The sequence below is a fragment of the Gordonia sp. NPDC003950 genome, assembly GCF_053605205.1.
The window spans coordinates 1-57671 of sequence record NZ_JBSGIT010000014.1 but is presented as its reverse complement, the minus strand read 5'-3'; the positions used below and the strand labels follow the sequence as shown (position 1 = coordinate 57671).

The window sequence follows — 57671 nt, the reverse complement described above, 5'->3', positions numbered from 1 at the left end:
GAATCGTCGAACGATCGCCGGACGCACCACGTCCGGTTCCACCGGCCGCGACAAGGCGGCGATGTGGCCCGCGTCCGCCGACACCTCCGACGCCCGGAGCGGGTGGTCGACCACGCACACGTGGGAGAAACCGGACTGGACCGTCGAGGAACTCGTCGAGGCCAAGGACGGTCGCACCGTGTCGGTGGTGCTGCCCGCACTGAACGAGGAGGAGACGGTCGCCGACGTCATCGCGACCATCCGCCCGCTGGTGGGCACGCTGGTCGACGAACTGATCGTGCTGGACTCCGGGTCCACCGATGCCACCGCCGAACGCGCCACGATGGCCGGCGCGCAGGTGATCAGCCGCGAGGAGGCGGTGCCCGAACTCGAACCCGTCCGGGGCAAGGGTGAGGTGCTGTGGCGCTCGATCGCCGTGGCCACCGGCGACATCATCGCCTTCGTCGATTCCGACCTCATCGACCCGGACCCGATGTTCGTGCCGAAGATGCTCGGACCGCTGCTGGTCAACCCCGACATCCAGCTGGTCAAGGGGTACTACCGGCGCCCGCTGCGAACCGGTGGAACCCAAGACGCCAACGGTGGCGGCCGCGTCACCGAACTCGTCGCCCGTCCGCTGCTGGCCTCGCAGAAGCCCGAGCTGACCGCCGTCCTGCAGCCGCTGGGCGGCGAGTACGCCGGCACCCGCGAAATGCTGTCGTCGGTACCGTTCGCACCGGGCTACGGCGTGGAGATCGGCCTGCTGATCGACACCTACGATCGATACGGACTCAACGGGATCGGTCAGGTCAATCTCGGGGTCCGCACACACCGGAATCGTCCGCTCATCGAACTCGGCGTGATGAGCCGGCAGATCGTCGGCACGCTGATGCGACGATGCGGCATCGAGGACTCCGGGGTCGGACTCACACAGTTCACCGCCGAACCCGACGGCACCTTCACCCCGCACACCACCGAGGTGTACCTCGAGGACCGTCCGCCGATGAAGACGCTGCGCGCGGTCGACATCGACTCCGACGGCGAGGAGATCGCCTCCTGATCCGCCGGTCGCGGGGCGGCTCCCACCCGCCGGTCTGACACGATGGTGTGATGCAGACCCTCTTGCTGTACCTGCTGATCATGGCTGTCGTGGTGGCCGTCATCTTCGCCGTGGTCTGGTTCGTCTTCGGCCGCGGCGAAGATCTGCCGCCGATCGACGACTCGGCCACGCTGACGCGTCTGCCACGCAACGGGATCCACGGATACGACGTTCGTGCGCTCACCTTCGCGCTCACCGTGCGTGGCTACAAGCAGAGTGAGGTCGACTGGGCGCTGGCGCGGCTGGCCGACGAGATCGACGATCTGCGTGCGTTGGTTCAACAGCTGCAGGATGCGCGTGACACGGTCTCGGTCGGGTACCCCTCGGCGGGGATTCTCGGGCGGCACGAGGCCGATGACGCCGCACCTGCCGCCACCGACAGCGCTCCGGTGCAGCCGGTCACCGGCCCCGCCGCGGCGCCGACCGACGCCGACACGATCACCCCCGACGCCGATGACGTGCCCGAACCCTGACACACGGGCCGCCTCCGCGCGGTCCGGCCCACGCGGCCACGTATCATGACTGTGGCGGCAGCCACCATGACCGGCCGAGAGTCGATCGTCGTGGTTGCCGGATGCACTCGGCGACACAGAACTCTGAAGGGAGTTTGAGAATGGCGGCGATGAAGCCACGGACTGGGGATGGGCCCCTCGAGGCGGCCAAGGAAGGACGTGGGATCGTCGTTCGCATTCCGATCGAGGGTGGTGGACGTCTGGTGGTCGAACTGACCGCCGACGAGGCCGCCGCACTCGGTGAGGAGTTGCGCGGGGTCACCGGCTGACCGGGCCCGACCGCATCTCGGCCCTGGCCGAGATGGTTGCGTCCTTCCGATGCCCGGTTTGTACCGGGCCGCTGGAACTGATGGCCGATCGCAGCGCACTGCGCTGCGATCGGCGTCATTCTTTCGACATCGCCCGTCAGGGTTACGTCTCTCTGCTGGATGGGAAATCCGGCGCTCTCCGTGCCGACACCGCCGACATGGTCGCCGCACGACTGCGCGTGCATGAGGCCGGTGTCCTCGACGCCGTCGTCGCGGCCACCGCCGACGTGGTCGCTGACCTCGTCGGGCCGGAACCCTCGCCGGTCCTCGTCGATCTCGGAGGCGGGCCGGGGGTGTATCTGCGGGCGTGTCTGCGCAGGCTCCCGGACGCGCGCGGAGTGGTGTTCGATCTGTCGAAATACTGTGCCCGCGCGGTCATGCGGGAGCGCCCCGCCGCAGTCGTCGTCGTCGCCGACGTGTGGCGGTCGATCCCGATGGGCGATGCCACCGCGACACTGGCCCTGTCGGTGTTCGCGCCCCGCAATGCGACGGCGACCGCACGGGTGCTCACACCCGACGGTCACCTGGTGATCGTCTCCCCGCAGGCCGACCACCTGCACGAACTCATCGCGCCGATGGGCATGCTGAATGTCGCGCCGGACAAGGACACCCGGATCGAGGCGGCGATGGAACCGGATTTCGAGATCCTCGGGCGTCGGTCGGTGCGATCGGCCGTCGTCGTCGACGCACCCGTCATCGCCGATCTGGTGGCGATGGGGCCGTCGGCGTTTCATCACCCACGCGCGCACATCGACGAACTCGCGGCACAGTGGGTGGCGCAGGCCGGTGGGCCGATCGAGGTGACGTGCGCGGTCACGATCACCGTGTGCCGGCCGCGGACCGTTGGCCGGTGATGACGGCGATGGTGGTCCGGAGAATTCGACGGCTACCGCGCGGCGGCCCGATAGACCCCCAGCGTCTGCTCGGCGATCGTCGCCCAGGAGAATTCGGTGGCCGCACGTTCCCGCCCGGCACGGCCCATGGCAGCCGCCGACGCCGGATCTGCGCTCACGGTGTTGACGCCGTCGGCCAGTCCGCGCTCGAAGGCGACCGGGTCCGCCGGGTCATAGGGGACCAGCACCCCGGTCACGGCGTCGACGACCACCTCGGGGATGCCGCCGACCGCCGACGCCACCACCGCCGTCGAGCACGCCATTGCCTCGAGATTGACGATTCCCAGTGGCTCGTACACCGATGGGCATACGAAAACCGTTGCTGCGGTCAGTATTTCGCGGATACGCGGATGGGGCAGCATCTCCCGGATCCAGTACACGCCGTCGCGTGACTCCGACAACGCCGACACCGCGGCCTCGACCTCGGCGCCGATCTCCGGGGTGTCCGGGGCGCCGGCACACAGGATCAGCTGGATCTCGGGATCAAAATGATGGGCGGCGGCGACGAGGTGGGCGACACCCTTCTGCCGGGTGATGCGCCCGACGAAGGCCACGATCGGACGGTTTGGGTCGACACCGAGTGCGGTCAGGGTGGACTCTGGACCGAAGGGGTCGTCCACCGGATACCACTGCGTCGTGTCGATTCCGTTGCGCACCACGTGAACTCGCTCCGGATCGAGGCGCGGATAGGTGGCGCAGACATCGCCCGCCATTCCGGTGCTGACGGCGATCACCGCATCGGCATATTCAACGGCGTTGCGTTCGACCCAACTCGACACCCGGTACCCGCCGCCGAGTTGTTCGGCCTTCCACGGCCGCATCGGCTCCAGTGAGTGTGCGGTCAGCACATGTGGCACGTCGTAGAGCGCACCGGCCAGGTGCCCGGCGAGCCCGGTGTACCAGGTGTGGGAGTGCACCAGGTCGGCTCCGGCGGCCCCGACGGTCATCCGCAGATCCGCCGACAACGTGGTGATCGCGGCGTTCGCGCCGGCCAGTCCGGGGTCGGGGGAGTAGACCTCGGCGGTGTCGCGGGGGGCGCCCATGCAGTGCACGTCCACGTCGACGAGATCGCGTAGATGCCTGACCAACTCGGTCACATGGACACCGGCCCCACCGTAGACCTCGGGCGGATACTCCCGTGTCATCATCGCCACCCGCATGGCTAGAGACGCTAGTGCCCGCGACGGCTCTTCGCCATCGAAGTGCGCCAAGTCGTCGGTGCGCCCGCAAGCTCACACCGACGAGGTGGTGTGTTCATCTGGCCGGGGCGGGTGTTGACGGTTAAGTTTGTGAGTGTGAGATCACAGCCGCATGTGCTCGGAATCGTCCTCGCCGGCGGTGAGGGAAAACGCCTGTACCCCCTGACGATGGACCGTGCGAAACCGGCGGTTCCGTTCGGCGGCGCGTACCGGTTGATCGACTTCGTCCTGTCCAACCTGGTCAACGCCGGTTACGAACGCATTTGCGTTCTGACGCAATACAAGTCGCATTCGCTCGACCGCCACATCAGCCAGACCTGGTGGTCATCGGGATTTCACGGCGAATACATCACGCCGGTTCCCGCCCAGCAGCGGCTCGGGCCGCGCTGGTACACCGGCAGTGCCGATGCGATCTTCCAGTCGATGAACCTCATCCACGACGAGCAGCCCGAGTACATCGTGGTCTTTGGCGCCGACCACGTGTACCGGATGGATCCGTCGCAGATGGTCGAGGCCCACATCGATTCCGGTGCCGACGTGACCGTTGCGGGCATCCGCGTTCCGCGCGCGGAGGCGACCGCCTTCGGCTGCATCGATTCCGACGATTCGGGGTTGATCACCCGGTTCCTCGAGAAGCCGTCGGATCCTCCCGGGACGCCCGACGATCCGGAGGTCACTTTCGCGTCGATGGGCAACTACGTGTTCACCACCGAGGCGCTCGTCGAGGCCATCCGTGCCGATGCCGCCGACTCCGACTCCGATCACGACATGGGCGGCGACATCATCCCCGCCTTCGTCTCGCAGGGCAGCGCCTACGTGTACGACTTCGCCGACAACGAGGTCCCCGGAGCCACCGAACGCGACAAGGGGTACTGGCGCGACGTCGGTACCCTCGACGCCTTCTACGACGCCCACATGGATCTGGTGTCGGTCCACCCCGTGTTCAACCTCTACAACCGGCGATGGCCGATTCGCGGCGAGACGCTGCATCTGCCGCCCGCCAAGTTCGTTCAGGGCGGCCACGCCCAGGACTCGGTGGTCGGGGCCGGTTGTATCGTCTCGGCCGCGTCGGTGTCCACATCGGTGCTCTCGGCCAACGTCATGATCGAGGACGGCGCGGTGGTGGAGGGCAGCGTGCTGATGCCGGGCGTGCGGATCGGCAAGGGCGCAGTCGTGCGTCACGCGATCCTCGACAAGAACGTCGTCGTGGGTGAGGGTGAACAACTCGGCGTCGACCTCGAGGCCGATCGCGCGAAGTATGCGGTCAGCGCCGGCGGCGTCGTCACCGTCGGCAAGAACATCCGCGTCTAGGCGCGTCCGGGCGCTGTGGTTCAGTGCCTCAGTGGTTCAGTGCCTCAGCGGTTCAGTGCCTCAGCGCAGCGCCGATCAATGCCGGCACGGTCACGTCGTCGACGGCGTCGGGTAGTGCGTCGACCGGCCACCAGCGCAGGTCGACCGATTCGGAACTGCACTCGATCGGCGGCGGGGCGCCCGTCGCGGTCGGTGCGGTGACTACCGCGAACTGCATGTCGAGGTGGCGGGTCGGCACGCCGAGCGAGCAGGTGATCGGGTGAGTGTGCAGCGCGACGAGCCCACCGGTGATCTCCAGGTCGCCGATCCCGGACTCCTCGCGCGCCTCGCGTCGGGCCGCCGCGGTGACGGACTCGTCGTCGGGTTCGCAATGACCGCCGAGCTGAACCCATTTCCCCACGCGCGGATGCAGTGTCAGCAGCACGTGCTCACGCGCGGCGTCGAAGACGATCGCCGACGCCGTCAGATGACCGGCCGCGCAGGCCCGCAGACAGGCGTCGTCGGTGGCGGCCAGGAAAGCCAGATAGGTGTGCCGCAGGGCATCCTGCGCGGCGTCGGGGGCCGACCATCCGCTCAGCAATTCCACCGCCGACGCATGCAACGACGCGGCACTCACAGTTCCACCAGCCACTCGTCGACCGGCGCGGGTGAGCGCACCGACAGTTCCTCGGTGGGATGGCCGATCGCGATGGCGCCCAACGGTTCCCACGACGAACCGAGATCGAGGGCATCGCGCACGACGTCGGCGGCGAAGATGGTCGAACCGACCCAGCAACTGCCGAGGCCGCGCACCGACAACGCCACCAGCAAGGCGTTGACCGCACCTCCGGCGGCGACGGTGAACATGGTGTGCTCGCACTCGTTGCGACGCGGGTCGGGATACTCGTGCGCGCCGTCGGCGACGAGGAACGGGATCACCAGTTCTGGCGCGTCGTAGAGGATCCGGCCGCGCCGGAGTCGGGCCTCGATGGAATCGGGGGTCTTGTCATCGGCGGTCAGATCCGACCGCCACCGCCGCGTCATCGCCTCCAACAGGGCGGTGCGCCGTGCCGGATCGCGCAACCACACGAACCGCACCGGATGGGTGTGGTGCGGCGCCGGCGCGGTCAGCGCGTCGGCACAGGCGGCACGGATGTCCTCGGGTGACACCGCGCGCGTGTCGAACGACCGCACCGACCGTCGGGTCAGCAGTGCCTCACGGCGCCCCTGCTCGATGGCCTCGGCGGTGCCGAGGTGGAAGAGATCCTCGGCGATCGGCCGGATCAGGTCGGTGGCGGCCGACCCGTCGTCGGTGACGCTCAGGCCGCGCACCACCGCCACCGGAACACCCGCCAGTTTGCCCTTGACCAGATCGGCGGCCGCGGCGATCTCGTCGGCGACCGCGATGTCGGTCACCAGGAGGGGGTTGCCGTAGGAGTCGACGCCGCCCTCATACGGATGGCTGACCGCGATGCCCGACGACCCGATCGCGACGTCGGTCTGCCCGGTCCGCCACGCCCGCCCCATGGTGTCGGTGACGATCACCGCGACGTCGAACCCGCGGGCGCCCAACGCCTCCCGCAATCGCCGGGCACTGGCATCCGGATCCTCCGGCAGCAGCGCCAAGGAATCGGTCGGCACGTTCGACCCGTCGATGCCCGAGGCCGCCTGAACCAGGCCGAGTCGGTTCTCGGTGATCAGGGTGCGGTTCTTGCGCGCGATCACCCGGACCGATTCCTGTTCGACGAGACGGCGCCGCAACGCATCCCGCTCCTCGGGGTCGGTGGGTGCCACCACCATCCGTCCCTCGATCTTGGAGAACACCTTGCTCGTCACCACGACGACATCACCGTTGGTCAACCATGGTGCGGCAGTCAGGATCTCGGCGGCGAGGTCGGAATGCGGGCCGAACTCGCGCAGACCGGTGACCGGCTGGATCGAGATGGCCCCGCTCGCCCGGTGGTCGCGTGTGGTCATCCGCGCACCGCCGGGGTGTCGACGCCGACCAGCGCGCACGCCGCCCGCACCATGTGTGCGGTCGTGATCGGATCGCTCATCAGCAGCGGCGCCGACCCGATCGAGATCCCCTCGACCGCCGCGTCGTCGCCGTCGGCGATCAACCAGCCGTCGAGAAGCCCGTTGCCGCTGCGCGGTCCGTAGTGCGCGGCGATGGCCTCCGCCGAGGTCTCGACCCCGATCACCGAGAGGCACTCATCGGCCATGCCCCGCAGGGGCCGGTTGTCGATCACCGGAGACACCCCGACCACCGGGGCCGAGGTGGTGCGCAGGGCGCTGCGCACCCCCGGGACGGTCAGGATCATCCCGATGCTGACGACGGGGTTGCTCGGCGCCAGGATCACGACGTCGGCATCGGTGATCGCATCCAGCACACCCGGCGCCGCCCGGGTGTCGTCGTGCCCGAGGGTCGCGAACCCGAAGGTCGGGATCTTCGCCCGATAGCGAACCCACCACTCCTCGAAATGGATGGCGATCTGATCGTCGGGTCCGGTGCCACCCGGTGCGGCCACCCGGACGTGGGTCTCGTGCCGGTCATCGGTCGCCGGCAACAGACGCACCCCGGGTTGCCACCGTTTGCACAGGGCCGCAGTGACATCGGAGAGCGGGTAACCGGCCGCCAGCATCTGCGTCCGGATCAGATGCGTTGCCAGGTCACGGTCGCCGAGACCGAACCAATCCGGGTCCGCACCATAGGCCGCGAGCTCGTCCTTGGCATTCCAGGTCTCGTCGCGGCGCCCCCATCCGCGCTCGGTGTCGATACCGCCGCCCAGGGTGTACATGCACGTGTCCAGATCGGGACAGATGCGCACCCCGTGCATCCATGCGTCATCGCCGACGTTGACGATCGCGGTGATCTCATGGGCGGAGGCCTCCGGAGCGGCCTCGCCCGGGTCGGCCGCCGGGGGAAACGGCGTCGGCCCGAGGAGCTCGCGGACGCCGAGCAGGAAACGTGCGCCACCGACGCCACCGACGAGAACGGTCACCTTCACAGCGATCCACTGTAGTGATCGCGTCGGCGACCCGTACCCCGCCATCGGGTGGGCGTATACGTTCGGGTAGACCTATACGGCCCGTGGTGATCCGCGGGTGCAGGCTCACGACCCCAACGGGATCGTGTGGTGGGGTCGCCACGATGTGTGAGATTGGTGACGAAACCCATGCCGAACGTGTCGTAACTCGCGTTTCGGAGAACCGGTGGTATGAAGAAGATTTTCCACTCGGCTTGACCGGAGTGGTCGCCAGCGTGTGTAATCACATCAGTGTCATTTTCGGTTCGAGATCGAGAATTGCTGAACGAGAGGCAGTTTCGATCGGGTGTTCGATCCGATGATCGCTCTGGCGGCACTCGCGAAATGGGGGTCCCAGGCCGAACGCCTGGCACGTGGTGACGAACGACAGATGATGAATTCGGTGGATGGGGTGACGCGGCAGTGACGCCGTGGCGCGAACAAGCAGAAGAAGAACAACTTCCCAGGCAGGAGGCGCCGGCGATGGTATTCGACAATCCGATCGGCAATCCCCTTGAACCACAAGACCTTTCGCGACCCGCCAGTGAGACCGACGACGACGGGTTGTATCACTCGCTCGGTCCGGTGGACGAGTCGTACCTGAGCCCCGTGCGTGACGTCGCCCCGGCCGATGAATCCGGGCCGCGTCGTCATCTCTCGTTGGTGCCCAACGACTTTGACGATCTCTTCGACAACGTCGAGGAACAGTGGCAGGAACGCGCACTCTGTGCCCAGACCGACCCCGAAGCCTTCTTCCCGGAGAAGGGCGGCTCCACCCGCGAGGCCAAACGCATCTGCTCCGGATGCGAGGTCAAAGCGGAATGCCTGGAATATGCCCTCGGCAACGACGAACGTTTCGGGATCTGGGGCGGCCTCTCCGAACGCGAACGACGACGCCTCAAGCGCGGAATTGTTTGATTGCGACGGCTCGGTGCTTGTTGGCGCCGGCTCCGCCGTCGCATGCTCACCGGGCTGAGCACACCACGTCTTCCTCTCGTCACATCGCTCGCAAGCTCGCTCCTCGTCGTGCAGACGAGGCGCGCCCGACGCGGTGGTGGTGAACTACCCAACCCGCTCCGGTGAGTACGCGCGGACGGAGTCCGCGCCGATTACGAGTCCTCGCCGACTACGGGGTCGCGCCGATCAATCGAGCCCTCGGTCGATGGTGTCCTCGTCGACGCCGAGGTGAGTGGCCACCTGCTGGACGAGCACCTCGTGAACCAGATCGATTAACTCCGTGTCCCGGCGGGCGCGACTTTCCAGTGGTCGACGGAACAGGATGATCTGTGCGCGAGTCGGTTGTCCGTGGACGTCCACCCCTGCCGGGATGAGTCGTGCGAGTGGAACCGCGCCGTCGGCGGTGACCTCATCGGGCCACGCCACCGTCTCGGGATCGCGCGGCAACATGCGCGGGATGTCGTCGACCGAAATGTCGAGACCGATCAGCTCGTCGTGCCAGCGTCGGTCGATCTCGGCAAACGCCTCGAGTGCGACGGCGTCGAATTCGTCGGACTTGCTGCGCCACGCGGGGACCGTGGTCGGCAACAACGGGGTGCGCAGACCCCGCCCACGCCGCTCCCGCCGCGGTGGTCGGCGGCCACCGCCGCTCGCCGGGCCGCCCCGTTCGGCCCGATCCGGACGGAATCCATCGATACGCATGGCGTGAGTGTAGGAGCGTGCGTGCCCGATGTCTCGTGGCGGTCTGACCCTCTGCGCGCGTGTCGGGGTCCACGTTCGATCCGCGCAGGGCTAACCTCATGGACGTGAAGCTTCCCCGACAGTGCTGCAGGCCCGGCTGCACCCGCTCCGCGGTGGCTACGCTGACGTTCGTCTACGCGGAGTCGACCGCGGTGATCGGCCCCTTGGCCGGCTCGGCCGAACCGCACTCCTGGGACCTTTGCGACGAGCACGCCCGACGGATCACCGTGCCGCGAGGCTGGGAGATGCTGCGCAGCGAGCGCGGATTCTCCACGCCCCTCGCCGAGGACTACGAACTGACCGCCCTGGCCGAGGCCGTCCGTGAGGCCAGCACCGGCGGACGGGCCGGCCGGATCGCCGCCGATGTGGCCCATCCCGATGCGCTCGACGGATTCGACGATCCCCGGCACGGACGACACCGGGCCACCGGCCGCCCCGAGGTCCCCAACGACACCGAGCGTCGTCGCGCCCCGACTACGCCGCGGCCCGGTCGACGCGGACACCTCCGGGTGCTGCCGGACCCCGTCGACTGACCATTGGTGGTCGAAGGCGTGACCGGCTGACTACTGTGGTGATCATGCGAACCGGTGCCACCGATCTCGACGACGTCGAGGAACTGATCGCGGCGGATTCCGAAGGCCTGCTGCATGCGGCCGCCCTTGCCGGTGCCCAGGTGCGGTCAGTGGCCGAGGCGATCCGCGAAGGCGTCACCGAGTCACTCGCCGAACTCCGCCCGCGCAGTGTCGTGGTGGTCAGTCCGGGAGGCGGCGCCGCGGCCGCGGCCACCGCGATGATCACCGCGGTGATGGCCACCCGCATCGACGTACCGATCGTCTCCGCGCCCGGACTCCCCGGATGGATCGGACCGCTCGACGTGGTCGTGCTGGCCGGCGACGACGGCGGCGACATGATCCTCGCCGACGCCGCCGCGCGCGCCCTGCGGCGACGTGCTGAAGTCGTGATCGCGGCACCGGTGGAGGGACCCCTGCGGGATGCTCTGGGCGGCAACGGAATCAACCTCTCGCCGCGGATCGACGTCGACCCACGGTTTCGATTCGCCGGATTCGTCGCGATCCTGCTCGCCGTCCTGACCTCCATGGGGCAGGTGCGGTTCACCGGGACGGCACCGGAGGTCGCCGACATCGCCGACGCGCTCGACGACGAGGCGGCCGCCGACCATCCGGGCCGGGAAACATTCCACAATCATGCGAAAATGCTGGCAGCGCGACTCGGTGACGGGCCGATGGTGTGGTCGGGGGATTCCCCGGCGACGACGGCGCTGGCCGGGCGAGCTTCGGGGGTGATGTTTGCAGTGACGGGAATCGCCGGTGCGGCACTCGATCTGGCCGACATCGGACGGGTGGCCCGCGATCAGTGGGCCGACGCCGGATCGTCGTCACCGGCCGATGACATCTTCTACGATCCGCAAATCGACGGACCGCGGCCGGATGCACCGCCGCGGGTGGTGGTGACCACATCCGCCTCCCGCGAATGGCACACCCGTCGCCGCATCGAAGGCATCCCCACCGCAGAGGTGGTGGTCGGTGATGGTGACGACATCGACTCCGGCGCAACGGCATCCGCTGCACCATTGTGGCCGGGTACCCGCGCCGACCGCGCCGACGTGCCGGCAGATCTCACGTCTTTGCTGGTGCTCATGCTGCGTATCGAGATGGCCGCGGTGTATCTGCGTCTGACCGAGGCCGGGCGCCGATGAGGGTCCTCGAGGGTAATCTCAGGACGTACGCGTGGGGTTCGCGGACCGCCATCGCATCGCTCCGGGGTCGGCCGGTACCGTCCCCTCACCCCGAGGCCGAATTGTGGTTCGGCGCTCACAGTGCCGGACCCGCATCGGTACTGACCGCCGACGGCGTCTCGGAGACCGACCTGCTGACCGCCATCGATGCCGACCGGCCGGCGGCCCTGGGGGGCCCCACCGCCACCGCCTTCGGAGGCCGACTGCCGTTCCTGCTGAAGGTTCTCGCCGCCGAGGAACCGCTGTCGCTGCAAGCGCATCCGTCCTCGGAGCAGGCCCGCGAGGGATTCGAACGGGAGAACGCGATCGGGTTGCCGATCGACGCCCGCGACCGCAACTACCGCGATCCATGGCACAAACCCGAACTCGTCGTCGCGTTGAGCGAGTTCGATGCGCTGGCCGGTTTCCGCGCGACCGCCGCCACCATCGCACTACTGCGCGAACTTCAGGTGAGCGAGCTGGACCCCTATCTGGGAATGCTTGCCGGTCAACCCGATTCGAGCGGGCTGCGAGCGCTGTTCACCACCTGGCTGACGTTACCGGAACAGACCATCGGCGCGTTGATGCCGCCGGTGCTGTCGGCGGCGGTCACCCTGCTGGAATCGGGACGCAGCGCATTCGGCGCCGAACTGCGCACCGCCCTGCAACTGGGTGAGATGTACCCGAACGACCCCGGGGTATTGGCGTCGCTGCTGCTCAACCGGGTCCACCTGACACCGGGACAGGGGATCTACCTACCCTCCGGGAACCTGCACGCCTACCTCGAGGGCACCGGGGTGGAGATCATGGCCAACTCCGACAACGTGCTGCGCGGCGGATTGACGCCCAAACACATCGACGTGCCGGAATTGCTACGGGTTCTCGACTTCACCCCGGTCGACGTCGACGACCTGATCCCGGCGATCCGAACGGTCGGTGCCGAACGCATCTATCTGACACCCGCACCCGAATTCCGGCTCTCCCGAATCGAACTCGACGGGACCGGCATGACCCAGCCGGCGTCCATCAGCTTCGACATGCCCGGGCCGCAGATCCTCGCGGTGCTCTCCGGGCAGATCGAGGTCCGGCCGCAGGGCGGGGCGCCGATCACCGTGCCCGCGGGACGGGCGGCATGGCTGGCCGACTCCGACCCGGATGTGGTGGTACGCGCCGATTCCGCGCGCGCGGTGTTCTTCCGGGCGCTGGTGCCGATCCGCGCTCAGTGACTTCCGGCGTACAACGCCTGTTCCGCGGCGGTGGCGACCATCGTCACCTCGGTGCGATGTCGGCCGGTGAGCACTGAGACCCGCTGCGGCGCAGTGGGATTCTGAATCAGCGCGACGTCCGCCCGGGCTGCGGCGGCCACGTCGGAGTGGGCGATCACGACGAAGCGGGTGCACCCCGGGTCGGGTGCGCCCGCGGGGGCGTTCACGCCGTCGAAGACCTCCACCCGCAGTCCCGCCCCCACCGGTCTCCGGTGATCGGCGAACGTCAGGAGATGGGGTGCGCCAACGGCCTCGACGAGCCCGCGCCATCGCAGCGGGTCGGCCGCACGGACGATCACCGGGATGTTGGTGGCGACGGTCCTAAGGACCGTCTGCGCCAACAACGTCTGGTCACCGGACAGCATGACGGTGCCGATTCCCGGTCCGGCGAGCGGCACCGCGACCGCGCGGCCGGACCGGTCCGCGCCGACGAGTTGCCCGCAACCCGCTGCCGGGATCTGCATCCGGCACAGGGCGGCCTGCGCGTCGGCACCCTCGAGTGCGGGCAGCAACCGGTGCAACCGCGACGACGAGGCCATCGGCACACCCGCGGTGAAGGCGTCGAACTGGTTGCCGGGCAACGGCGCAAGGCCCCGATGCCGGTGCCCACGCGGCAGATCGGGGCCGCCGCGATGGTCATCGAGGCGCACCAGCCCGGCGACCCGGAGTCCGCCGGCGGCGTTTCGGGACAGCCGGATGGTCAGGGTGGTGGCCGCAGCCGGCATCGCCCACACACGCGTGGCGACCTCGACCAGCGTCGTCGGCTCGACCGCGGCCACACACATGTGCAGGCGCATCGAGCTCACCTCATTCCAGGCCTCGGTCACCTCGTCGGGGGAACAACCGCCGGTGAGTTGATCGGTGACCGAGGAGATCTCGGCGGCCGACAACGCCGAAACGGTCAGTCCCTGCTCGGCGAGGCGCGCGATGACCCGACGGGTGGTGATCGTCGCCGCACGCAACGCACCCACCGCACCGCCGCCGCGTCGGGCGATGGCGTCCGGACAGTCCCGGGGATCCAGTCGCAAGATCACCACGGTGGTACGCAGGGCGGTGGCCGGCAGCGGACCCAGCGTGGCGCGATAAGCCGCCGCGGCGCGGTCCCGGCCCCAGGCGCGGCCACCGTGCCCGACGATGTCGATCGATGCCAGCGGAATGTCGTAGGGATCGATGCACTCGGCCAGCACCTCGAGTGGGATCTGTTGTCCCCATGGGTCGCGCGGCGTCGCGGAGTCCGGGGTGAGGAACGTGGTATCGGGCCCGCACGGATGAACGCGGATCGCGGTGATCAGGGTGTGGCCGACCCAGCGTGCGCCGATGGGGGTCTCGGCGTCGGGTGCGCATCCCGCGCCGGCGGGGGTCTGCCGGGCCGGTGGGATGTCGAACGGTGCCGGGATCAGATCGGTCGAGCGTCGTCGGGCCCGCGTCCAGGTGAACGAGATCCGGCGTCCCAGCCGGGACATCGGGGAGATCCCACCACGGCACGGCACAAGGGTCAGGCACACCACCGCGAGGATCGCCAGGGCGACCCATCCCCACCGTGAGCCCGACGCCGCCCAGACCGCCAGCCCGACGAACAGCAGGACCTCGCCGACGACCACGGTGGTCGGGATCGGTGTCCTGCGAATGCGATCACGGCGATGTGCGATGGGCGGATCGGTGCGCACATCGGCGTCCGGAGCCGACGGCGCGTCAACGAGTGTCATCATGGTCCCCCTGCTCCCCGCCTCACGGCGCTGATGTATCGGCTAGGCTACTACCTCACCGACCGGGTGAACCGGTGTTGGCGCAGTTCGACATTCGAGCCCGCCGACGGGAACCGATCGGGCTCGGGATGCGTCTGATCAGGTATCGGCGCGGTGTGTGGATCGGGGGGTGGGGGTCGATGGCGCGGCAATTGACGACCAAGGCGCAGGTCAACGGCTATCGTTTCCTGCTCAGCCGACTGGAGCACGCCCTGGTCCGGCGCGACGCCCGGATGCTGCACGACCCCATGCGCGCTTCCGTGCGGGCACTTGCGCTCGGCACCGTCCTGACGGTGTTGGCACTGGCCGGATTCGGCATCTGGGGCCTGATCCGTCCACAGGGGACGGTGGGACAGGCATCGATCCTGGTCGGCAAACAGAGCGGTGGGATGTACGTCGTCGTCGACGAGAAGGTGCATCCGGTACTGAATCTGGCCTCGGCCCGACTGATCACAGGCAGTGACAGCGCACCGAAGTCGGTTGCCGACTCGGCGTTGTCGGCGTATCCGCGGGGTCCGCTGCTCGGGATCCCGGGGGCGCCGGCCGCCCTGCCCGCCAGCGCGCACCGCGACACGTCGGTGTGGAGTGTGTGCGACCGCCCCGGATCCGGTGAGGACACCACGCGTCGGCTGGCGGTCATCGCCGACCGGCCGGCCACCGGTGCACAGATCGCACCGGCCGGACCGCAGGACGCGGTGTTGGTGACCGATGGTCGGGCAACGTTTCTGGTCTACCAGGTGGTCCGCGGTGAGCATTCGGTACCGGTACGCGCCGAGGTCGACATGTACGACGCCGCCGTGACGCGGGCGTTCGGTCTCGCTGATGAGACGCCCCGCCCGGTCGGCGTCGGTGTCCTCAACACCCTGCCCGAGGTGGCCCCGTTGGCCGTGCCGCGGATCGGTGGCGCCGGAACGCCCTCGGACCTGCCAATTCCCGACGTGTCGGTGGGCTCGGTGATCCGCACCGTCGGGGTGAACGGTCATCTCGACTACTACGTCGTGCTCACCGAGTCCGTCCAGCCGATCGGCGAGGCCACCGCGGAGATGCTGCGGCTGGCCGATCCCGGCAGCCCGGCCGAGGTGCCGACCCGGTCGCCGGCCTCGGTCAACGCCGCACCCCGCAGCGATTCGCTGCCGGTAACCGAATTTCCCTCGCACGCACCACATCTGGTGTCATCGGCAACGGCTCCGATGATGTGTTCGGTATGGTCACGCGGCTCCGCGGACCCGACGGCGCGGACTTCCCTGCTCCTCGGACGTGGACTTCCGCTGTCCGCGGGAGTCGAAGTGGTGACACCGGCCGGCGCCGACGGTCCCGGGCCGCTGATCGACGAGGTGTACCTGCCCGCGGGCTCGGGTGAGTTCATCCAGACGACCGGCAATGAAGACGACAGCACCCGCACGGAATCGTTGTTCTACCTGAATGATTCGGGTGTCCGGTTCGGCGTCGCGGACATGGCCACGGCGCAGGTGCTCGGACTCGGTACGACCCCGGCGCCGGTACCCTGGGCCGTCGCGTCGCTGCTCGTCGCGGGCCCGACACTGTCGCGTCACGATGCGTTGGTGGCCCATGACGGTATCGCGGCGGATCCGTCGGGTCGGGCCGTGCCGGAACCGGAGAACTGAGCCGGCGGAGGTCGGGCGGGTCAGAGCACCGATCGGCCCGGCCGGCACGTCACACCGGCGTGACCGGACCACCCATGATGTTGCCGACGATACCGCGAATGATGTTGGTACCGTCCTCGTCTCGCAGTTCGGCGTACCACTGCGAGGTCTTCTCCGGATCCTTGCCGTGAGTGACATCGCATCGTTTCCGTGCGCGCAGGACGAGATCTCCCGCCCGCTCGGCGCGGGTCTTCTCGTACTCGGCGAGCGCGGCATGAACGTCGTCGGGATGGTCGGCGAAGGCGAATTGCAGTGCCACGGCATCCTCCATCGCCGAGCAGCCGCCCTGACCGATGTCGGGTGTCGTGTTGTGGGCGGCATCGCCGAGCACGGCGACACGTCCCTTGACCCACGTGTGAAACGGGTCGAGGTCGAGGATCTCGACCCGGTTGGTCGTCGCCGGATCGAGTGTCTCGATCAGTTTCTGGACCCCGGGGGCCCAGTCGGCGAACTCCTCGGCAAGGACCTCCCGCGCCGTTCCCCGTTCGAAGGGAACACTTTCGGGCATCGGGACGTCGAAGAAGAAGTAGAAGCGGTCACCGGCGATGGGCATCACCGAAACGCGCCGACTGTCACCGACGTAGGTGGTCCACTCCGTCGCCGGGCCGATCTCGTCGTCGACGGCGACGAGACCGTTGAAGTTGACGTAGCCGGCGTAGCGGCGGGTGACCGGGCCGCCGAGCACGTACTCGCGTGTCAGTGATTTCGCACCATCGGCCCCGATGACCAGGTCGGCCGAATCGGTGCTGCCGTCGGCGAATTCGACGGTGGCGGCATCGGGTCCGTCGCTGACCGACACCATCTTCTTGCCGAAGTGGATGTCGTCGATGCCGTAGGCCTTCATCAGCATCAGCTGCAGTTCGGCCCGCGCCACCGGATACGGGCGCTGGCCGACCTCGTCGATGAGAGGCTGCATCGAGAAGCGACACATGGTCTCACCGGTGTGGGCGTCGACGTAGCTCATCGTCTCGACGATGCCGCCGAGTTCGGCGACCTCGTTCTCGAGGCCGAGGTGATTGAGGCACAGGACACCGTTGGACCACACCGAGATCGCGGCACCGACCGGCTTGTTCTCCGTGACCTGTTCGTAGACCTCGATATCCACGCCGAGCTTCTTCAGGGCGATGGCTGCACTGAGCCCACCCATACCGGCACCGATGATGATCGCCTTCACGCTGACTTCCTTTCACCTGACCCCTCCCAGGCTAATTCGGTGACGGGTTTCGTGCGCGCCGAGCAGAACTCGCGCACGCGGTCTCAGCGCGGGCCGATGCCGGCGGCGAGGGTGCGGATGAAGTGTTCCCATTGGTCGGCGATGGTCGCGAGATCGAGGCCGACGACCTCGGTGAGGTGGGCGACCGCAGACGCTCCGAGGGGAGCCTGGATCGCGATCGCGAGCGCGTCGACCTGATCACCGAATCCCATCTGGCGCAACAGGATCTGAATGTGTTGCGTCGACGAGCGCCAGACCGGGTGCTTCATGAACTCGCCGTTGTCGGCGCCGGCCTCGAGCAGGATGTCGAGGTGATCGGTGGTCATCTTCAGCCGGGCCCGGCCGTAGGCGAGCAGCCGGTCGAGGGGCGGCGCGCCCGGGCCGAGCGGGGACGGACCGGACAGGTACGCCTGCTGCAATTCGGATTCGGAGTGATCGAGGAGGGCATGCATGAGTCCGGTCCGGCTACCGAACCGACGGAACACGGTGCCCTTGCCGACACCGGCCTCCGCGGCGACGGCATCCATGGTCACCGCGGCCGCGCCGCGGGTGTCGATGAGGTTCTTGGCCGCGGCCAGCAACAGCCGGCGGTTGCGGGCTGCATCGGCGCGTTCGGTCTCACCCGGTGCGGTGAGATGCAGAGGAATCGCGTTCTGCTCGTCGGACACGTGATGAACCTAACTCTTGACGCCGTGGCGAAATATTCGGACCGTGGTCCGGTTGATTCTATCAACTTGTTTTGACCATAGGAGGAGCAACATGACCGATTCGATCGTTACCGTCGTCGCCCTGGTGGGCAGCCTGCGCCGCGACTCGATCAACCGTCGCCTGGCCCAGGCGGCCGCCGACAACCCGCCGGCCGGTGTGACGGTGACCGTCGTCGAGGGCCTGGACCGCCTGCCGTTCTACAACGAGGACATCGATGCCGGTGACCTCGACGCTGCCGTGGTGGCGCTGCGCGAGGACGTCGCCGCGGCCGATGCGGTCCTCATCGCGACGCCCGAGTACAACGGCACCATCCCGGCGGTCCTGAAGAACGCCATCGACTGGCTGTCGCGTCCCTACGGTCAGGGCGCGATGACCGAGAAGCCGGTCGGCGTCATCGGGGCCGCGCTGGGTCGCTATGCCGGAACCTGGTCGCGTGAGGACACCCGCAAGGCCGTCGGCATCGCCGGCGGACGCGTCGTCGAGGACATCGACTTCGGGTTGGCGACCGCCGGCCTCGCCGACGGTGCGCTGCCGGCCGAGGTGATCGACGATGTGGTCGGCGCGGTGCGGGTGCTGGCCGATCAGGTGCCCGCACGCGTCTGACGTCGTCGCTCGTAGGCATCCACGAGGCGTGTCCCGGATCTGCTCCGGGCGCGCCTCGCGGCGTCTCCGGTGGCCGGCGTCCGGTCGTCGGTATCACCACCGGGTGCGACACGCCCAACGCGTCCTGGACACGCCGGGATTTGAGATTGCGTACCTGCCGCGACCAGCGAGTTTCATGAATGTGATTCACAACTTCTAGTGGTACTCGGAAATGTCAGACACTAGGTGTAGTGTTCTCAACACCAGCCGGACCGAGACGCGAGAGTGCCGTAGCGGTAGGAGAAGTTCGATACACGCAGTGACCTGCGTCACGATCTTCACGCTGGGAAATCGGGCTCTGAGGGGTCCGTGACCATACCCGACCGACGAGCATCTGCTGATCATCACGTGACACGAGGAGCGTTCTGCGAATGGCAATCACCGTCTACACCAAGCCGGCGTGCGTGCAGTGCAATGCGACCTACAAGGCCCTGGACAAGCATGGCCTGGAGTACGAGGTCGTCGACATCAGTCAGGACGACGAGGCGCGCGACTACGTCATGGCACTCGGGTACCTGCAGGCACCGGTTGTCGTCGTCGGCGACGACCACTGGTCGGGCTTCCGCCCGGACCGCATCAAGGCCCTCGCCGCCGCCGCTGCCTGACGCGATCGCCAATGCCGATCCGGAGGGGAAGTCGGGATCGGCCGGGCTCGCGCGCAGCACGTGGACGCGGTTGCCTGCCCTGTGAGTGATTCCGGGGCAGGCAACCGGACCACAACTTTCGAGAAGAAGACCTCAGCGGCCGCAGATGGCCGTTCACGATCCGGCAGGGCGGTGGGAGAGATGGTGGAACGGCCGACCGGCACACCGCCGCTCATCGTGTATTTCTCCTCGGTGTCGGAGAACACCCATCGTTTCGTCGAGAAGCTGCGGCTGCCCGCGGTGCGCATCCCGCTGATCGACCGGGGCGGCCCAAACGCGGGGAACGCAGAGGCCGGGAGCGCAGAGGCCGGGAACGCCGCAGGCAGGATCGGTTCCTTCGAGGTCGACCAGCCGTACGTGTTGATCTGTCCCACCTATGGGGGCGGTAAGTCCTCCTCGATGGTCGGCGGTGGCTTCGTCCCCAAGCAGGTCATCCGCTTCCTCAACAACCCCCGCAACCGCTCGCGCATCCGTGCGGTGATCGCGGCCGGCAACACCAACTTCGGCGAGGAGTACTGCCTTGCCGGCGACATCATCGCGCGCAAGTGCTCGGTGCCCTACCTCTATCGATTCGAATTGATGGGGACCGAGCACGACGTCACCCGGGTCCGTGAGGGACTGGCGGAGTTCGGCGCCACCATGGTCGCCGAACTGCGTGAACCGGAAATGTCAGACCCCACGCCTATCGTGTGCGGGTGAGGGGTTCGCACCCCACCCCACGGTCCCATCAGCCAGCACGTCCACCAACCAGCACGCCCATCACCCGTTCGACACCCACCAACAGGAGAGTCTCCGTGTCGCCCACCACTTCTGTCTCCGACGTGACCACCGACACCACCACCTCGGCGAGCAAGTCCGGCGTGCACGCGGGACCGGCCGGACACGATCCGGGCGAACTCGATTACCACGCGCTCAACGCGATGCTGAACCTGTACGACGCCGACGGTCGTATCCAGTTCGAGAAGGACCGCGAGGCGGCGCATCAGTACTTCCTGCAGCACGTCAACCAGAACACGGTGTTCTTCCACGACCTCGACGAGAAACTCGATTACCTCATCGAGGAGAATTATTACGAGCCCGAGGTTCTCGAACGCTACGACCGTGAATTCGTCAAGCTTCTCTTCGGGCACGCGTACGCCAAGAAGTTCCGATTCCCGACCTTCCTCGGCGCATTCAAGTACTACACCAGCTACACGCTGAAGACCTTCGATGGCAAGCGATACCTCGAGAGGTTCGAGGATCGCGTCTGCATGGTGGCGTTGACCCTGGCCGACGGTGACACGACGCTGGCGCGCAATCTCGTCGACGAAATCATGGAAGGCCGTTTCCAGCCGGCGACTCCGACATTTCTGAATTCGGGAAAAAAGCAGCGCGGTGAGCCCGTTTCTTGTTTTCTTTTGAGAATAGAAGATAACATGGAATCCATAGGTCGGTCGATCAATTCGGCATTGCAGCTGTCCAAACGCGGTGGTGGTGTCGCTCTTTTGCTGTCGAATATCCGCGAGCACGGTGCGCCCATCAAGAAAATCGAGAACCAATCGTCGGGCGTTATTCCGATCATGAAATTGCTCGAGGATTCTTTTTCCTATGCCAATCAGCTCGGCGCGCGTCAGGGTGCCGGTGCGGTCTACCTGCATGCGCATCACCCCGATATCTACCGCTTTCTCGACACCAAGCGGGAGAACGCGGATGAGAAGATCCGCATCAAGACCCTGAGCCTGGGCGTGGTGATCCCCGACATCACCTTCGAGCTCGCCAAGAACAACGACGACATGTACCTGTTCAGCCCGTACGACGTCGAACGTGTCTACGGCAAGCCGTTCGCCGACGTCAACGTGACCGACACCTACCACGAGATGGTGGAGGACAAGCGGATTCGCAAGACGAAGATCAAGGCGCGGGAATTCTTCCAGACCCTTGCCGAGTTGCAGTTCGAATCGGGCTACCCCTACATCATGTTCGAGGACACGGTGAATCGGGCCAACCCGATCGACGGCAAGATCACCCACTCCAATCTGTGCTCGGAGATCCTGCAGGTGTCCACGCCCTCGACGTTCAACGACGACCTATCTTATTCCCATGTGGGCAAGGACATCTCGTGCAACCTCGGGTCGCTGAACATCGCCAAGACGATGGATTCACCCGACATCGGCGCGACCATCGAAACCGCGATCCGTGGCCTGACCGCCGTCAGTGACCAGACGGCGATCACCTCGGTGCCCTCGATCGAGAAGGGCAACAACGACTCTCACGCGATCGGCCTCGGCCAGATGAATCTGCACGGCTATCTCGCCCGGGAGCGGATCTTCTACGGTTCCGAGGAGGGTGTGGACTTCACCAACATCTACTTCTACACGGTGCTCTTCCACGCACTGCAAGCGTCGAACACCATCGCCCGCGAGCGCGGCAAAGCGTTCGCCGGCTTCGAGAAGTCGACGTATGCAACCGGTGAGTTCTTCGACAAGTACACCGAGCAGGTGTGGGAGCCGGCGACGCAGCGGGTACGAGAGATGTTCGCCGAGGCCGACATCCACATCCCGACCCAGGATGACTGGCGGGTGCTGAAGGCATCGGTCGCCGAATACGGGATCTACAACCAGAACCTGCAAGCGGTGCCGCCGACCGGATCGATCAGCTACATCAACCATTCGACCAGCTCGATCCACCCGGTCGCCGCCAAGGTCGAGATCCGTAAGGAAGGCAAGATCGGTCGCGTCTACTACCCGGCGCCGTTCATGGACAACGACAACCTGGAGTACTACCAGGATGCCTATGAGATCGGCTACGAGAAGATCATCGACACCTACGCCGCGGCCACCCAGCATGTCGATCAAGGCCTGAGCCTGACGCTGTTCTTCAAGGACACCGCCACCACCCGTGACGTCAACAAGGCACAGATCTACGCGTGGCGCAAGGGAATCAAGACGCTCTACTACATCCGACTGCGTCAGATGGCCCTCGAGGGCACCGAGGTTGAGAATTGCGTCTCGTGCATGTTGTGATGGGCACTCTCAACTGACGGCGACATCGGGGGCGCGGATGACCGAGAAGAAGATCGACTACCGGAAGCGACCGGCACCGGGGAGTCCGCCGGTGCCGACCGGTTGGCCGGTGCCACCTGGGCAGCCGGCTCCGGCGGCAGCATCGGGCCCGTCTACGCCCGCTCCCAGTCAACACGCGTGGCCGACTCCGGCGGTGCAACCGACACCGCCCGCGCCACGCCCGATGGCGACCGAGGTGAGCATCGTCGGCGCCGCGCCTCCGAGTTGGACCACCTTCTGGGTGTTCGGCGGCGTGGTCGGCTTCCTGCTTCTGCTTGCCCTCGTCTTCATGGCCGCGGGTTCGGTGGCCGGGGTGTTCTTCTTCGGCTTCGTCGGGTTCATCCTGGGCGTGTTGTACTTGCTCTCGCTCTGGGGAGCACGGTCGGTGATCGGCAAGCCCCAGGTCACCGCCTCGGCAGCCGGAATCTGGGCTCCGCGGTTCCAGTTGAGCTGGGATCAGATCGGTGCCCTGGATTTCGTCTCCGACAGGCGCGCGTACTCGAAGGTCGATCCTCACAAGACCAATGTGGCGAAACGGCCGATGACCTCGCTGGTGGTCACGTCGCGCGAGCGGGGCGCCAACGGTCGCCCCGTGCAATACGGAACGACCATGTGCTTCAACCACTCCCACAATTACGAGGAGTTCCGTCAGGCCGTCGGCAGACTTGCCCCGCATGTGGAGTTCCGGACGAACGTGAGTGTCGAGGACACTGTTCTCGACCCGGCCGTCCAGCAGGCCGTGCAACAGCAGCTGGCATCGACCGGTCGCCTCGTGGTCGCCACCAAACGCGGCAAGGAGAAGATGTCCTTCGACCGTAATGGCGCCACCGTCGGACGCGAGTTCGTGCCGTGGTCGGCGATCGTCGGCGCGGTGGCGGTCGTCGACCTCTGCACCGACCGGACCGGTGGGATCAGCACCACCACCCGGACTCAGAAGCTGGTGCTCATCACCAATCAGGTGGACTCCAAGGGCAAGGAGCGTCGGCTGCGTCCCACCTATGACGCGGCGTTCCAGCCGCCCGTCGAGCATCTTCTGCCCGTCCTGCGTCAGTTGGCGCCGCACGTTCAGGTCGCCGATCAGCGCTGAGGGTAGCCTGCAACAGGTGACACCCGAACGCTGGCTCGAAGCCATCCGTCTGGAGAGCGATCGGCTCGCCGCAACCACGTCGGAGTCGCTCGCTCTGCCCGTGCCAACGTGTCCCGGTTGGAATGTTTCCGATCTCCTCGGACACGTCGGTGCCGTCCATCGCTGGGCGGCCGACCGTCTGATGGAGACGCGGCGCTACCGCGGATACGACACGATTCCGGTGCCCGCTGGTGCCGCGGTGATCGACTGGTATGCGGTCGGACGTGATCTTCTCATGCAGGCGTTGACATCTCGGGATCCGGACGAACCGGCCCGGACGTTCGTGGGGGAGCGGACAGTGGCGTTCTGGTACCGACGCCAAGCACACGAGTTGGCGGTGCACCGGTGGGATCTCGAGTCGGCGACCGCACCGGGAGCGCAGACGCCGATCGATGCCGACCTCGCCGGTGACGGCATCGATGAGTGGCTGGAGGTGTTCGTTCCGCGCTTCATCGCCGCCGGAGACCCAGTGCCCGACGAGGTGCTGGGGCGCACGATCCACCTGCACGCCCACGACCACACCGACCGTCACTGGGTGCTACGCCCGACCACCGAGCGATTCGACGTGTCCGACGACCCCGCGGAGGCAGACGTCGCCATCCGCGCGACCGCCGATGATCTGTTGCTCACCGTCTGGCATCGACGCGCCCTGGACGACGCGGACGTCGTCGGTGACCGTGACCTCGCCGGTGCCGCACTCGAACTCGTCCATGTCACCTGAGGCGTCATCCGAGCCCACCGGCGCCGACCTCATCATCCGTTCGGCGCGGATCGTGTCCGAGGGTGGCACGGTCACCGAACCCGTCGACATCCGGATCGCCGGTGGCCGGGTCACCGACATCGGAGCGGTCATCGCACGCGGGCGGTCGGTACGTGAACTCGATGCCGGCGGGCGGTGGGTGATCCCCGGACTCTGGGATCACCACGTGCACGTCACCCAGTGGGCGCGGTGGGGTGAGCGGCTCGACGTCTCCGGGTGCCCTGCGCCGCAGACGGTGATCGATCGGGTGCGCCGCCACGTCGAGGAGGTGGATTCGGCTGCCGGGCAACAGAATTCGCGCGTGATCCTCGGCGTCGGACACCGGCCGTCGCAGTGGTCGGAGCCGGCGTCGGTGACCGCACTCGACGCGGTGTCCGGGCGGCATCCGGTCATCCTGATCTCCGGTGATGCCCACAGCGGCTGGCTCAACAGCCGTGCGCTGCGGATCTGCGGCCTCGATCACCGCGCGGGCCTCGTCGACGAGACCGAGTGGTTCGCTGTGTTCGCCCGCCTCGACGAGGTCGCGCCGACCCGCACCTCGGAATTCGATCAGGTGCAGCGGGCGATGACGGCGGCTCTGGCACTGGGAATCGTCGGGATCACCGATCTCGAATTCTCCGGCGCGCATCGCGTCTGGCCGGAGCGGGTCGCCGACGGCATGATCGCGCCCCGCATCCGCGCTGGGTTCTACCCCGACGCGCTCGACGAGGTCCTCGCGTCGGGACAGCCCGGTTCTGGTCTGCGCACCGGTGACCCGTTGGCGCACAAAGTGAGTCTCGGTCCGCTGAAGATGATCACCGACGGTTCGCTGGGCTCGCTGACGGCGCACTGCTGCGACCGCTACGCGCCCGAACCCCACCCGTTCGGCAAGCAGAACTTCTCCGGCGCCGAGGTCCGGGAACTGCTCTCGCGCGCGACCGCGGGTGGCCTCGACGTCGCGGTGCACGCCATCGGCGATGCCGCGGTCACCGAGGCCCTCGATGCCTTCGAGGCGACCGGCGCCCGTGGCAGCATCGAACACGCCCAGTTGACGCGCCGCGAGGATCTCGTCCGGATGGCCGGCCTCGGTGTGGTGGCGAGCGTGCAACCCGCGCATCTCCTCGACGACCGCGCCGTCACCGAACGCCTCTGGGCGGATCGGGCCGATCGGTGCTTTCTGCTGCAGAGCATGCATCGGGCCGGGGTGGGCCTAGCGCTCGGATCGGACGCGCCGATCGCGCCCCTGGATCCGTGGCTGGCCATTGACGCCGCGGTGTGGCGCGCCGAACCCGGTGAGCCGGCGTGGAATGCCGCCGAACGACTGACCGTCGGACAGGCGTTGTTCTCGTCCACCAACGGGGCGCTGCCACTTGCCGTGGGGTCGCCCGGTGACGTCGTGCTGCTCGACGACGATCCGTTCGGTGTGCGGCCCCGCGATGTGCGGGTGGCGGCGATCATCATCGGTGGTGATCCGGTATGGGTTGTCGCTCAGTTGACACACCAGTAGCACCCATCATTTGGGGCTCGTTCAGTCACAACAACCCCAGATATTGGGGTTTGTCACTCGGCGGCGCGTCTCCCCAAATGCTGTCTCGGTCCGGCTAGATTGGAGGGCACGCCACGAACTGATGGCACATTGCGATGAGTAACATCAGTGTCCACCCATCGACCCCGAGGAACAGATGACGGCCACCTCTCACAGCCCCGCCGACGGCGCCCCCATCAAGCTGGTCAGCCGGGTCTCGGCGATCAACTGGAACCGCGTCCCCGACGAGAAGGACGCCGAGGTCTGGGACCGCCTGACCGGAAATTTCTGGCTGCCCGAGAAGGTGCCGGTATCCAATGACATCCCGTCATGGAACACCCTGACCCCGTATGAGAAGCAGCTCACCATGCGGGTGTTCACCGGCCTGACGCTGCTCGACACCATTCAGGGCACCGTGGGCGCGGTATCGCTCATCCCTGATGCGACCACTCCGCATGAGGAGGCGGTGCTCACCAACATCGCGTTCATGGAGTCGGTGCACGCCAAGAGCTACAGCTCGATCTTCTCCACTCTGTGCTCGACCAAGGAGATCGACGAGGCCTTCCGCTGGTCGGAGGAGAATGACCAGTTGCAGCGCAAGGCGCAGATCGTCATGGACTACTACCGCGGCGAGGATCCACTCAAGCGCAAGGTGGCCTCGACGCTGCTGGAGTCGTTCCTCTTCTACTCCGGCTTTTATCTGCCGATGTACTGGTCGTCGCGCGCCAAGCTCACCAACACCGCCGACCTGATCCGGCTGATCATCCGCGACGAGGCGGTGCACGGCTACTACATCGGCTACAAGTACCAGCGTGGTCTGGAGACGCAGAGCGCGCAGCGTCGCCAGGAACTCAAGGACTACACCTTCGAGTTGCTCTTCGAGCTCTACGACAACGAATCCGATTACACCGAGGCGCTCTACGACGAGGTCGGTCTCACCGAGGACGTCAAGAAGTTCTTGCGCTACAACGCGAACAAGGCGCTGATGAACCTCGGCTACGAGGCGATGTTCCCGAAGGACGAGACCGACGTGAACCCGGCGATCCTGTCCGCGCTCTCACCCAACGCCGACGAGAATCACGACTTCTTCTCCGGGTCGGGTTCGAGTTACGTCATCGGCAAGGCGGTCAACACCGAAGACGAGGACTGGGACTTCTAGTCTCCCGTCTGCGCTACTCCCACACGGTCGCCTACCGAATGCACGGAATGCTCGCCGTGCTTCTGGTAGGCGATCGTGTTTTTGGAAGGGGGGCGCTGCTAGTCGTCGACGAGCCGGTCATACAGGTCCCCGAGTTCGTCGACGGCCTCGGCGATGTCCCCCGGTGCCACCCCGGATGCCCGTAGGGCTGCCCGCAACGCCGCGGTGTCGAGGTCGGTCATCGGATTCATCTGCGGCGGGGACGGCAGCGGGGGAGCGGTGGCCCCGGTGCCGTAGAAGTCGACCGTCGGTGGTGCCGAACGGGATTCGGGTGCTGTGACCTCGCCGACGTGGCGACCGGCCGACTCTCCCGATAATTCTTCGATGGCCGAGAGCAGTTCGGGCAGTGACGTCCCCATTAGGGTGAGGAGCGTCAGCGGCGTGCGGTCGATCTCTGCGGCGATCTCGTAGGTCACCGTCAGGACGTGGATGCAGCGGCCCGACCCGTCCGGGCAGGTACAGTCGCCGACGATGTCGGCGCTTTCGGTGGGCAGCAACAACTCTCCGAGGGTGGCTGGTTGCTCACCTCGAGCCAGCGACATCACCTCGGTGACGCCGTCGGCTGCACGCAACAGACCGGCGACGGTGCCGGCGTCGACCGTGCGGATCGCGAGAACGACCTCGAAGGGTTCGAGCTGACTTCCTTCGACCGCTGCGGTGACCACCCCCTCGCCGATGGCCACCCGATGTGCATGTCGGTCTCGAAAGTAGCTGCGCGCCTTGGTGATCTTGCGATTCTCGACGATCTCTGAGGTCGCCTGACCACCTGGTCGCCCCTCGACGACGTCGACGAGTGCCCGAGACCACGGGGTCAGGGCATAGCCCCGTACCGGGGTGGTGCCGCGGCGGACGCTCATTCGCTCACGGCCTCGTCGCGGAGCCGGAACAGTTCGAAGAGGTCGTCGTCGCCGAGGTCGCCCATCCAGTTCTCCCCGGTCGACACCGTCAACCGGGACAATTCACGCTTCTTGGCGATGAGATCGTCGACCCGCTCCTCGAGAGTTCCGACGCAGACAAAACGCCGAACGTGGACGCGCTGCGTCTGCCCGATCCGGTACGCGCGATCGGTGGCCTGGTCCTCGACGGCCGGATTCCACCAACGATCCACGTGCACTACATGATTGGCGGCCGTCAGGTTGAGTCCGGTGCCGCCCGCCTTGAGGGTCGCCACCAGGATCGGTGGGCGGGCGGCGCCGTCGCCATGCTGAAAGCGTTCGACCAAAAGGTCGCGTTCGGCGCGTGCGAGACCACCGTGCAGCAACGGGATCGCGGTGCCCAGGACCTCGGTCAGCCACGACGACACCAACTCGCCGAACACGGCGAACTGGGTGAACAACAGCGCCTGATCACCTTCGGCGACAAGGGTCGTGACGATGTCCTCGAGCAGTTCGAGCTTGCCCGACCGGTGATGGCCACGTCGCATCACCGCCGATCCGTCACCGAGATAGTGCGCAGGATGATTGCAGATCTGTTTGAGCCGGGTCAGCGCAGCGAGCACGGTACGGCGCCGCAGTGCGCGTTGCTGCTTATCGGCCAGGGCGGCCATCAGATCGTCGATCACCGCGCGGTATAACGCGGCCTGTTCGACGGTGAGGTTGGCCCGCACCGTGAGTTCGTTCTTCTCGGGCAGATCGGAGATGACGGCGGGGTCGGTCTTCTCCCGTCGCAGGATGAACGGACGGGTGAGGGTCGCCAGTCGCCGGACGGTGGCCGGATCACGGTCGCGTTCAATCGGTTCGGCAAAGCGATTCCGGAACGTCGACGCGGAACCCAAGAGCCCCGGATTGACGAGGTCGATCACCGCTCGCAGATCCTCGAGACGGTTCTCCACCGGGGTCCCGGTCAAGGCGATCCGGTGGTCGGTGGGGATCGCGCGCAGTGCGCGGGCGGCCGCGGTCCGGACATTCTTGACGTGCTGCGCCTCGTCGACGATGACGTGCCGCCACCGATGTGACGACAGCAGATCACGATCGCGGGCCGCGATGGAAAAGGTGGTCAGCACGACGTCGATCCCGGAGTAGGCCGCGGTGAACGCGGCGCCCTTGTGCCGCCCGGTGCCGTGATGGACGGTCACCCGCAATCCCGGAGCGAACCTCGCGAACTCGCGGTCCCAGTTGCCGACCACCGACATCGGACACACGACGAGTGTTGGTGCCCAGTCGCTCTCGTCAGTCTGGCGGTCGTCGGCGCCGTACTCGTGACACAGCAACGCGATGATCTGCAGTGTCTTGCCCAAGCCCATGTCGTCGGCGAGGACAGCGCCGATGCCCTGGTCGGCGAGGTACGCCAGCCACTCCAGGCCGCGATGCTGATACGGCCGCAGGTCGGCGTGCAGTGACGGCGGCGTTTCCACCGAAGTAGGACGGAGGACACCGGCCTCGGCGATCGAGTCGAGCCAGGTCAGTCCCTGCACCGACGTCACCGGTACCGGCACCTGGCTGGTGTCGTGTGCGATCATTCCCAGCAACTCACCCATGTCGGGAGCGTGCCCGGCGACGGTCAGTGCACGTTGCGCCGCGATGAAGGCGGCCGCGCGGCTCAGGGCAGCTCCCTCGGCCCGCACCCACACGCCGCGGATGCGCACGAGATCGCCTTTCTGGCGGGATAATTCGTCGAGGTCGCTCTCGCTGAGCGTGATCGCGTCCGGTCCGTCGCCCAGCGCCAGCCGCCACTCGAACTCCCGGATCTCCCGCAATCCCACCATGCGTGCCGGTGCTCCACCGCCGGTCACCGGGGTGGCGCGTACCCCGAGGGTCGGCCGTACCTCGGCGATGGTGCGGGGCAGTAGAACCGCAAGCCCTGCCTCTCCCAATGCCTGTGCGCCCGTGGCGAACAGCGCCTCGGCGAGGTCAGCGGTGAGCAGGAAGTCGAGCGAGGTGCGATCGGGCTCGGCGCGGCCCAGTTCGGGGAAGGCGCGCACCGCGGTGGCCAGTTCGGTGGTGACCTCGTCGAGTTCGTCGGCGCGCAAGCGATGGGGGACGACCGGACCGACGTGGCCGTCATCGGAGCGTCGGCAGACCTGCAGACGCCATCGGAGTCGTTGAGGGTCGTCGGGAACGCTACGGGCAGCGAAGAGTTCGTCGTCGAGGTCCTGCGGGTGATCCGGATCGTCAGGCTCGTGCAAGCGGAAGATCAGTGTCGAGTCGCGCGCCGGGGCACTCCCGGTCCACTGTGTCCACGCCGACACCGCGGACGGGCGGGTGGCGGCCGCCGGGAGAGCGCCACCGACCAAAGACGCGATGAGCGGTGTGGCCGGACCGGCCGGCCCGAGTCGTGGTGCCGATGCGAGGATCCGGGCTCGGCATTCGTGATCGACGAGTTCGGCGGCGAAGTCCATCAGCGCGTCGCTGCCGCCGTTGTCCAGCACGGCCGCGGGGGCGCCGCCACTGATCACCGCGGACCAGGCACGCCACTGCGGTGTCGCCAACGGCCGCCAGACGAATACCGACTCGCCGGCCACCTCGACGAGAGTGGGTGCCACGGCGCGGGCTCCGACGAAGCGGCGAACGCCGTCGAGAAGGTGGCGGTACCACGCGATGTCGCCGGCAACCGGCACTGAGCGGGTGGCATCCAGAAACGACGACGCCGATGCCGCTCCGAGCGTCATCGTCGCGACGAACCGACGCCGACCCGCCTCGTCGATCACTCCGACCTGACGGCGAAAGCGTTTGCCGGACAACAACGATCGCAACGGTTCCGGATAGTCGGACCCAGAATCGTCGGTCTCGTCCCAGACCGACAGGCCGACACCCGGTCGCCAGAGTGCGTGCAGTCCGAGGGCGACGGCGGGGGGCGTGTCGGTCGATGGTGCGGCCGCGGCGCTACTTCTTTCCGAAATAGGTGGCCCTCAGCGCCAGGATGACACGATCGGCGGCATCCGGGGGTGGCGCCTGGTCGGCGTTGCCGTAGCGCTTGCCCAAGGTGACATAGAACGCGCCCGTCGGATCGTCGGTCACCGACTCGAGCGTCCCCCGCACCTCGAGGTACCGGTAGGGATTGTCGGGATCGGTGAGGACAAACGAATAGTTCGGATTGGCCGTCAGATTGGCGATCTTCTTCCGTGCCCTGGTGTGGGTGAAACGCAGTTCGCCGTCCTGCCAGGCGAACCACATCGGGGTGGCATTGGGAATGCCGTCGGGGCTGACGGTTGCCAGCACCCCGATGATCGGACGCTCGAGCAGGTCCTCATAGCCCTGGGGAATTGTCGCCATGGGGTCCAGAATAGTCGGGGACACCGACACGATTGGAGATCGAGGCGAACTCACCATCGTGATCGTCGTCGATGGGTGAGACTTGTCTGATGACACGCGACACGACGGCGGTAGATCCCGATCGCAACGACGACGATGTCGTGGGCGGTGACCGCACCGATCCGGACCGCCCCGATCCGGACTACGCGGCGCAATCATCAGACCCGCAATCATCAGACCCGCAATCATCAGACCCGGAGCCATCCGACCCGGACGGGCTGGACGCCTCGGTGATGGCCTCGCCGACCCTCGATGGACAGTCGGTGTCGCAGTCCGCTGTGTTGGCGGCGGGTCCCACCGTGTACTCCACGCGGGGTGTCGGCCGAGCCGCCGCAAGATCATTTCGCGTACCGCATTGGGCGACTGGGATCCCGAGCGCCGCGGCCACGATGCCCTGCAGACCATCCTCGCACAGAATGCGATTCGTGATCAGCGGCTGCTGCCGATCCGGCACGGTTGAATGGCTGCCTCGCCGTGGACCTACTACCGAGGCGCGGCTGCGGTGATGGCCGCGGATCTGGCGTCGCGGCCCAACACCGGCATCACGGTGCAGATGTGCGGTGACGCGCACGTACTCAATTTCGGGTTGTGGAACACCCCGGAGCGCACCCTCGCGTTTGACCTGCGCGACTTCGACGAGACGTTGCCGGGGCCATTCGAGTGGGATCTGTTGCGGTTTTTGGCGAGTCTGGTGGTGCTGGCGCGGGAGAACTCGGTGTCGGCGACCGACGCGGATGCGGCGGTGCGGGCCGGATTCAGCGGATACCGTTCGTGGACTCGGACCTACGCGACGTGGCCGATCCTCGACGTATGGGCGGAGAAGATCTCCGTCGACGAACTGATCACCTGTCTCGCCTCACCTGCCGACGGCGCGCGGCTGGACTCCTATCTGGAGAAGCGAGCCCAAAAACGTACGAGTCGAGGGGCGAGCAAGAAGCTCACCCACATGATCGACGGGCGACGCGCCATCATCGAGGAGCCGCCGTACCGGGTGCACGCGCTGGCGCAGTACGCCGAGGTCCTCAACGACGTGATCGTCAGCTACTACCGGTCGGTCCCGGAGAATGTCGCGTCGTTGCTGCGTCGGTTCGACCTCGTCGACGTGGTCCAGCAGGTGGTCGGCGTCGGAAGCGTCGGGATGCGAGTGTTCCTCAACCTCGTCGAGGAGCACGGCACCGCCGACCCGCTGTTCTTTCAGATCAAGCAGGCCGCGCCCTCGGTCTACGAACAATTCCTCACGCCAAGCACCTACCCGAACCACGGCCAGCGAGTTGTCAACGGCCAGCGCCTGATCCAGAGCGCATCCGACATATTCCTGGGCTGGACAACCATCGGGGACTGGGACTTCTACGTCCGACAGTTCCGTGATGGCAAGGTCATCCCCGACGGCCCGACCGTCGCCAACACCCTGTCGCAGTTCGCCGCCGCGTGTGGGCATGTCCTGGCCCGCGCTCATGCACGCAGCGGCGATGCCGTGGCCATCGCCGACTATCTCGGCAAGTCGGACAAGGTGGAGGAATCGGTGGTTCGGTTCGCGCACGCCTATGCCGATCAGACCGAACGTGACCACGCCCAACTTGCTGCCGCCGTCGCCGACGGGACCGTCCCGTCGGCGCCCGGGTGGCCGTGAGTGCAGACGACGCATCGCCGACGCGTCGTGAACGTGGTGGCCGAGATGAGCGGGCCCGATTCCCGTCGTGTCGTCCGATCGTCATCGGGGTCGTCGTGGTCGTGTGTTCGGTGGGTGCACTGACGGCTCTCGGTTGGGCAGCCCTGCGATGGTTCGACGAGGGGATGACCGGAGTGCACACCTACGAATCGGCGTCGGGTGCGCAGGACATGGCCGAACGAATGGGTCTGGTGCTCGTCGACGGAGACCGGGTCGACTATGGCGAAGTGGCGTCCTCGTTCCCGGATTCGAGCGCGAGTCTGGTGATTGTTACGCCATCCAGAGACCGCTCGCGCGAGTTGTTGCGTCGATCGGGGCTATCGGCTCCGATACCGACCGACTCCACACGCCTACCCTCTGATGCCGGGCCACACCGACCACCCCCGAGCCCGAATCTGGTCACACTGAGGCGGGAGGCCGTCAATGGTGACTACCTCGTCGCCACCTGGGACCCGACGCGTGAACCGCGCACCGTGTATATCACCGCGATCGAGACCTGAAGCAATACCTGCGCCCGCGGCGGCACTGTGAGCGGTCAGTCGATGACCTCGTTGAGCCTGCCGGTGGCAACGTCGAACACGAAGCCGCGCAGCGAGCTGGTCTTGGTGATGAACGGGCTGTTGCGAATCCGCGTGAGCGACTGACGTACATCCTCGCCGACGTCGGGGAACGCCTCGGCCGCCCACTCCGGCTTCTGCCCGATCTCGTTCTGGATCTCCCGCTTGAAGTCGTCATCGGTGAAGGTCAGCATGCCGCAGTCGGTGTGGTGGATCAGAATGATCTCGGTGGTACCGAGCAGACGCTGACTGATGGCCAGTGACCGGATCTCGTCGTCGGTGACCACGCCGCCGGCATTGCGGATGACGTGGGCCTCGCCGTCCTTGAGGCCGAGGATGCGGTAGACGTCGAGCCGTGCGTCCATGCAGGCGACGACCGCGACATGGCGGCTCGGGGGCAGGGGGAGTGGGCCGGAGAAGGTGGCGGCGTAGGCCGCGTTGTTGGCCAGGTATTCATCGGTGACAGTCATGTGTCCACGGTGCGCTGCGATTGACCTCGTGGCGACCGTTGTGCTCATCAGTGGCGAAAGGTGGTCGCATGCGCATATGACGGTGAGTTCCCGGTGCGGATGCAGAGTGGGGGTGCGGGGTGGGTTGTCGGCCGGCGGAGGTCTCGAAATCTTCCTCGGCTGCGCCGCGTCGGGCTCGACCGGCGCGGGCCGGCGGCCAGGTGCTCACTGCCAGCGCGCGAGCAACTCCGAGGAGCGGGCAGCGAGATCGGCCTGCCAGAACGGGCCGAAGCTGATTCGCCCGACACCGAGATCCGCGAAATGTGTCCGCGAATCATCGGCGGGCAAGCCGATGGCATTGACCGGTAGAGGTAACTCCGAGGTCAGTCGGCGATGTACCTCGTCGGAATGCCGACCGACCGGATACAGGCACGTCGCACCGGCATCGGCACACAGGCTGAGTCGCGCGATCGCACGGTCGACGCGGTCGGCGTCATCCCCGACCTTCCGCAACAGCAGATCGGTCCGGGCGTTGATCACCACCGGCACGCCCGCGGCATCCGCGGCTTCGCGCAACGCGGCGACGACATCGGCGTGTTCGGCCGGCTCGCGGAGTCGGCCACCCTCGGAGTGCACGGTGTCCTCGATATTGAGACCGACGGCTCCGGCGTCGAGGAGACGGTCGATGAGGGTGCCCGCCGGTTCGCCGTACCCGGATTCGATGTCGACCGACAGGGGGACGTCGACCGCCTCGGATACCTGCGCGACCCGGGTGCACAACTCGGCGAAGGTCATTCCCTCGTTGTCGGCGCGACCGATGGAGTCGGCAACCGGATGACTGCCCAACGTCAGCGCGGTGAACCCGGCGTCGACGGCCAGCCGCGCCGACCACGCATCCCAGACCGTCGGCAGCACGACGGGATCGCCGGGCCGGTGCAGGGCGGCCAGGGTCCGGGCCGCCACGCTGAGATCAGGAGTTGGCATTGAGAGATTCCTTGACGTCGTTGAGCACTAACCACGCTGAGGCCAATCCGCCACCGCCGTACCAGATCTCGTCGTTCACCGACAGCACCCGCTTCCACGTCGGTGCCCCCATGTCGAGCCAGCGATCCGAGAGCAGGACCTCCTCGCCGTGCGCCTGGCCGTCCTCACCCTCGAAGGACACGTAGATGAGGTCGGCGTCGGCGTCGGTGAAGTTCTGATCGGTGACGGTGACGTTCTCCGGCCCGCGTTGCGCGGCGGGGCGCTGGACGCCGATCTGGGTCAGGATCTGTCCCGCGAAGCTGTCGGTGCCGGCCAGGATCTCCGCATCCTTGGTGAACCGCACCAGGGACACCTGATTGTGGGCGGCATCCATCCGACGGCCGGTCTTCTGTGCCTCGGTGTCGAACTCCTGCTGCAGGCGAGTGCCCTCGCCAGAGCGGCCCAGCGCGGCGGCGACCGCGGTGAAGCGTTGCTGCCAGTCGTCGTCGGTGTCGATCGTGACCGTTTTCGCCGTGCCGAAGGCGCCGGCGGACGTCGCGGTCGCAGGCGTGGTCAGGACGATGTCGGGTGCCGCGGTCTGCACCGCCGCCGCATCGGGTTCGGCACCGATGGTGGGCACCGACGTCAGTTGGGGGCCGAGATACTCGGGCACGCTGCCCGGCGCCGCGGTCACTGCGGTCACCTTCGGGCCGAGCCCGAGGGCGCAGATGTCGTCGAGCAGGGCCGGATCGGTGACCACGATGCGCGAGACGTCGGCCTGCGGGTTGTCGGCGACCGTCGGGGCCAGGCATGTCCGGGCGTAGTCGCGGTCGGCGGAGACCACGTTGACCTCGGCGATGCGGGTCGTCGAGGTGGAGATGGTCTTGCCGTCCGGCGTCATCAGCGTCGACTGATCTTCGGAGCATCCGCCGAGGGCCAGGATGGCCGTCACGGCGATCGCCGATATCGCCGTCAAACCGCGGCGTCGGGAGGTACCCGCACGCCATCCGCTCCGGTAGTCACCGCCACGCTGCACCCGCTCAACCTAGCAGGGCAGCCATGCGGTTCCGTCGACGTCGCAACCGTGGCGGTGGGCCGCGATCCGAAATGGTCTCCGGTGGGGCGGCGCGTCGTCCGTCGCATGCCGGTTGACCTGCCCCGATGGTGCCGCTGGAAAATCAAGTACGACGGATCGTAGGACCCACTCGGCCAGGGTGGGTGCAAGGGTTTAGGATCGGTAACCAGCGCTCGGTTTGTTCATGTGCCGACCGGCGGAAATCGCATCCCGACCGGTCGGGCAAGAGGAGGATCTGTGACCGCGGTAGACCAGCCCACCACGCAAGTGGCCCCAGTACGTCCGTACCCGGAGCGCTATCAGCCCAAGGGTTCGTTCATCTACAAGCTGATTACCACGACCGATCACAAGTTGATCGGCATGATGTACATCGTCGCGTGCTTCGCGTTCTTCCTGATCGGCGGCCTGATGGCGTTGCTGATGCGCGCCGAGCTCGCTCATCCAGGAATGCAGTTCCTCTCCACCGAGCAGTTCAACCAGCTGTTCACAATGCACGGCACCGTGATGCTGCTGATGTATGCGACCCCGATCGTCATCGGCTTCGCGAACTTCGTGCTGCCGCTGCAGATCGGCGCACCCGACGTCGCCTTCCCGCGACTCAATGCCTTCGGCTTCTGGCTGTTCGTCTTCGGTTCGACCGTCGCGATCGGCGGATTCATCACCCCCGGTGGTGCCGCTGACTTCGGTTGGACCGCCTACACCCCGCTGACCGACGCGATCCACTCGCCGGGCGTCGGTGCCGACCTGTGGATCATGGGTCTCGGTGTCTCGGGTCTGGGAACCATTCTCGGTGGCGTCAACATGGTCACCACCGTGGTCTGCCTGCGCGCTCCCGGTATGACGATGTTCCGGATGCCGATCTTCACCTGGAACATCCTGGTGACCACGGTCCTGATCCTGCTGATCTTCCCGCTGCTGACCGCGGCCCTGCTCGGTCTCGAGGTCGACCGTCAGTTCGGTGCCCATCTCTACGACCCGGCCAACGGTGGTGTGATCCTCTGGCAGCACCTGTTCTGGTTCTTCGGTCACCCGGAGGTGTACGTCATCGCGCTGCCATTCTTCGGCATCGTGTCCGAGATCTACCCGGTCTTCGCCCGCAAGCCGATCTTTGGCTACTCCGGCCTGATCTACGCGACCCTGGCCATCGCGGCCCTGTCGGTCGCGGTGTGGGCTCACCACATGTACGTCACCGGCGCCGTCCTGCTGCCGTTCTTCTCCTTCATGACCTTCCTGATCGCGGTGCCCACCGGTGTGAAATTCTTCAACTGGATAGGCACGATGTGGAAAGGCAACATGACGTTCGAGACGCCGATGTTGTTCTCCGTCGGCTTCATCGTGACGTTCCTCTTCGGTGGTCTGACCGGTGTTCTGCTCGCCAGCCCGCCGCTGGACTTCCACCTGTCCGACAGCTACTTCGTCGTCGCCCACTTCCACTACGTGCTCTTCGGCACCATCGTGTTCGCAACCTACGCCGGCGTCTACTTCTGGTTCCCCAAGATGACCGGTCGCATGCTCGACGAGCGCCTGGGCAAGTGGCACTTCTGGCTGACCTTCATCGGTTTCCACACCACCTTCCTGGTGCAGCACTGGCTGGGTAACGAGGGCATGCCGCGTCGCTACGCCGACTACCTGCCGTCGGACGGGTTCACCACGCTGAACATGATCTCGACCACCGGCGCGTTCATCCTCGGACTCTCGACGCTTCCGTTCCTGTGGAACGTCTTCAAGAGCTACCGCTACGGCGAGGTCGTGACCGTCGACGATCCGTGGGGCTTCGGCAACTCCCTGGAGTGGGCCACCAGCTGCCCGCCGCCGCGCCACAACTTCACCGAGCTGCCTCGTATCCGTTCCGAGCGTCCGGCCTTCGAACTGCATTATCCGCACATGATCGAGCGAATGCATGCCGAGGCCCACGTCGGACCGGGTCACAGCAGTGAATCCGCCGAGCACACGCGGCGTGATCCACTGACCGTCGGCGACCACGAGTCCTCGGCCGACTGACCAGGAATCACTCGGTGGTCGACTCGAAAGAATCACACACCACAACCGCACCCGGATCGGCATCGCCCGGTCCGGGTGCGGTCGTGAAGACGACCCTTCTGGTCACCGTCACCGGCCCCGACAAGCCGGGCGTCACCTCGGTGCTCATGGGAGCACTGGCCGGGCAGCAGGTCTCGCTGCTCGACGTCGAGCAGGTGGTGATCCACGATCGCCTCACCCTCGGTGTGCTGGTGGCCGTCGACGGCGATCCCGAAGCCGTCCAGGACGTCGTCGAACAGGCGATGTCATCGATCGGGATGGACGTCAGCGCCGAGATCAACGCACCGTCGGACGGACACGCGCCGTCCACGCACGCGGTCGTGTTGCTGGGCAGTCCGGTCACCGCACGCGCATTCAGCGCGGTGGCCGCCGAACTCGCCGGACAGGGCGGCAACATCGACTCCATCCGCGGAGTCGCGGACTATCCGCTGACCGGGCTGGAACTGATGATCAGCGTCGGCGGGCGCGATGACGTCGCCGCCGACACCGCGCTGCGCAAGGGTTTGGCCCGCGTCGCGACGAAGCATTCGGTCGACATCGCCGTCGAGCGCGGGGGGCTGGCGCGCCGCGCGAAGCGTCTCATCGTCTTCGACGTCGACTCCACCCTCATCCAGGGTGAGGTCATCGAGATGCTCGCCGCCCACGCCGGCCGTGAGGCCGAGGTGGCCGCGGTGACCGAGGCCGCGATGCGCGGCGAGTTGGATTTCGCGCAGTCGCTGCATCAGCGGGTGGCCGCGCTGGCCGGACTCGACGCCTCCGTGCTCGACGAGGTGGCCGCGTCGCTGCAACTGACGCCGGGTGCCCGCACCACCATCCGGACCCTGCACCGGCTCGGCTATCACTGCGGTGTGGTGTCCGGCGGATTCCGCCAGGTCATCGACGCGCTCGCACACGAACTGGAACTCGATTTCGTGCGCGCCAACACCCTCGAGGTGATCGACGGCAAGCTGACCGGGCGTGTCGTCGGCGAGATCGTCGACCGTCCCGGCAAGGCCCGGGCCCTGCGGTCGTTCGCCGACCATGTCGGGGTGCCGATGGAGCAGACCATTGCCGTCGGCGACGGCGCCAACGACATCGACATGCTCAGTGTCGCCGGGCTCGGCATCGCGTTCAACGCGAAGCCGGCGCTGCGCGAGGTCGCCGACGCCGCGCTGAATCATCCGTTTCTCGATGCGGTGCTGTTCATCCTCGGCGTCACCCGCGACGAGATCGAGGCCGCCGACGCCGCCGACGGGGTGCTGCGACGGGTTCCGCTCGAGTGACCGATCCGGGACCGCCGTCGGATCCGTTCGCGGACGATTACCGGCGCCTGACCCGCTACGTCGGCGGAGCGGACGATCCGGAGAATCCGGCCGACGTCCTGGCGATGCAGATGGTGGTGCGGATCGAGAAAGCCGCGCCGCCGGACCGTGCGGACCTGCTGGTGGCAGCTGCCCGAGCGGTTGCCCTGTTGTGTCTGGATGATCGTGCCGGTGGCGACGGACCGTGGGCAGGGCCGATGGATTCGTGGTGCGACGCCCGCATTCGCAAGATCGCCCGACGGGCGCGCGGTGCGCAATGGGCTGCGGCGCAAGAGGTCTGGGGTGTGACGGCCACCGTCGGCGACGTCGAGGCCAGAGCGTTGGTACCCGGTCGGGTCGGCGACGTCGACAAGCGGATCTCGCGACTGCAGATCGGCGGCACCGAGGTGGAGGGCTCGCTACCGACCGAACCACCCATCGGCGGCGTGTGCCTGTGGGTGAACCCGGACCTGGAGATGACCGTCGGCAAACTCGCCGCGCAGGTCGGCCATGCGTCGATGCTCGCGGTGCGGTTGATGGACGAGACGTCGGCCCGGGTGTGGCGTGATGCCGGCTGCCCGCTGTCGGTGTGTGCCGCAGACTCCTCGCGGTGGGCGGCACTGATGGCCGTGGATGCGACCGGCGCCGCGGTCGCGGTCCGCGATGCGGGTTTCACCGAGATCGCGCCCGGGTCGGTGACGGTGATCGCGGAGGTGCGCACGCCATGACGAACGACGAATTGCCGCTCTGGGCACAAGGATTGGGGCTGACGCCACACCCCGAAGGTGGTTGGTTCACCGAGACGTGGCGTAGCGAACTGATGTTGCCTGCCACGGTCCTGCCCGGCTACGACGCCGACCGCGCGGCGGGAACCGCGATCTTGTTCCTGCTGATGCCCGGTCAGCAATCCGACTGGCACACGGTGCGCGGTGCCGAGATGTGGCTTTATCACCGTGGCGCGCCGGTCGAACTCGACCTGGGGGGCGACGGCGACGAACCGGACGAACCCACCACCACGGCCGTCGGTGCCGACATCGCAGCCGGTCAGCGGCCGCAGGTACTGGTGCCGCCACGACACTGGCAGCGAGCGCGATGCACCGGCGATGAGGCGTCACTGGTCAGCTGCATCGTCGTTCCCGGATTCGACTTCGCCGATTTCCGGCTCGTCGACAGCTGACGCAATCGCTTCCGTCCCAACGGCTCAGCCCACCGACGGTGACCAGTACACCGCACCCTCGGGAACGTCGTACCCGCGACCGTAGGCCGACCGGTGAGTCGGGTGTCCGTCGTAGGAACTGATCCGGGTGAGGGTATGGCCATCGGTGAAAACCGTCTGCAATCCGTGTTCGGGTTCCCAGTCGCATTCATCCTCGCAGATGACATACCAGTGCTCGTTCTGAAACACCACGTGCGGGCGCCGGTTGAACGTGACATGGGACCACACCTCGTCCTCGGTGATGGTCGGAAACCCGTCCTCATAAACGATCGTTCTCGCGACGTCGCTGTAATACGCGAAAAGCTCCGGCGCCGCGGACGTCAGGACCGACCGATCAAGTGCACAAAACGCGATGATGCATGCGGTGAGGGCGTCGGCTTGATCACCCGAGAACTCATCGATCGTGAATTCGCAGTCGGCACTGAAGATCTCGACGTACCGCGGAGGGGTTCGATACCACTCGTCCACGTCGTCGCGTTGGAGGGCTCCGATTCCGGGGAGTTCTGTCAGCACCCCGTCATTCTGTCAGGGGGCCGTTCACGACGAGTCGCGTCAGGCCGACGTGACCGACCGGTCGCGCGCCGGCGCCAGATGCTCCAGCGTCCGCAACCAGATCTCCCGGTCCGGCGCGATGGACGCGACGATCACCTCGTCGGCGTCGGCATGTCCGGCGAACCAGTCCAGATAGTCACGCACCTCGGCGGGCGTGCCGACTCCGCTGTAGGTCATCATCTCGTCGATCTGGCGGCCCTGCGGCATCGACAGGATGGCGTCGGCCTCCTCGTCGGTGAAGCGGCGGCCGCGGCCGAACAAGGCACCAACGCGTTGCCGCTTGGCCTGGTGTAGCTGGGCTTTGGCGATTTCGGCGTCGTCGTCGGCGATCACACAGGCCCCGGCGATCACATACGGCTCGCTCAGTTGCTCGGACGGACGGAACTGTTCGCGGTAGATACGGACGGCCTGGGTGAGGGCCGCCGGTGCAAAGTGGGAGGCGAACCCATAGGGCAGGCCGAGCGCGGCGGCGAGCTGCGCGCCGAAAAGCGAGGAACCCAGGATGTAGAGCGGTACGTTCGTACCATTACCGGGTGTTGCCTGCACGCCCTCCACCCGCGTGTTGCCGGTCAGATAGCCCTGCAATTCGAGAACGTCGGACGGGAAATGCTCGGCCGCGGAGATGTCGCGGCGCAGTGCCGCGAAGGTCTTCTGGTCACCGCCGGGGGCGCGGCCGAGGCCGAGGTCGATGCGACCGGGATAGAGCTCGCCGAGCGTTCCGAACTGCTCGGCGATGGTCAACGGCGAGTGGTTGGGCAGCATCACTCCGCCGGAGCCGAGCCGGATCGACGAGGTGCGGGCCGCGATGTGCGAGATGAGCACAGCCGGCGCCGACGACGCAATGCTCGCCATGTTGTGGTGCTCGGCGTACCAGATCCGGGTGTAACCCCACTGCTCGGCACCGATGGCCATCTCGGTGGACGCGGCGAGCGAGTCACCGACGGTTTCGGAGGCGCCCACCTGGGCGAGATCGAGGATGGAAAGCGGCACACTCATATGAGTAGCCAAGGCGTGGTGCTGCCCGACTATTCCGCCCTCGGTCGCGCCGTTCTCGATTACTCGGCGGCAGTGGACGTTTGGCCGGGTGCATCGCCGGCCATCCTCCCCGGGTGTTTGTCACGCGACGGCGGCCCCTGGTAGGGCACGATAGGAACCGTGAACGCCAGTGAGCCGCAAGAGCCGACCACCGACCCCGATCTGATGATCGACTTCCGCGACGTCGCGGTCGTGCGTGAGGGGAACACGCTGGTCGGACCGGTCAGCTGGCAGGTCGAACTCGACGAACGATGGGTGGTGCTCGGCCCCAACGGTGCAGGCAAGACCACGCTGATGCGCATGGCCAATGCGGAACTGTTCCCGTCGTCGGGGGTCGCGTTCGTCCTCGGTGAGTTGCTCGGCAAGGTCGAGGTGCGCGAGCTCTCGACGCGCATCGGTGTCGCCAGCCCGGCCCTGGCCGACCGCATCCCCGACGACGAGATCGTCGCCGATGTGGTGATCTCCGCCGGATACTCGGTGATCGGCCGATGGCGGGAGGAATACGACGACGTCGACCGCGCGCAGGCACTGGAATCCCTGGAGTCGATGGGCGCCGAGCACCTCGCCGACCGTGCCTTCGGGACGCTGTCGGAGGGGGAGCGCAAACGTGTCCTCATCGCGCGGGCCCTGATGACAGACCCGGAGTTGCTGCTTCTCGACGAACCCGCCGCGGGCCTCGACCTCGGCGGACGCGAGGAACTCGTGGAGCGACTCTCCGCGCTGGCGGCCGACCCCGATTCGCCTGCCATCGTGCTGATCACCCACCACGTCGAGGAGATCCCCGCCGGATTCACCCACGCGATGCTCCTCTCGGAGGGGGAGGTCGTCGCCCAAGGGCTCCTGAACAAGGTGCTCACGAGTCGCAATCTGACCAAGGCCTTTCGCCAACAGATCAGTCTGTCGCGCGTCGACGGGCGGTTCTTCGCGCGGCGCAACCGCCGGGCGGGTTCCCATCGTCGTTCGGCGGGCTAACCCAGTCGGTGGTGCCGGGGCGCGCGTCGATAGGGTCGATCGGGTGAGCCCGAGCACACGCTCGGGTGACCGGTAGGAGGCCCGCCATGACAGATACGCCCGCCCCGCTTCGTGACGCCGCGACCGTTGTTCTCGTCCGCGACAGCGATCACGGCATCGAGGTGTTCCTGCAACGTCGCGTCAAGCAGATGGCGTTTGCCGGTGGCATGACCGTGTTCCCCGGCGGTGGTGTCGATCCCCGGGACAGCGACGCCGATCTCTCCTGGACCGGGCCGGATGCCGCCTGGTGGTCGGAAATCCTCTCCACCACAACCGAACTCGCGCAGGCCCTGGTGTGTGCGGCGGTGCGTGAGACCTTCGAGGAATGCGGTGTGCTGCTTGCCTCCACCGCGGACGGTACCTTTCCCGACCCGGCGACGTTGCGCGACGACCGCGTCGCCCTGGTCGACAAATCCCTGTCCTTCGCCGAGTTCCTCCGCTTGCGCGGGTTGACCCTGCGCGCGGATCTCCTTCGGCCGCTGGCGCATTGGATCACACCGGTGAATGAGAAGCGGCGGTATGACACCCGGTTCTTCCTCGCGGCGGTGCCGCCGGGGCAGGAACCCGACGACTCCACCAGTGAGGCCGACATCGCACGCTGGGCGAGCGCGGGGGACGCACTCGAGGCGTGGTCGGCGGGCAAACACTTCCTGCTGCCACCGACGTGGGCGCAACTGACCGAGGTGGCCGGGTTCGCCACCGTTGCCGAGTTGCTGGCCGCGGAGCGCGTGATCGAGCCGATCGAGCCGAAGGTCAGTGCCGGACAAGGTCTTTCCGGTCTAGCCTTCGTCAACTCGGACGACTATTTCGCCGGGCTGGGCACCACGACGCCGAATATCGACCTCTGAGTGCTCAGTCGCCGATCGTGATCACCAGGCGGCCCGGCGCGTCGGCATTCCATGCCTGCGTCACGTCGGGTAACGGCGCGGTGCGGATCGCGATCGGCAGCTCTCCGCTCGCCGCGACGTCAAGGATCTTCGGCAGCTCGCCGAATAGCAGGGCCGGAACGATGGATCCGCCGCCCGACCCGCGGATCGTCAGCGGCCGGGCGCGCAGGATGGAGGCGTCGAGCTGCAATGATCGTCCCGCCATCGCGCCGATCTGGACGTAGTCGACCGGTGTCCGGCGCGCGGTGAGGCTGTGCGCCCGGAGTGCGCCGAGTGCCATCTCGGCGACCGGTCCCCACAGGTAGTCGAGCACGATGTCGATGCCGTCGGCGAACCTTGCGGCGAGGTGTTCGGCGGCGGCGTCGTCGTCCAGGGACACCGTCACCACCCGGGGATTGTCCGCCAGGTGGGCGAGGGCCTCGGCATTGCGACCTGCCGCGATGACGCGCGCGGCACCGAGATGCAACGCGATCCGGACCGCCAGGGACCCCGATGTTCCGGTGGCGCCGAGGACTGCGACGGTTCCGCCGTCGAGTCGCGAGGCGGTCGAGCGTAACGGCATCCACGACGACATCGCGGGGTTGACCACTGCGGCGGCGACCTCGCTGGTCAGTGCGTCCGGGATGGGAATGGCGAAGCCGTTCGGCACGATGGTGCGCTCGGCGATGGTGCCGTAGGGGTCCGGGCATCCGCCGGTGTAGACGCGCCGGCCGTCGATCACGCCGACGCCGTCGACCCCGGCGACGAAGGGTAGGTCGTCGCCGGACGAGTAGTGCGCGCCGGCCGCCACGGACCGGACGAGGTTGTGGACGCCGGCGGCGAGCATCCGAACCTCGATGACGTCGTCGGTGACCGGCGGCTCCGGGAAGTCCGCGTATCGCGGCGATGAGGTGAAGTCGGAGACGACTGCAGCTTTCATGATTTCTCCTGAACATTGTTCAAAACGACGTCTGCTAGCATTGTTGAACAATGTTCAGAAGTCAAGGGGAGAAGGGACCGACCCGTGCCACGTGCGCAGCTCACCCGTTCGGCGATCATCGACGCGGCATTCGAGCAGCTCGCCGAGACCGGTCTCGACGGGATCACCGCACGAGCGCTGGCCGCCCGTCTCGGGGTGCGGGCGGGGGCGCTGTACTACCACTTCCGCGACATGGCCGACCTGCAGGACGAGATGGCCTCCCGGGTACTGGCGACCCTGCTCGCCGAACCGGTGCCCGACGGGTTGGCCGACGACTGGCGAGAACTGCTGCGCGCCGGTGGTCACCGAACACGCGAGATCCTGCTGTCGTTCCGGGACGGGGCAAAACTGGTCGCCGGCACGACCCTCGTCGACGACACCGCCCTGCGTGGTCTGGAAGCGCCGGTCCGGGTGCTCGTCGCCGCCGGGATGACGCCGCTGGACGCCCAACGCGCCCTGCAATCGGTCAATGCCTACGTCACCGGATTCGTGATCGAGGAGCAGCATCGCCATCCCGACGGAGGTGCCGATCGCTTCACCGCCGAAGAACGCCGCGCCCGCCTCGATCCGGACGAGCAGCCGCTGCAGTACGCGCTCAGCAACGAGGTGGTGTCGTTGCCGGTCGAGGCATTCGAGTGGGGTCTGGAGGCGCTGATCGCCGGAATCGGCGTGCGAGTGGGGTTGTAGCGCATCGGGTTTCTCAGTCGTTGGCCCGCAGATCGCCCACGCCGCGGCATACGCTCATCCGATGACCGTGTCGACGCCGTCCGGGGTGACCACACGAGCCGCCGACCTGCGATTGCCGCAGTGGGTGGTGATCTGGTTCGTCATCACCGCGGCCATCCAGACCTACGACGCCTGTTATGTGCTGCTGGGATCGGTCTCGCACGAGGGTGGATCGATGGCGTGGCTGTGGCCGGGACACGTCTTCTACTCGTCCTTCGATCACCGCTACGCGGGCGCCGATGCGTTCGGCAGCGCCCAGAGCTGGGCCAACCTGCTCGAGGTGCTGGCGCTGATCTGGGTACTCTCGCGCCGACGGCGGTTCTCCGCGGTCGTGGTGGGACTGATCGTCACGGTCGCCACCTTCTGGAAAACGGTTCTCTACTTTCTCGTGGAGGCGTCCAGTGGTCTGGAGATGACCAGGCAGTCGCTGGAACGGGGCGACGTCGTCGGATTCCTCACGGTCGCGGTACTGCCGAATCTGGCCCGGATCGTCGTGCCCGGCGCGGTGATGATCACGCTCGGTCGGCAACTTCTCCGCGTGGGACGGGCGGCGGCGACGCGATCGGCGCCGTGACCGTGGCCGAAACCGCAGCCGACGACCTCAGTCGAGGTCGACGATGTCCGGGTCGTCGACCTGGGATGGATGCCCGGCCTCATCGCCGCCGTCGCGCTCGGCCCAGTCGAGCAGCTCGTCGATGCGAAAGGCAACGTCGTCGATCTCCGCGTGCAGGTCACCGAGCTCGGCGAAGCGAGCGGGCATCGTCGCGATGGTGAAGTCGTCGGGTTCGATGTCCTCGATCTCGGCCCAGGTCACCGGCGCCGACACGGTGCCCCGCGGATTGCCGCGCACCGAGTACGCCGACGCCATGGTGTGATCGCGGGTGTTCTGGTTGTAGTCGACGAAGACCGCGGCCGGGTCGCGGTCCTTGCGCCACCAGGCGGTCGTCACATCGGTGGGAGAGCGTCGCTCGACCTCCCGGGCGAAGGCGAGCGCTGCCCGGCGCACCTGCTGGAAACCCCACTCCGGGGCGATCCGGACGTAGATGTGCAGGCCGCGTCCACCGGAGGTCTTCGGAAACCCGCGGATACCGAGACCGTCGAGGACCTCGTGCACCACGCCCGCCACCCGGCGGATGCGGGCAAAGTCGCAGTCGGGCATCGGGTCGAGATCGATGCGCCACTCATCGGGTGACTCCGGGTCGGCGCTGCGCGAGTTCCACGGATGGAACTCGACCGTCGACATCTGCACCGCCCAGATGACACTGCCGAGTTCGGTGACGCTCAACTCGTCGGCGGTACGCCCGTACCGCGGGAACCACAACTGCGTGGTCTGCACCCAGTCGGGCGCCCCCGCCGGAATCCGCTTCTGGTGCACCTTCTTTCCGTCGACACCCTTCGGGAATCGGTGCAGCATGCAGGGACGCTCGAACAGGGCGCGCACGATTCCGTCGCCCACCGACAGGTAGTAGCGCGCGAGATCGAGCTTCGTCTCACCGCGCTCGGAGAAGTACACGCGGTCCGGGCTCGACAGCCGGACCGTGCGGCCGTTCACCTCGAGCATGACGGGTTCGCCGGCCGACGTCGGGCTCATGGGATCTCCTCACCGAGGTCGGGAAGCGGTCCCTGTGGAGTCTGCCATCGCGGCGGCCGCAGTGGCGGTCGCCATGCCCGTGCACTGAATGATCAGCATCGAACGGTGGCGGTCCGGATCTGGGTCGGTGGGGATGATGTCACGCAACGCACCGAGCGTCCAGTGCGCCCGATGGCGTCGCCGCGGTCCTCGCGGCCGAGCGGGCGGTCGAGCTCCCCGATGGCGGACGCCGAGGGCTGGAGGCGGTGACGATGGCAGACCTCGCCACCTCGGTAGCGGTGGCCGACAGATCGTGCGAATCGGGCGCCCCACCCGTCTCGTTGGTCAACCCGGGACGCGATCGGCGGGATCGGACCGGTAGCCTTCGACCATGGCTGAGTTCGTCACTCTCGAAACCTCTGAAGAGCATCCCGGCGTGGGCACGATCCTGCTCCATCGCCCACCGATGAATGCGCTGAACCGGCAGGTACAGTCCGAACTCGCGGCCGCCGCGGCGCAGGCCACCGAACGTGACGACATCAAGGCGGTCATCGTCTACGGCGGACCCAAGGTGCTCGCGGCCGGTGCGGACATCAAGGAGATGACCGACATGACCTATGCGGAGATGTCCAAGGTCGCCGGGTCTCTGCAGCGTGCGCTGGGTGCGATCTCGGAGATCCCGAAGCCCACCGTCGCCGCGATCACCGGATATGCGCTCGGCGGCGGCCTCGAGGTGGCGCTCGGCGCCGATCGTCGGATCGCCGGCGACAACGCGAAACTGGGCGTACCCGAGGTGCTGCTCGGCGTCATCCCCGGCGGCGGTGGCACTCAGCGTCTGGCCCGGCTGGTCGGCGCGTCGAAGGCCAAGGACATGATGTTCACCGGGCGCTTCGTCGGTGCGGCCGAGGCGCTGGAGATCGGGCTGGTCGACGAGGTCGTCGCCCCCGACGAGGTGTACAACGCCGCGCTGAAGTGGGCCGGACAGTTCGCCAACGCCGCGTCGGTGGCCATCGCCGCGGCGAAGAAAGCCGTCGACCAGGGTCTCGGCGTCGACCTGGACACCGGGCTCAAGATCGAAGAGCAACTGTTCGCCGCGCTCTTCGCCACCGAGGACCGCAAGATCGGGATGGCGTCGTTCGTGGAGAACGGCCCCGGCAAGGCCACGTTCACCGGCAAGTAAGGCGATGGCCCCCGCCGGGGGGCGTCGGAGAGAGGAAACGCCAAGCGATGACGACCACCGAAAACGGGACCACCCCCGAGGGCGGCGCGACCGACGAACAGGGAATCGATCCCGCACCGAATCCGCATGCCACCGCCGAGCAGGTGCAGGCCGCGCTGACCGACACCAAACTCGCCCAGGTGCTCTACCACGACTGGGAGGCGGAGACCTACGACGAGAAGTGGTCGATCAGCTTCGACGAGCGCTGCATCGATTACGCGCGCGGCCGGTTTGACGCGGTGCAGACCGACGAGGGGCTGCCGTATGGGCGGGCGATGGAACTCGGTTGCGGCACAGGGTTTTTCCTGCTCAATCTGATGCAGTCCGGGGTCGCGACCAAGGGTTCGGTGACCGACCTGTCGCCGGGCATGGTGAAGGTGGCGTTACGCAACGCGGAGAACCTCGGACTCGATGTCGACGGCCGGGTGGCCGACGCGGAGAAGATTCCCTACGACGACAACACCTTTGACCTCGTCGTCGGACACGCCGTGCTGCATCACATCCCGGATGTGGAGCAGGCGCTGCGCGAGGTACTGCGCGTTCTCAAGCCGGGCGGTCGGTTCCTGTTCGCCGGCGAGCCGTCGACCATCGGCGACTTCTACGCCCGGTGGATGAGTCGCGCCACCTGGTATCTGACGACCAACATCACCAAACTCGGTCCGCTGCAGTCGTGGCGGCGGCCACAGGAAGAACTCGACGAGTCTTCCCGCGCGGCCGCACTCGAGGCCGTCGTCGACATCCACACCTTTGATCCCGACGAGTTGGCCGGTATCGCCCGCGCCGCCGGCGCCGAGGGCGTCGACACCGCGACCGAGGAATTCGCCGCCGCGATGCTCGGCTGGCCGGTCCGCACGTTCGAGGCCGCGGTGCCCGCAGGCAAATTGGGTTGGGGCTGGGCCGGATTCGCATTCGGTTCGTGGAAGCGGCTCACCTGGCTCGACGAGAACGTGCTGCGCAAGATCGTGCCACCGAAGTTCTTCTACAACGTCGTGGTGACGGGCACCAAGCCGCAGTAGTCTCTAGGGCCCGACGATCAGATTCTCCGGGAGATTCGCGACGACCGCGGCCATATTGTATTGGCCCATGGTCGATTTCCCGTCGACATCGCGGGTGTAACTGGCGTGGGCGGTGCTCCCGACACGGGTCACGCCTGTCTTGTCCGTGCCGGCATGGGTCGACAGCCGGATGAGGTCGGCGCTCTCGGCGGGGTCGCTGCCGAAGATGCCGAGTTCGGCGATGGTGTCGCCGTCGTTACGGAGGTAGTAGGCGCGACCGCCGATCAGGTTGAAATCCTCAGGGGTGTAATCGGCGTCGTATCCGCGCTCGCCGCCGAGACCGGGTGAGCCGTAGAAGATGACGTCGCTGATCAGTCCGTGGGTCAGGCGAAGCGCTTCGGCGGTCACGAGTGACCCGTAGGAGTGTCCGAGCGCGACGAGACGCGGACGGCGGTCCGAGGCGGCGGCGATGCCGGCATAGAAGCGGGACAGGATCGGGGCGGTGTCGCGTGCCTTGCCCTCGGTGCTGACGTGGAAGGCGCCGCGAGCGGTTGAGATTCGGCCGCCGGGCCCGGTCAGATTCGGGGTGTCGTAGCCGATCCAGGCGATGGCCGCCACGGTCTCCTGTCCGCGCTCGGCCAATCCCAGCTGCCGGGTGGCTTCCTCGCGGAGCAGTCGCGATTCACCACCCATCCCCTGATAGGGCAGATCGCCGGTGAGTGACGGCGAGATCGTCGTGCCGAGCCCGGGGGTGCTGATGGCGATGTGATCGGCGTGATCCGGGTTGCCGATGGCCACGGCGCAGTGGCCGCGTTCACCGCTGTGCATGTCGAAGGAGATCAGCAGTCGCGGATTCTTCTCGTCGGCGCGTCCGAGTTCGTGTTCGATGGCGCCGATGTCGGCGAGTTTCTTGTCGACGTACCACTTGCGGGTGTCGTCACTGGTGAATGTTCCGCCGAAGCGGTTGTCGGCGAGCCGCTTCTCGAGGTCAACGCTCTGCTTCTGGAGGTCGGCACGCACGGTGGGGAGCATCGCGCGGTTGGCGATGTCGCGGTCGGTGGCGAGGATGCCGTCGGAGTTGCCGATCCACTGCGGATGATCGGTGCACAGGCGGGCACGCTCGGACTCCGGGAGGCCGGCCCACCACTGGGCACGGGTGACGGCCGGACCGTTCAGCTCTTCGGGACGGTGATCGCTCGACTTCACGCCGTGAGATTAACGCGAGCGACCGGGCGGATGCCCCGACATGCCGGTGCCGAACAGTCCGGATGGACCGACGACTGCGGACCCGGGTGGTGCGCCGCGGCCCGGACGCGGGAAGATCAACGGTGATGGGGTACAGGTTCGGACTCGACGATGCGGCATTTCTGCGGTCACGGCACGGCGACAAGGCATTGGAGAACGTCGGTGGCCTCGTCCTGACGCCGGCGTCGATGCTGTCCGACATCGCCGAGGCACGCAGCCGCTACGCACCGCATGACGCCGCTCTCATCGAGACGGTCCGACTGCGTCGGCGTGCCGTCGGCAAGCTCCAGCACGCCGCCGATCTGCTTCTCACCGATGACGCCCTGCAACAGTCGACCGCATCGGTCGTCGCCGCGCAGCGCGCCGCCGAGATCGCCCGGCGTTATCCCGATGCGATCGTGCACGACGTGACCTGTTCGGTCGGCGCCGAACTGATCGAACTAGCCGGCACCACTGGAATCGGTGGTGTCATCGGCAGCGACCTCGATCGTGTGCGACTCGCGATGGCGCGGCACAACACCGCACTTGATGTGTCGTGCCCTCCGACGCTGCTCGTCGCCGACGCACTGACCCCGACCTCGACCGCCGACGTCGTCCTCGCCGACCCGGCACGACGCACCGGTGCCGGACGGGTGTTCTCACCGGACGCGCTCAGCCCGCCGCTGCTGGATGTTCTGATGACCTATGCCGGGCGTCCTCTGGCGGTGAAATGTGCTCCGGGACTGGACTATCAGGTGATTCGGGATCGTTTCGGATTCTCCGGTGAGGTGCAGGTGACCTCGCTCGACTCGTCGGTGCGGGAGGCGTGCCTGTGGTCGGGGCCGGGGATCGGCGTCGGACGGCGGGCCACCGTGATGCGCACCGGTGTCGATGGCGCCGTGTCGGTCTGGGAACTCACCGATGCCGAACCCGACGACATCCCGACCGGTGAACCGGGGGAGTGGATCATCGATCCCGATGGTGCGGTCGTCCGTGCCGGACTGGTGCGGCACTACGCGCACCGACACCGGTTGTGGCAACTGGATCCGCAGATCGCCTACCTCACCGGCGATGCGGTGCCACCCGGTGAGCGCGGATTCCGCATCATCGAGCGGTTGGGCTCGACCAGTGAGAAGGTCCTGCGCAAGGCGCTCGCCGCCCACGACTGCGGCACCCTGGAGATCCTGGTGCGCGGCCTCAACGTCGACCCGGACGCACTGCGGAAACGGCTCAAGCTCAAGGGCACCCGGTCACTGTCGTTGGTGCTCACCAGGATCGGCCGCAAGGGAGTGGCCTTCGTCTGCGAGGCCGGGGTCCGCGGGATCTGAGCCCGCCGGTGCGGCTCCGGTGACGCCGGTTTCGGTGACATCGGTTTCGGTGACATCGGTTTCGGCGATGTCGTTGGCGCGGAGACGGATTCCCGCGCACAGTGCGGCGGCGACGACGCACAGTGCCGCCGCGACGTGAAAGGCGTTGTCGTAGGAGCCCTGCGCATCTCTGATGTAGCCGGCGCCGAAAGCGGCGACGGCAGCACCGATCTGATGGGAGGCGAACACCCAGCCGAACACCACCGGGGTGTCCGCGCCGAAGTAATGCCGACAGATCGCGATCGTCGGTGGGACGGTCGCCACCCAGTCGAGGCCGTAGAAGATGATGAACACCCAGGTGCTCGGTTCGGCGTTGGGCGACAGCAGCATCGGGAGCAGCACCAGGGACAGACCGCGGCCGAGGTAGTAGATCACCAGGAGGGTGCGGGGATCCACCCGATCGGTCAACCATCCCGAGAACACGGTGCCGGCGACGTCGAAGATACCGATCGTCGCCAACAGTGATGCGGCGACGGTGGTCGGCATGCCGTGATCGTGCGCCGCCGGAATGAAGTGGGTCCCGATCAGACCGTTCGTCGTCATTCCACATATCGCGAAGCTGCCGGCCAGCAGCCAGAAGGCCCGGACGCGCATCCCGCGCACGAGTCCGCTTGCCGCGGCGCCGAATCCGCTGGTGGGCAGGGCGGTTTCGGTGTCGTCCGGACGGGCGCCGTACGCGGTGGTACCGACGTCGGTGGGACGGTCCCGGATGAACAGCACCACCAGCGGAACCACAGCAAGTGCTGCGCCGGTGACCACGAGCGACGCCCACCGCCAGCCGTATGCGTCGGTGATGTGGGCGACCACGGGGAGGAAGATCAGCTGTCCCGTCGCCGCTGCGGCGGTGAGGATTCCGGTGACGAGGCCGCGTTTGGCGACGAACCAGCGGGTGGACACGGTCGCCACGAAGCCCATCGAGATGGACCCGGTGCCCAGGCCGACGAGGACACCCCACAGCAGTAGCAATTGCCAACTGGCGCTCATGAACACGCCGAGTCCGGTGCCGGCGGCGATCAGCAGGAGCGCACCGGTCAGGATCGGGCGCACCCCGAATCGGTCCATGAGTGCCGCCGCGAAGGGGGCGGTGACACCGAAGAGCACCATGTTGATCGACATGGCGGCGCCGACGGTGGCGTGCGACCAGCCGAACTCCATGTGCAACGGGTCCATCATCACGCTCGGAACGGCCCGGAAGCCGGCCGCGCCGAGGATCGCGATGAAGCTGACGGCGGCGACGATCCAGGCCCAGTGCAGGTGCGGTGTCCACCGGACGGAGGTCGGCACGGTGGGCGTGGGGGAGTTGGTCACCGATACAGCATCGGGTATCGACGTGCCGGACCACCACTGGCATGATTGCCAATATGTCGGAAGATCATGCCAAGTGTGTGTCTGTCGCGACTCCGCATGCGGTGGCGGTCCTGCTGCTGCCGCCGGTCGTAGGTTTCGACGCGACGATGCCGTCGCTGCTGTTCGGCCAGGCGTGCGCCGACGACGGCAGCCCGCTGTATTCGGTCACGACCGTGTCGCTGTCGCCCGGACCTCTCGACACCACCACCGGCTACGGGATCGTCGCCGCGGCGGGACCCGAGGCGCTCGCCACGGCCGACACCATCGTCGTGCCCGGTACGCGCCTGGCGTCGAGTCGTTGTGACGGCGTCCTCGATCCCGACGTGGCGCGAGCACTCGACGCGCGCAAGCCCGACGCCCGACTGGTGTCGATCTGTACCGGTGCCTTCGTTCTCGCCGCGGCAGGCGTCTTCGACGGAAGGCGGGCGACCACGCACTGGCAGTACGCCGACGACTTCCGGCGCCTCTACCCCGAGGTCGACCTCGATGAATCGGTGCTGTTCGTCGATGAGGGTGCGGTGCTGAGCTCGGCGGGTCTCGCCGCCGGAATCGACCTGTGCCTGCACATCATTCGGCGCGATCACGGGGCCGCCGTCGCCAACCGCGTTGCCCGGCACTGTGTGGTCCCGCCCTGGCGTGAGGGTGGCCAGGCGCAGTTCATCGAACGGCACGTACCGGTCCAGGACGGTCCGGGAACGGCGGTGGCGCGGGAGTGGGCACTCACGCATCTGGCCGAACCCGTCACCGTCAACCGGATGGCCGCACACGCGCAGATGAGTACGCGGACCTTCATCCGGCGGTTCCGCGACGAGACGGGTACCGCGCCGGGCGCGTGGCTGCGCGACCGGCGGCTCGACCTCGCCCGGGAACTGCTCGAGACCACAGACCTGCCCGTCGATGTCATCGCCGAACAGACCGGTATCGGCTCCGCCGACAACCTTCGTCACCACCTCCGCAAGGAACTCGGCATGGCCCCGATCGCCTACCGGCGCACGTTCCGCGGTGCGTGAACCTTCCGCTCAGCCGGGGATGTTGCTCTTCGAGTCGAAGAAGTACACCTCGCCGAGATTGGTGGCGGTGGCGATCTGCCCGGACGCCGACACCGCGATACCGGTGGTGAAGCCGGCCGAATTGGGCAAGGTCAGCCTGCGCGTGGTGCTGCCGTCGGCGGTGGACACCTCGGTCAGCGACAGCGTGTCCTTGCCGGGATCGCGCACGACGGTCCACGCGGTCCCTGAGTTGGTCAGCGCCGAGAGACTCACCGTCGCCAGATCGTTGCGCTGCCAGACCTTTTCGGCCCTGTCGCCGCGGTCGCGCAGCAGCGTCAAGGGGGCGCCGATGACACCGGTCGGGATGATCAACCCATCCGGGGACACCGTCATCGTCGCGAACCCGTAGCCGCCGTTGTCGTAGGTCCAGCGGGTGGTGCCGGTCGCGGCGTCGAGGGCCACGATTTGGCCGAGGCGGCTGAAGGTGTAGACGGTGGAGCCGTCGGCCGACAACGTGGCCGGCCCGATCACCCCGCCGGGCACCTGCGCCTTCCACATCTCCGAGATCGTCCGCTTGCCGTCGACCTCGGCGTAGGAGAACCCACGGATTTCGCTGGCGATCGCGCCGGTGGGCCAGACATTCAGGAAGAAGCGCTGATGAGCCATGTCGACCGCCGGGGGAGCGGGAACCGTGCACCGCGGACCGTTGGTGACGCAGTCGCCGTATCCGTACAGCGGGTCGGCCGGATCGGCCTCGGGACGCAGCCGTACCTCAGGCGCGGCGAACTGCGCCGTCTGGGTGTCGATGAGCAGGATCTGGCCCTGTGTCGTCACCATCAGGGCGATGCCGGGGTCGGCGAACTTCGCCGACAACGGCACCCCGATCACCGGCATCCGCCACCGGATCGCACCACCGGCGTTGAATGCCAGGAAGGTGGTCTGTTCCCCGATGTAGGGCTGGTCGTACTGATCGGTGAGCATGGCGTTGCCCGAGACACCCTCACGCATCTTCTTGCAGAAGTTCTTGCGTCCCGAGCGCTGATCGAGCACCAGCAGGTTGCATCCGGTCGAATTCGACGTCACCCCGACGTTGCCGGTCGCCGAGATGGTCACCGGCGAGGTCACCGTGCCACCGGTCGGGCGGGTCCAGCTCAACGCCAGATCGTCGGGGACGCTGGGGTAGGCGAAGTTGGAGTTCGCAGCGTTGCCGCCGTAGCTGGACCACCCGATCCCCGCGACCGACCGGACGTCGATGTGGCCGTCGGAGCATGATGACAGCGCCAGGGCGACCACCGCCGCGAACACCACGACGACAGTTGCCGGCATGCGCCGCATACCTCGCGGACGTCGGGCAACCGCCATCGAAGCTCCTTCACCTCTGCTCGCCGGAGTCATCACCGGCGACGCCAACGCTAGAGCCTATCCTGTGGGGCGTCGGCGACCGGTGCCGCGACGCCCCGGACACGGCCTCCGGAGGCGATATCTGGCGAATCCGGTCCACATGCGATGGCCTAGGGTTGCCTGTCATGACCACGATGTGGAACGCCAGCTACCGGTCGCGGTTCCGGGCCGGGCGTCGTCGGGACCCCGAGCAGGTGCGCTTCCTGACGATCGACTCGTTGCGCTGGGTGCTCCGCAATCGGGCCTATACGCCCTGGTATCTGGTCCGTTACTACCGACTCGCGAAGTTCCGGATGGCCAATCCGCACATCGTGCTGCGCGGAATGCTGTTCCTCGGCCGCAATGTGGAAATCCACGCCACCCCGGAGATGAGCCGGATGGAGATCGGCCGTTGGGTCCACATCGGCGACGGCAACTCCATCCGCTGCCACGAGGGCAGCCTGCGCATCGGCGACAAGACGGTCTTCGGCTGCAACAACGTCGTCAACTCCTACCTCGACCTGGAGATCGGTGGCTCGACGCTGATCGCCGACTGGTGCTACATCTGCGACTTCGACCACCGCATGGACGACATCACGCTGCCCATCAAGGATCAGGGCATCGTCAAGGGGCCGGTGCGCATCGGCCCCGACACCTGGGTCGCCGCCAAGGTGACGGTGCTGCGCAACACCATCGTCGGCCGCGGCTGCGTCCTCGGCTCCCACGCGGTGGTCAAGGGCGTCATCCCGGATTACTCGATAGCCGTCGGTGCACCGGCCCGCGTCGTCAAGAATCGCAAGGACGCCTGGGCCGCCAACGCCGCGGAACGTGCCGAACTCGAACGCGCTCTCGCCGACATCGAACGTAAGAAGGCACAAGCGGCGCGCGGCGAGGGCTGACCGGCCCCACCCTCCCTTGGCTGAGCCGAGCCGGAGCCTCTCGTTGGTGGGCGACCCGCCTGTGGCGTGTCCGGCAGGCCGAGCTTGTCGAGGTCGAGGCCACCTCCGCAACCCGACAGTGAAACCAGCCTGCCGCCAACCGAACCCAACGTTGAGGACGCGGATAGTTCTCGTACCCAGCAGATTCCGCACCGATCAGTTTTGTCGTACCCCCTCGCTACACTTGCGTCAGTTCAGTTGGAGCGACCGAGCAGAGGGGGTGAACATCGTGGCCGACACCACAATTCGCGCGACTACCGCGCCGGAGTTGTCGATGACCGCCGACGATGCGGCCATGATCGATCACCTCCCTGTCGAGGCGGCGACCGCTCTGGCCCGATCGTTGCAACGCCAGGAACGGCAGGTGATCGCCCGGAAGGTGTTGTCGGCGGCGCGGGTCGGGCATGCCGTGTACGACGAGATGCTGCTCTCGGGCCACGTGACCAACGTGCACACCACCGGTGGCGTCGACAAGGCTGCGACCGGCAGGGTGTCGACCGCGTTGGGTGTGTCGGTGCCGCAAGCGACGTCGTGGATGACGTTGAGTTTCTTGCTGTCGACGCTCCCGACGGTGACTGCGGCGTTCTTGGCTGGTGATCAGTCGTTGGAGCGTATCCGGATCATCGCCGGCGAGATCGTCGTCCTGTCCGATGACGAAGTGCGCGCGTTCGCCGAAACCCGTGCACTGCAACTCGCCGGACGTAATCAGGCGGATACGACATTGC

53 protein-coding genes and 2 pseudogenes (1 of these 55 running past the window's edge) are annotated in these 57671 nt (G+C 67.1%); 34 read left to right on the top strand and 21 right to left on the bottom strand.

What is annotated here, in order from left to right; translation table 11 throughout:
- From ACWETB_RS13970 to ACWETB_RS13955, 4 genes are all read left to right on the top strand, one after another.
- Nucleotides 1–1039 carry the 3' portion of a glucosyl-3-phosphoglycerate synthase gene (locus ACWETB_RS13970; protein ID WP_348807241.1) on the top strand. It extends 26 nt beyond the left edge of the window, so only the last 1039 of its 1065 coding nucleotides appear in the window; its start codon lies off the left edge, out of view; it ends in the stop codon at nucleotides 1037–1039.
- A gap of 50 nt (nucleotides 1040–1089) precedes the next feature.
- The gene (locus ACWETB_RS13965; protein ID WP_348807242.1) at nucleotides 1090–1551 is read left to right on the top strand and encodes a DivIVA domain-containing protein; all 462 of its coding nucleotides are present in this window, start codon (nucleotides 1090–1092) and stop codon (nucleotides 1549–1551) included.
- A 140-nt stretch (nucleotides 1552–1691) separates the two neighbouring features.
- The gene (locus ACWETB_RS13960; protein WP_004019232.1) at nucleotides 1692–1859 is read left to right on the top strand and encodes a DUF3117 domain-containing protein; all 168 of its coding nucleotides are present in this window, start codon (nucleotides 1692–1694) and stop codon (nucleotides 1857–1859) included.
- Between the two features lie 32 nt (nucleotides 1860–1891).
- On the top strand, nucleotides 1892–2752 hold the full coding sequence (locus ACWETB_RS13955; RefSeq protein ID WP_452211713.1) for a putative RNA methyltransferase: 861 nt from the start codon (nucleotides 1892–1894) through the stop codon (nucleotides 2750–2752).
- Nucleotides 2753–2784: 32 nt separating this feature from the next.
- Here the strand turns inward: ACWETB_RS13955 and glgA are convergent, their stop codons facing one another.
- Complete coding sequence (gene glgA, locus ACWETB_RS13950; RefSeq protein ID WP_449743072.1) at nucleotides 2785–3951, bottom strand: glycogen synthase; 1167 nt, start codon at nucleotides 3949–3951, stop codon at nucleotides 2785–2787.
- Between the two features lie 135 nt (nucleotides 3952–4086).
- Here glgA and glgC point away from each other — a divergent pair, with 135 nt between their 5' ends.
- Nucleotides 4087–5301, top strand: coding sequence for a glucose-1-phosphate adenylyltransferase (glgC, locus tag ACWETB_RS13945; RefSeq protein WP_348807245.1), 1215 nt, complete (start codon nucleotides 4087–4089; stop codon nucleotides 5299–5301).
- 52 nt (nucleotides 5302–5353) lie between these two features.
- Here glgC and ACWETB_RS13940 read toward each other — a convergent pair whose 3' ends face one another.
- From ACWETB_RS13940 to cofD, 3 genes are read right to left on the bottom strand one after another with little or no spacing between them, the layout of a single operon-like run.
- Nucleotides 5354–5917, bottom strand: coding sequence for an NUDIX domain-containing protein (locus ACWETB_RS13940; RefSeq protein ID WP_452211711.1), 564 nt, complete (start codon nucleotides 5915–5917; stop codon nucleotides 5354–5356).
- A complete protein-coding gene (locus tag ACWETB_RS13935) occupies nucleotides 5914–7257 on the bottom strand; it encodes a coenzyme F420-0:L-glutamate ligase (protein ID WP_452211709.1) in 1344 nt (447 codons plus the stop codon). The genes ACWETB_RS13940 and ACWETB_RS13935 overlap by 4 nt, the downstream gene beginning before the upstream one ends.
- Complete coding sequence (gene cofD, locus ACWETB_RS13930; protein WP_348807248.1) at nucleotides 7254–8288, bottom strand: 2-phospho-L-lactate transferase; 1035 nt, start codon at nucleotides 8286–8288, stop codon at nucleotides 7254–7256. The genes ACWETB_RS13935 and cofD overlap by 4 nt, the downstream gene beginning before the upstream one ends.
- A gap of 678 nt (nucleotides 8289–8966) precedes the next feature.
- Between cofD and ACWETB_RS13925 the strand changes: the two genes are divergently transcribed.
- Nucleotides 8967–9224: a WhiB family transcriptional regulator gene (locus ACWETB_RS13925; protein ID WP_348807262.1), complete on the top strand. Its 258-nt coding sequence runs from the start codon at nucleotides 8967–8969 to the stop codon at nucleotides 9222–9224.
- 225 nt (nucleotides 9225–9449) lie between these two features.
- Here the strand turns inward: ACWETB_RS13925 and ACWETB_RS13920 are convergent, their stop codons facing one another.
- Nucleotides 9450–9965: a metallopeptidase family protein gene (locus ACWETB_RS13920; protein ID WP_449743068.1), complete on the bottom strand. Its 516-nt coding sequence runs from the start codon at nucleotides 9963–9965 to the stop codon at nucleotides 9450–9452.
- Between the two features lie 104 nt (nucleotides 9966–10069).
- Between ACWETB_RS13920 and ACWETB_RS13915 the strand changes: the two genes are divergently transcribed.
- From ACWETB_RS13915 to manA, 3 genes are read left to right on the top strand one after another with little or no spacing between them, the layout of a single operon-like run.
- Nucleotides 10070–10537, top strand: a complete 468-nt coding sequence (locus ACWETB_RS13915; RefSeq protein ID WP_449743067.1) for a DUF3499 domain-containing protein — start codon at nucleotides 10070–10072, stop codon at nucleotides 10535–10537.
- 44 nt (nucleotides 10538–10581) lie between these two features.
- Nucleotides 10582–11721 (top strand): hypothetical protein, encoded by a 1140-nt coding sequence (locus ACWETB_RS13910; protein ID WP_452211706.1) that lies wholly within the window; start codon nucleotides 10582–10584, stop codon nucleotides 11719–11721.
- Nucleotides 11718–12965, top strand: coding sequence for a mannose-6-phosphate isomerase, class I (gene manA / locus ACWETB_RS13905; RefSeq protein ID WP_449743065.1), 1248 nt, complete (start codon nucleotides 11718–11720; stop codon nucleotides 12963–12965). Before ACWETB_RS13910 ends, manA begins: the two co-directional genes overlap by 4 nt.
- Here the strand turns inward: manA and eccE are convergent.
- The gene (gene eccE, locus ACWETB_RS13900) at nucleotides 12959–14713 is read right to left on the bottom strand and encodes a type VII secretion protein EccE (RefSeq protein WP_452211704.1); all 1755 of its coding nucleotides are present in this window, start codon (nucleotides 14711–14713) and stop codon (nucleotides 12959–12961) included. The two genes, manA and eccE, sit on opposite strands and share 7 nt — an antisense overlap.
- Nucleotides 14714–14889: 176 nt before the next feature.
- On the opposite strand from eccE, the gene eccB reads away from it, so the two are divergent.
- Complete coding sequence (eccB, locus tag ACWETB_RS13895; protein WP_452211702.1) at nucleotides 14890–16374, top strand: type VII secretion protein EccB; 1485 nt, start codon at nucleotides 14890–14892, stop codon at nucleotides 16372–16374.
- 49 nt (nucleotides 16375–16423) lie between these two features.
- Here the strand turns inward: eccB and hpxO are convergent, their stop codons facing one another.
- Entirely contained in the window at nucleotides 16424–17587 is a 1164-nt protein-coding gene (gene hpxO, locus ACWETB_RS13890; protein WP_452211700.1) for an FAD-dependent urate hydroxylase HpxO, read from the bottom strand.
- Between the two features lie 83 nt (nucleotides 17588–17670).
- Complete coding sequence (locus tag ACWETB_RS13885) at nucleotides 17671–18294, bottom strand: TetR/AcrR family transcriptional regulator (protein WP_449743061.1); 624 nt, start codon at nucleotides 18292–18294, stop codon at nucleotides 17671–17673.
- Between the two features lie 91 nt (nucleotides 18295–18385).
- Here ACWETB_RS13885 and ACWETB_RS13880 point away from each other — a divergent pair, with 91 nt between their 5' ends.
- The 8 genes from ACWETB_RS13880 (at nucleotide 18386) to nrdF (ending at nucleotide 27210) form a co-directional block, all read left to right on the top strand.
- A complete protein-coding gene (locus ACWETB_RS13880; protein ID WP_449743060.1) occupies nucleotides 18386–18937 on the top strand; it encodes an NADPH-dependent FMN reductase in 552 nt (183 codons plus the stop codon).
- A gap of 410 nt (nucleotides 18938–19347) precedes the next feature.
- Entirely contained in the window at nucleotides 19348–19581 is a 234-nt protein-coding gene (gene nrdH / locus ACWETB_RS13875; RefSeq protein WP_348807553.1) for a glutaredoxin-like protein NrdH, read from the top strand.
- Nucleotides 19582–19761: 180 nt separating this feature from the next.
- A complete protein-coding gene (gene nrdI, locus ACWETB_RS13870; RefSeq protein WP_449743059.1) occupies nucleotides 19762–20319 on the top strand; it encodes a class Ib ribonucleoside-diphosphate reductase assembly flavoprotein NrdI in 558 nt (185 codons plus the stop codon).
- A 95-nt stretch (nucleotides 20320–20414) separates the two neighbouring features.
- Nucleotides 20415–22622, top strand: coding sequence for a class 1b ribonucleoside-diphosphate reductase subunit alpha (nrdE, locus tag ACWETB_RS13865; protein WP_452211697.1), 2208 nt, complete (start codon nucleotides 20415–20417; stop codon nucleotides 22620–22622).
- Nucleotides 22623–22857: 235 nt separating this feature from the next.
- Nucleotides 22858–23748, top strand: a complete 891-nt coding sequence (locus tag ACWETB_RS13860) for a hypothetical protein (RefSeq protein ID WP_452211695.1) — start codon at nucleotides 22858–22860, stop codon at nucleotides 23746–23748.
- Between the two features lie 16 nt (nucleotides 23749–23764).
- Complete coding sequence (locus tag ACWETB_RS13855; RefSeq protein ID WP_452211694.1) at nucleotides 23765–24508, top strand: maleylpyruvate isomerase family mycothiol-dependent enzyme; 744 nt, start codon at nucleotides 23765–23767, stop codon at nucleotides 24506–24508.
- A complete protein-coding gene (locus tag ACWETB_RS13850) occupies nucleotides 24498–26033 on the top strand; it encodes an amidohydrolase (protein WP_452211692.1) in 1536 nt (511 codons plus the stop codon). Before ACWETB_RS13855 ends, ACWETB_RS13850 begins: the two co-directional genes overlap by 11 nt.
- Before the next feature lie 175 nt (nucleotides 26034–26208).
- The gene (gene nrdF / locus ACWETB_RS13845) at nucleotides 26209–27210 is read left to right on the top strand and encodes a class 1b ribonucleoside-diphosphate reductase subunit beta (RefSeq protein WP_452211690.1); all 1002 of its coding nucleotides are present in this window, start codon (nucleotides 26209–26211) and stop codon (nucleotides 27208–27210) included.
- Nucleotides 27211–27308: 98 nt separating this feature from the next.
- On the opposite strand, the gene ACWETB_RS13840 is transcribed toward nrdF, so the two are convergent.
- The 3 genes from ACWETB_RS13840 to ACWETB_RS13830 are packed head-to-tail and all read right to left on the bottom strand — an operon-like array spanning nucleotide 27309 to nucleotide 31460.
- Entirely contained in the window at nucleotides 27309–28106 is a 798-nt protein-coding gene (locus ACWETB_RS13840) for a hypothetical protein (protein WP_452211688.1), read from the bottom strand.
- Nucleotides 28103–31087, bottom strand: a complete 2985-nt coding sequence (locus ACWETB_RS13835; protein ID WP_452211823.1) for a DEAD/DEAH box helicase — start codon at nucleotides 31085–31087, stop codon at nucleotides 28103–28105. Before ACWETB_RS13835 ends, ACWETB_RS13840 begins: the two co-directional genes overlap by 4 nt.
- Nucleotides 31071–31460: a PPOX class F420-dependent oxidoreductase gene (locus ACWETB_RS13830; RefSeq protein ID WP_452211686.1), complete on the bottom strand. Its 390-nt coding sequence runs from the start codon at nucleotides 31458–31460 to the stop codon at nucleotides 31071–31073. Before ACWETB_RS13830 ends, ACWETB_RS13835 begins: the two co-directional genes overlap by 17 nt.
- Before the next feature lie 499 nt (nucleotides 31461–31959).
- Here ACWETB_RS13830 and ACWETB_RS13825 point away from each other — a divergent pair, with 499 nt between their 5' ends.
- Entirely contained in the window at nucleotides 31960–33129 is a 1170-nt protein-coding gene (locus tag ACWETB_RS13825) for a DUF2252 domain-containing protein (RefSeq protein WP_452211684.1), read from the top strand.
- Nucleotides 33126–33668 (top strand): hypothetical protein, encoded by a 543-nt coding sequence (locus ACWETB_RS13820; RefSeq protein ID WP_452211682.1) that lies wholly within the window; start codon nucleotides 33126–33128, stop codon nucleotides 33666–33668. Before ACWETB_RS13825 ends, ACWETB_RS13820 begins: the two co-directional genes overlap by 4 nt.
- 35 nt (nucleotides 33669–33703) lie before the next feature.
- Here the strand turns inward: ACWETB_RS13820 and ACWETB_RS13815 are convergent, their stop codons facing one another.
- The 3 genes from ACWETB_RS13815 to ACWETB_RS13805 all read right to left on the bottom strand — a co-directional run bounded on the left by ACWETB_RS13815 (nucleotide 33704) and on the right by ACWETB_RS13805 (nucleotide 36173).
- Nucleotides 33704–34195: a beta-class carbonic anhydrase gene (locus ACWETB_RS13815; RefSeq protein ID WP_452211680.1), complete on the bottom strand. Its 492-nt coding sequence runs from the start codon at nucleotides 34193–34195 to the stop codon at nucleotides 33704–33706.
- 204 nt (nucleotides 34196–34399) lie between these two features.
- On the bottom strand, nucleotides 34400–35158 hold the full coding sequence (locus ACWETB_RS13810; RefSeq protein WP_452211678.1) for an isocitrate lyase/PEP mutase family protein: 759 nt from the start codon (nucleotides 35156–35158) through the stop codon (nucleotides 34400–34402).
- A complete protein-coding gene (locus ACWETB_RS13805; RefSeq protein ID WP_449743054.1) occupies nucleotides 35145–36173 on the bottom strand; it encodes an ABC transporter substrate-binding protein in 1029 nt (342 codons plus the stop codon). The genes ACWETB_RS13810 and ACWETB_RS13805 overlap by 14 nt, the downstream gene beginning before the upstream one ends.
- A gap of 276 nt (nucleotides 36174–36449) precedes the next feature.
- Between ACWETB_RS13805 and ctaD the strand changes: the two genes are divergently transcribed.
- The 4 genes from ctaD (at nucleotide 36450) to ACWETB_RS13785 (ending at nucleotide 40709) form a co-directional block, all read left to right on the top strand.
- Nucleotides 36450–38213, top strand: coding sequence for an aa3-type cytochrome oxidase subunit I (gene ctaD / locus ACWETB_RS13800; RefSeq protein ID WP_449743053.1), 1764 nt, complete (start codon nucleotides 36450–36452; stop codon nucleotides 38211–38213).
- A gap of 83 nt (nucleotides 38214–38296) precedes the next feature.
- Complete coding sequence (serB, locus tag ACWETB_RS13795; RefSeq protein ID WP_452211675.1) at nucleotides 38297–39514, top strand: phosphoserine phosphatase SerB; 1218 nt, start codon at nucleotides 38297–38299, stop codon at nucleotides 39512–39514.
- The gene (locus tag ACWETB_RS13790; protein ID WP_452211674.1) at nucleotides 39511–40260 is read left to right on the top strand and encodes an aminoacyl-tRNA hydrolase; all 750 of its coding nucleotides are present in this window, start codon (nucleotides 39511–39513) and stop codon (nucleotides 40258–40260) included. Before serB ends, ACWETB_RS13790 begins: the two co-directional genes overlap by 4 nt.
- A complete protein-coding gene (locus ACWETB_RS13785; RefSeq protein WP_452211672.1) occupies nucleotides 40257–40709 on the top strand; it encodes a cupin domain-containing protein in 453 nt (150 codons plus the stop codon). The genes ACWETB_RS13790 and ACWETB_RS13785 overlap by 4 nt, the downstream gene beginning before the upstream one ends.
- A 24-nt stretch (nucleotides 40710–40733) precedes the next feature.
- On the opposite strand, the gene ACWETB_RS13780 is transcribed toward ACWETB_RS13785, so the two are convergent.
- Entirely contained in the window at nucleotides 40734–41261 is a 528-nt protein-coding gene (locus ACWETB_RS13780; protein ID WP_452211670.1) for a DUF6985 domain-containing protein, read from the bottom strand.
- 39 nt (nucleotides 41262–41300) lie between these two features.
- Complete coding sequence (locus tag ACWETB_RS13775; protein ID WP_452211668.1) at nucleotides 41301–42296, bottom strand: LLM class flavin-dependent oxidoreductase; 996 nt, start codon at nucleotides 42294–42296, stop codon at nucleotides 41301–41303.
- A gap of 204 nt (nucleotides 42297–42500) precedes the next feature.
- Here ACWETB_RS13775 and ACWETB_RS13770 point away from each other — a divergent pair, with 204 nt between their 5' ends.
- The gene (locus ACWETB_RS13770) at nucleotides 42501–43307 is read left to right on the top strand and encodes an ABC transporter ATP-binding protein (RefSeq protein WP_348807556.1); all 807 of its coding nucleotides are present in this window, start codon (nucleotides 42501–42503) and stop codon (nucleotides 43305–43307) included.
- Between the two features lie 86 nt (nucleotides 43308–43393).
- A complete protein-coding gene (locus tag ACWETB_RS13765) occupies nucleotides 43394–44194 on the top strand; it encodes an NUDIX hydrolase (RefSeq protein ID WP_452211666.1) in 801 nt (266 codons plus the stop codon).
- A gap of 4 nt (nucleotides 44195–44198) precedes the next feature.
- Here the strand turns inward: ACWETB_RS13765 and ACWETB_RS13760 are convergent, their stop codons facing one another.
- Nucleotides 44199–45152, bottom strand: a complete 954-nt coding sequence (locus tag ACWETB_RS13760; RefSeq protein WP_452211664.1) for an alcohol dehydrogenase — start codon at nucleotides 45150–45152, stop codon at nucleotides 44199–44201.
- A gap of 84 nt (nucleotides 45153–45236) precedes the next feature.
- Between ACWETB_RS13760 and ACWETB_RS13755 the strand changes: the two genes are divergently transcribed.
- Complete coding sequence (locus ACWETB_RS13755; protein WP_452211662.1) at nucleotides 45237–45878, top strand: TetR/AcrR family transcriptional regulator C-terminal domain-containing protein; 642 nt, start codon at nucleotides 45237–45239, stop codon at nucleotides 45876–45878.
- Between the two features lie 61 nt (nucleotides 45879–45939).
- The gene (locus ACWETB_RS13750) at nucleotides 45940–46491 is read left to right on the top strand and encodes a hypothetical protein (RefSeq protein ID WP_452211660.1); all 552 of its coding nucleotides are present in this window, start codon (nucleotides 45940–45942) and stop codon (nucleotides 46489–46491) included.
- Between the two features lie 27 nt (nucleotides 46492–46518).
- Here ACWETB_RS13750 and ligD read toward each other — a convergent pair whose 3' ends face one another.
- A complete protein-coding gene (gene ligD / locus ACWETB_RS13745) occupies nucleotides 46519–47508 on the bottom strand; it encodes a non-homologous end-joining DNA ligase (RefSeq protein ID WP_452211658.1) in 990 nt (329 codons plus the stop codon).
- Between the two features lie 370 nt (nucleotides 47509–47878).
- On the opposite strand from ligD, the gene ACWETB_RS13740 reads away from it, so the two are divergent.
- Nucleotides 47879–48667, top strand: a complete 789-nt coding sequence (locus ACWETB_RS13740; RefSeq protein WP_452211656.1) for an enoyl-CoA hydratase/isomerase family protein — start codon at nucleotides 47879–47881, stop codon at nucleotides 48665–48667.
- Nucleotides 48668–48714: 47 nt separating this feature from the next.
- Nucleotides 48715–49722, top strand: a complete 1008-nt coding sequence (locus ACWETB_RS13735) for a class I SAM-dependent methyltransferase (protein ID WP_449743041.1) — start codon at nucleotides 48715–48717, stop codon at nucleotides 49720–49722.
- Between the two features lie 3 nt (nucleotides 49723–49725).
- On the opposite strand, the gene ACWETB_RS13730 is transcribed toward ACWETB_RS13735, so the two are convergent.
- On the bottom strand, nucleotides 49726–50907 hold the full coding sequence (locus ACWETB_RS13730) for an alpha/beta hydrolase (RefSeq protein ID WP_452211654.1): 1182 nt from the start codon (nucleotides 50905–50907) through the stop codon (nucleotides 49726–49728).
- Nucleotides 50908–51032: 125 nt separating this feature from the next.
- On the opposite strand from ACWETB_RS13730, the gene ACWETB_RS13725 reads away from it, so the two are divergent.
- Nucleotides 51033–52253 carry a THUMP-like domain-containing protein gene (locus tag ACWETB_RS13725; RefSeq protein WP_452211652.1) on the top strand — a complete coding sequence of 407 codons (1221 nt, stop codon included), beginning with the start codon at nucleotides 51033–51035 and terminating at the stop codon, nucleotides 52251–52253.
- On the opposite strand, the pseudogene ACWETB_RS13720 reads toward ACWETB_RS13725, so the two are convergent.
- A pseudogene (locus ACWETB_RS13720) lies at nucleotides 52179–53600 on the bottom strand (MFS transporter); the annotation flags it as partial. The gene ACWETB_RS13725 and the pseudogene ACWETB_RS13720 sit on opposite strands and share 75 nt — an antisense overlap.
- 53 nt (nucleotides 53601–53653) lie before the next feature.
- On the opposite strand from ACWETB_RS13720, the gene ACWETB_RS13715 reads away from it, so the two are divergent.
- On the top strand, nucleotides 53654–54649 hold the full coding sequence (locus tag ACWETB_RS13715; RefSeq protein ID WP_452211650.1) for a GlxA family transcriptional regulator: 996 nt from the start codon (nucleotides 53654–53656) through the stop codon (nucleotides 54647–54649).
- 9 nt (nucleotides 54650–54658) lie between these two features.
- Here the strand turns inward: ACWETB_RS13715 and ACWETB_RS13710 are convergent, their stop codons facing one another.
- Nucleotides 54659–55990, bottom strand: a complete 1332-nt coding sequence (locus tag ACWETB_RS13710) for an outer membrane protein assembly factor BamB family protein (RefSeq protein ID WP_449743037.1) — start codon at nucleotides 55988–55990, stop codon at nucleotides 54659–54661.
- 164 nt (nucleotides 55991–56154) lie between these two features.
- Here ACWETB_RS13710 and ACWETB_RS13705 point away from each other — a divergent pair, with 164 nt between their 5' ends.
- Both ACWETB_RS13705 and ACWETB_RS13700 read left to right on the top strand, forming a co-directional pair.
- A complete protein-coding gene (locus ACWETB_RS13705; RefSeq protein ID WP_348807518.1) occupies nucleotides 56155–56907 on the top strand; it encodes an acyltransferase in 753 nt (250 codons plus the stop codon).
- A 268-nt stretch (nucleotides 56908–57175) separates the two neighbouring features.
- Nucleotides 57176–57671: pseudogene (locus tag ACWETB_RS13700) on the top strand (HNH endonuclease); the annotation flags it as partial.

Excerpts from the sequence above, each read along its gene's own strand:
- ACWETB_RS13965 (WP_348807242.1), top strand. The coding sequence starts at position 1,090 with ATGCAGACCCTCTTGCTGTACCTGCTGATCATGGCTGTCGTGGTGGCC.
- ACWETB_RS13960 (WP_004019232.1), top strand. The coding sequence starts at position 1,692 with ATGGCGGCGATGAAGCCACGGACTGGGGATGGGCCCCTCGAGGCGGCC.
- ACWETB_RS13955 (WP_452211713.1), top strand. The coding sequence starts at position 1,892 with ATGGTTGCGTCCTTCCGATGCCCGGTTTGTACCGGGCCGCTGGAACTG.
- glgA (WP_449743072.1), bottom strand. The coding sequence starts at position 3,951 with ATGCGGGTGGCGATGATGACACGGGAGTATCCGCCCGAGGTCTACGGT.
- ACWETB_RS13935 (WP_452211709.1), bottom strand. The coding sequence starts at position 7,257 with ATGACCACACGCGACCACCGGGCGAGCGGGGCCATCTCGATCCAGCCG.
- ACWETB_RS13920 (WP_449743068.1), bottom strand. The coding sequence starts at position 9,965 with ATGCGTATCGATGGATTCCGTCCGGATCGGGCCGAACGGGGCGGCCCG.
- ACWETB_RS13910 (WP_452211706.1), top strand. The coding sequence starts at position 10,582 with ATGCGAACCGGTGCCACCGATCTCGACGACGTCGAGGAACTGATCGCG.
- manA (WP_449743065.1), top strand. The coding sequence starts at position 11,718 with ATGAGGGTCCTCGAGGGTAATCTCAGGACGTACGCGTGGGGTTCGCGG.
- eccE (WP_452211704.1), bottom strand. The coding sequence starts at position 14,713 with ATGATGACACTCGTTGACGCGCCGTCGGCTCCGGACGCCGATGTGCGC.
- eccB (WP_452211702.1), top strand. The coding sequence starts at position 14,890 with ATGGCGCGGCAATTGACGACCAAGGCGCAGGTCAACGGCTATCGTTTC.
- ACWETB_RS13880 (WP_449743060.1), top strand. The coding sequence starts at position 18,386 with ATGACCGATTCGATCGTTACCGTCGTCGCCCTGGTGGGCAGCCTGCGC.
- nrdH (WP_348807553.1), top strand. The coding sequence starts at position 19,348 with ATGGCAATCACCGTCTACACCAAGCCGGCGTGCGTGCAGTGCAATGCG.
- nrdI (WP_449743059.1), top strand. The coding sequence starts at position 19,762 with ATGGTGGAACGGCCGACCGGCACACCGCCGCTCATCGTGTATTTCTCC.
- ACWETB_RS13850 (WP_452211692.1), top strand. The coding sequence starts at position 24,498 with ATGTCACCTGAGGCGTCATCCGAGCCCACCGGCGCCGACCTCATCATC.
- nrdF (WP_452211690.1), top strand. The coding sequence starts at position 26,209 with ATGACGGCCACCTCTCACAGCCCCGCCGACGGCGCCCCCATCAAGCTG.
- ACWETB_RS13840 (WP_452211688.1), bottom strand. The coding sequence starts at position 28,106 with ATGAGCGTCCGCCGCGGCACCACCCCGGTACGGGGCTATGCCCTGACC.
- ACWETB_RS13830 (WP_452211686.1), bottom strand. The coding sequence starts at position 31,460 with ATGGCGACAATTCCCCAGGGCTATGAGGACCTGCTCGAGCGTCCGATC.
- ACWETB_RS13825 (WP_452211684.1), top strand. The coding sequence starts at position 31,960 with ATGGCTGCCTCGCCGTGGACCTACTACCGAGGCGCGGCTGCGGTGATG.
- ACWETB_RS13815 (WP_452211680.1), bottom strand. The coding sequence starts at position 34,195 with ATGACTGTCACCGATGAATACCTGGCCAACAACGCGGCCTACGCCGCC.
- ACWETB_RS13810 (WP_452211678.1), bottom strand. The coding sequence starts at position 35,158 with ATGCCAACTCCTGATCTCAGCGTGGCGGCCCGGACCCTGGCCGCCCTG.
- ACWETB_RS13785 (WP_452211672.1), top strand. The coding sequence starts at position 40,257 with ATGACGAACGACGAATTGCCGCTCTGGGCACAAGGATTGGGGCTGACG.
- ACWETB_RS13775 (WP_452211668.1), bottom strand. The coding sequence starts at position 42,296 with ATGAGTGTGCCGCTTTCCATCCTCGATCTCGCCCAGGTGGGCGCCTCC.
- ACWETB_RS13770 (WP_348807556.1), top strand. The coding sequence starts at position 42,501 with ATGATCGACTTCCGCGACGTCGCGGTCGTGCGTGAGGGGAACACGCTG.
- ACWETB_RS13765 (WP_452211666.1), top strand. The coding sequence starts at position 43,394 with ATGACAGATACGCCCGCCCCGCTTCGTGACGCCGCGACCGTTGTTCTC.
- ACWETB_RS13760 (WP_452211664.1), bottom strand. The coding sequence starts at position 45,152 with ATGAAAGCTGCAGTCGTCTCCGACTTCACCTCATCGCCGCGATACGCG.
- ACWETB_RS13750 (WP_452211660.1), top strand. The coding sequence starts at position 45,940 with ATGACCGTGTCGACGCCGTCCGGGGTGACCACACGAGCCGCCGACCTG.
- ligD (WP_452211658.1), bottom strand. The coding sequence starts at position 47,508 with ATGAGCCCGACGTCGGCCGGCGAACCCGTCATGCTCGAGGTGAACGGC.
- ACWETB_RS13740 (WP_452211656.1), top strand. The coding sequence starts at position 47,879 with ATGGCTGAGTTCGTCACTCTCGAAACCTCTGAAGAGCATCCCGGCGTG.
- ACWETB_RS13735 (WP_449743041.1), top strand. The coding sequence starts at position 48,715 with ATGACGACCACCGAAAACGGGACCACCCCCGAGGGCGGCGCGACCGAC.
- ACWETB_RS13725 (WP_452211652.1), top strand. The coding sequence starts at position 51,033 with ATGGGGTACAGGTTCGGACTCGACGATGCGGCATTTCTGCGGTCACGG.
- ACWETB_RS13715 (WP_452211650.1), top strand. The coding sequence starts at position 53,654 with ATGTCGGAAGATCATGCCAAGTGTGTGTCTGTCGCGACTCCGCATGCG.
- ACWETB_RS13710 (WP_449743037.1), bottom strand. The coding sequence starts at position 55,990 with ATGGCGGTTGCCCGACGTCCGCGAGGTATGCGGCGCATGCCGGCAACT.
- ACWETB_RS13705 (WP_348807518.1), top strand. The coding sequence starts at position 56,155 with ATGACCACGATGTGGAACGCCAGCTACCGGTCGCGGTTCCGGGCCGGG.